General features: G+C 59.0%; 58 protein-coding genes and 1 tRNA gene (2 of these 59 only partly in view). 14 read left to right on the forward strand and 45 right to left on the reverse strand.

Annotated features, from left to right (window positions below; genetic code table 11):
• The 11 genes from FHT86_RS07260 to pcsA all read right to left on the reverse strand — a co-directional run.
• A protein-coding gene (locus tag FHT86_RS07260) for a FadR/GntR family transcriptional regulator (protein ID WP_133706182.1) crosses the window boundary here: on the reverse strand, positions 1-363 show its beginning. It extends 384 nt beyond the left edge of the window; 363 of the gene's 747 nt are visible here — the first part of the coding sequence; it begins with the start codon at positions 361-363; the stop codon falls past the left edge of the window.
• 16 nt (positions 364-379) lie between these two features.
• A complete protein-coding gene (gene yjfF / locus FHT86_RS07265) occupies positions 380-1,348 on the reverse strand; it encodes a galactofuranose ABC transporter, permease protein YjfF (RefSeq protein WP_133706183.1) in 969 nt (322 codons plus the stop codon).
• A complete protein-coding gene (locus FHT86_RS07270) occupies positions 1,345-2,373 on the reverse strand; it encodes an ABC transporter permease (RefSeq protein WP_133706184.1) in 1,029 nt (342 codons plus the stop codon). Before FHT86_RS07270 ends, yjfF begins: the two co-directional genes overlap by 4 nt.
• Positions 2,370-3,893, reverse strand: coding sequence for a galactofuranose ABC transporter, ATP-binding protein YtfR (gene ytfR, locus FHT86_RS07275; RefSeq protein ID WP_133706185.1), 1,524 nt, complete (start codon positions 3,891-3,893; stop codon positions 2,370-2,372). The genes FHT86_RS07270 and ytfR overlap by 4 nt, the downstream gene beginning before the upstream one ends.
• Before the next feature lie 130 nt (positions 3,894-4,023).
• Positions 4,024-4,986: a galactofuranose ABC transporter, galactofuranose-binding protein YtfQ gene (gene ytfQ / locus FHT86_RS07280; RefSeq protein WP_133706186.1), complete on the reverse strand. Its 963-nt coding sequence runs from the start codon at positions 4,984-4,986 to the stop codon at positions 4,024-4,026.
• Between the two features lie 144 nt (positions 4,987-5,130).
• Positions 5,131-6,207 carry a BMP family ABC transporter substrate-binding protein gene (locus FHT86_RS07285; protein ID WP_133706187.1) on the reverse strand — a complete coding sequence of 359 codons (1,077 nt, stop codon included), beginning with the start codon at positions 6,205-6,207 and terminating at the stop codon, positions 5,131-5,133.
• A gap of 56 nt (positions 6,208-6,263) precedes the next feature.
• Positions 6,264-7,184, reverse strand: coding sequence for an ABC transporter permease (locus FHT86_RS07290; protein WP_133706188.1), 921 nt, complete (start codon positions 7,182-7,184; stop codon positions 6,264-6,266).
• On the reverse strand, positions 7,181-8,266 hold the full coding sequence (locus tag FHT86_RS07295) for an ABC transporter permease (protein ID WP_133706189.1): 1,086 nt from the start codon (positions 8,264-8,266) through the stop codon (positions 7,181-7,183). The genes FHT86_RS07290 and FHT86_RS07295 overlap by 4 nt, the downstream gene beginning before the upstream one ends.
• The gene (locus tag FHT86_RS07300) at positions 8,256-9,830 is read right to left on the reverse strand and encodes an ABC transporter ATP-binding protein (RefSeq protein ID WP_133706190.1); all 1,575 of its coding nucleotides are present in this window, start codon (positions 9,828-9,830) and stop codon (positions 8,256-8,258) included. Before FHT86_RS07300 ends, FHT86_RS07295 begins: the two co-directional genes overlap by 11 nt.
• A gap of 40 nt (positions 9,831-9,870) precedes the next feature.
• Positions 9,871-10,851 (reverse strand): quinone oxidoreductase family protein, encoded by a 981-nt coding sequence (locus FHT86_RS07305; protein ID WP_133706191.1) that lies wholly within the window; start codon positions 10,849-10,851, stop codon positions 9,871-9,873.
• A gap of 12 nt (positions 10,852-10,863) precedes the next feature.
• Positions 10,864-11,589 carry a phosphatidylcholine synthase gene (gene pcsA, locus FHT86_RS07310; protein ID WP_133706192.1) on the reverse strand — a complete coding sequence of 242 codons (726 nt, stop codon included), beginning with the start codon at positions 11,587-11,589 and terminating at the stop codon, positions 10,864-10,866.
• A 214-nt stretch (positions 11,590-11,803) separates the two neighbouring features.
• Between pcsA and FHT86_RS07315 the strand changes: the two genes are divergently transcribed.
• On the forward strand, positions 11,804-13,006 hold the full coding sequence (locus FHT86_RS07315; protein WP_133706193.1) for a UbiH/UbiF family hydroxylase: 1,203 nt from the start codon (positions 11,804-11,806) through the stop codon (positions 13,004-13,006).
• Here FHT86_RS07315 and FHT86_RS07320 read toward each other — a convergent pair.
• A complete protein-coding gene (locus tag FHT86_RS07320; protein ID WP_133706194.1) occupies positions 12,983-13,945 on the reverse strand; it encodes an AEC family transporter in 963 nt (320 codons plus the stop codon). The genes FHT86_RS07315 and FHT86_RS07320 overlap by 24 nt on opposite strands.
• Before the next feature lie 45 nt (positions 13,946-13,990).
• Positions 13,991-14,743 carry a cytochrome c biogenesis CcdA family protein gene (locus FHT86_RS07325; RefSeq protein WP_133706195.1) on the reverse strand — a complete coding sequence of 251 codons (753 nt, stop codon included), beginning with the start codon at positions 14,741-14,743 and terminating at the stop codon, positions 13,991-13,993.
• A gap of 927 nt (positions 14,744-15,670) precedes the next feature.
• Between FHT86_RS07325 and FHT86_RS07330 the strand changes: the two genes are divergently transcribed.
• Positions 15,671-15,904: a helix-turn-helix domain-containing protein gene (locus tag FHT86_RS07330; protein ID WP_133706196.1), complete on the forward strand. Its 234-nt coding sequence runs from the start codon at positions 15,671-15,673 to the stop codon at positions 15,902-15,904.
• Positions 15,905-15,995: 91 nt separating this feature from the next.
• Here FHT86_RS07330 and FHT86_RS07335 read toward each other — a convergent pair.
• Positions 15,996-16,071, reverse strand: a tRNA-Lys gene (locus FHT86_RS07335).
• Positions 16,072-16,164: 93 nt separating this feature from the next.
• Here FHT86_RS07335 and FHT86_RS07340 point away from each other — a divergent pair.
• From FHT86_RS07340 to FHT86_RS07355, 4 genes are all read left to right on the forward strand, one after another.
• Entirely contained in the window at positions 16,165-16,458 is a 294-nt protein-coding gene (locus FHT86_RS07340; protein ID WP_133706197.1) for a hypothetical protein, read from the forward strand.
• Between the two features lie 91 nt (positions 16,459-16,549).
• Positions 16,550-16,756, forward strand: a complete 207-nt coding sequence (locus FHT86_RS07345; protein WP_133706198.1) for a hypothetical protein — start codon at positions 16,550-16,552, stop codon at positions 16,754-16,756.
• Positions 16,757-16,890: 134 nt separating this feature from the next.
• Entirely contained in the window at positions 16,891-17,148 is a 258-nt protein-coding gene (locus tag FHT86_RS07350; protein WP_133706199.1) for a GlsB/YeaQ/YmgE family stress response membrane protein, read from the forward strand.
• Positions 17,149-17,319: 171 nt separating this feature from the next.
• Positions 17,320-17,526, forward strand: a complete 207-nt coding sequence (locus tag FHT86_RS07355) for a hypothetical protein (RefSeq protein ID WP_133706200.1) — start codon at positions 17,320-17,322, stop codon at positions 17,524-17,526.
• Between the two features lie 64 nt (positions 17,527-17,590).
• Here the strand turns inward: FHT86_RS07355 and FHT86_RS07360 are convergent, their stop codons facing one another.
• Entirely contained in the window at positions 17,591-17,785 is a 195-nt protein-coding gene (locus FHT86_RS07360; RefSeq protein WP_133706201.1) for a hypothetical protein, read from the reverse strand.
• Between the two features lie 106 nt (positions 17,786-17,891).
• On the opposite strand from FHT86_RS07360, the gene FHT86_RS07365 reads away from it, so the two are divergent.
• Entirely contained in the window at positions 17,892-18,506 is a 615-nt protein-coding gene (locus FHT86_RS07365) for a GntR family transcriptional regulator (protein ID WP_133706202.1), read from the forward strand.
• 118 nt (positions 18,507-18,624) lie between these two features.
• On the opposite strand, the gene FHT86_RS07370 is transcribed toward FHT86_RS07365, so the two are convergent.
• The 5 genes from FHT86_RS07370 to cysG all read right to left on the reverse strand — a co-directional run bounded on the left by FHT86_RS07370 (position 18,625) and on the right by cysG (position 23,645).
• Entirely contained in the window at positions 18,625-19,437 is an 813-nt protein-coding gene (locus FHT86_RS07370) for a ferredoxin--NADP reductase (RefSeq protein ID WP_133706203.1), read from the reverse strand.
• A gap of 237 nt (positions 19,438-19,674) precedes the next feature.
• Entirely contained in the window at positions 19,675-20,187 is a 513-nt protein-coding gene (locus tag FHT86_RS07375; RefSeq protein WP_133706204.1) for a DUF934 domain-containing protein, read from the reverse strand.
• A 10-nt stretch (positions 20,188-20,197) separates the two neighbouring features.
• On the reverse strand, positions 20,198-21,877 hold the full coding sequence (locus FHT86_RS07380) for a nitrite/sulfite reductase (RefSeq protein ID WP_133706205.1): 1,680 nt from the start codon (positions 21,875-21,877) through the stop codon (positions 20,198-20,200).
• 7 nt (positions 21,878-21,884) lie between these two features.
• A complete protein-coding gene (locus tag FHT86_RS07385) occupies positions 21,885-22,199 on the reverse strand; it encodes a DUF2849 domain-containing protein (protein ID WP_133706206.1) in 315 nt (104 codons plus the stop codon).
• 3 nt (positions 22,200-22,202) lie between these two features.
• The gene (cysG, locus tag FHT86_RS07390; RefSeq protein WP_183868552.1) at positions 22,203-23,645 is read right to left on the reverse strand and encodes a siroheme synthase CysG; all 1,443 of its coding nucleotides are present in this window, start codon (positions 23,643-23,645) and stop codon (positions 22,203-22,205) included.
• Between the two features lie 289 nt (positions 23,646-23,934).
• On the opposite strand from cysG, the gene FHT86_RS07395 reads away from it, so the two are divergent.
• Complete coding sequence (locus FHT86_RS07395) at positions 23,935-24,522, forward strand: nucleoside deaminase (protein WP_133706208.1); 588 nt, start codon at positions 23,935-23,937, stop codon at positions 24,520-24,522.
• 26 nt (positions 24,523-24,548) lie between these two features.
• The gene (gene mazG / locus FHT86_RS07400; protein WP_133706209.1) at positions 24,549-25,385 is read left to right on the forward strand and encodes a nucleoside triphosphate pyrophosphohydrolase; all 837 of its coding nucleotides are present in this window, start codon (positions 24,549-24,551) and stop codon (positions 25,383-25,385) included.
• A 5-nt stretch (positions 25,386-25,390) separates the two neighbouring features.
• Here mazG and hflX read toward each other — a convergent pair whose 3' ends face one another.
• From hflX to dusB, 8 genes are all read right to left on the reverse strand, one after another.
• Entirely contained in the window at positions 25,391-26,743 is a 1,353-nt protein-coding gene (gene hflX / locus FHT86_RS07405; protein WP_166656797.1) for a GTPase HflX, read from the reverse strand.
• Between the two features lie 60 nt (positions 26,744-26,803).
• Positions 26,804-27,046 carry an RNA chaperone Hfq gene (gene hfq, locus FHT86_RS07410; RefSeq protein ID WP_007693481.1) on the reverse strand — a complete coding sequence of 81 codons (243 nt, stop codon included), beginning with the start codon at positions 27,044-27,046 and terminating at the stop codon, positions 26,804-26,806.
• Positions 27,047-27,154: 108 nt separating this feature from the next.
• Positions 27,155-28,018, reverse strand: coding sequence for a D-amino-acid transaminase (locus FHT86_RS07415; RefSeq protein ID WP_133706211.1), 864 nt, complete (start codon positions 28,016-28,018; stop codon positions 27,155-27,157).
• A gap of 74 nt (positions 28,019-28,092) precedes the next feature.
• Entirely contained in the window at positions 28,093-29,457 is a 1,365-nt protein-coding gene (locus FHT86_RS07420) for a sigma-54 dependent transcriptional regulator (protein ID WP_133706212.1), read from the reverse strand.
• Complete coding sequence (locus FHT86_RS07425) at positions 29,447-31,720, reverse strand: sensor histidine kinase NtrY-like (protein ID WP_133706213.1); 2,274 nt, start codon at positions 31,718-31,720, stop codon at positions 29,447-29,449. The genes FHT86_RS07420 and FHT86_RS07425 overlap by 11 nt, the downstream gene beginning before the upstream one ends.
• 285 nt (positions 31,721-32,005) lie before the next feature.
• The gene (gene ntrC / locus FHT86_RS07430; RefSeq protein WP_133706214.1) at positions 32,006-33,457 is read right to left on the reverse strand and encodes a nitrogen regulation protein NR(I); all 1,452 of its coding nucleotides are present in this window, start codon (positions 33,455-33,457) and stop codon (positions 32,006-32,008) included.
• Complete coding sequence (locus FHT86_RS07435; RefSeq protein WP_133706215.1) at positions 33,454-34,611, reverse strand: two-component system sensor histidine kinase NtrB; 1,158 nt, start codon at positions 34,609-34,611, stop codon at positions 33,454-33,456. The genes ntrC and FHT86_RS07435 overlap by 4 nt, the downstream gene beginning before the upstream one ends.
• Positions 34,608-35,636: a tRNA dihydrouridine synthase DusB gene (gene dusB, locus FHT86_RS07440; protein WP_133706216.1), complete on the reverse strand. Its 1,029-nt coding sequence runs from the start codon at positions 35,634-35,636 to the stop codon at positions 34,608-34,610. Before dusB ends, FHT86_RS07435 begins: the two co-directional genes overlap by 4 nt.
• Before the next feature lie 220 nt (positions 35,637-35,856).
• On the opposite strand from dusB, the gene FHT86_RS07445 reads away from it, so the two are divergent.
• Positions 35,857-37,077, forward strand: coding sequence for a bifunctional 2-C-methyl-D-erythritol 4-phosphate cytidylyltransferase/2-C-methyl-D-erythritol 2,4-cyclodiphosphate synthase (locus tag FHT86_RS07445; RefSeq protein ID WP_133706217.1), 1,221 nt, complete (start codon positions 35,857-35,859; stop codon positions 37,075-37,077).
• Positions 37,074-37,574: a CinA family protein gene (locus FHT86_RS07450; RefSeq protein WP_133706218.1), complete on the forward strand. Its 501-nt coding sequence runs from the start codon at positions 37,074-37,076 to the stop codon at positions 37,572-37,574. The genes FHT86_RS07445 and FHT86_RS07450 overlap by 4 nt, the downstream gene beginning before the upstream one ends.
• Here the strand turns inward: FHT86_RS07450 and FHT86_RS07455 are convergent.
• From FHT86_RS07455 to FHT86_RS07530, 16 genes are all read right to left on the reverse strand, one after another.
• Positions 37,565-38,011: a type II toxin-antitoxin system RatA family toxin gene (locus FHT86_RS07455; protein ID WP_133706219.1), complete on the reverse strand. Its 447-nt coding sequence runs from the start codon at positions 38,009-38,011 to the stop codon at positions 37,565-37,567. The two genes, FHT86_RS07450 and FHT86_RS07455, sit on opposite strands and share 10 nt — an antisense overlap.
• A 9-nt stretch (positions 38,012-38,020) precedes the next feature.
• A complete protein-coding gene (locus FHT86_RS07460) occupies positions 38,021-38,587 on the reverse strand; it encodes an AAA family ATPase (protein WP_133706220.1) in 567 nt (188 codons plus the stop codon).
• 53 nt (positions 38,588-38,640) lie between these two features.
• Positions 38,641-39,234 carry an AAA family ATPase gene (locus FHT86_RS07465; protein ID WP_210297596.1) on the reverse strand — a complete coding sequence of 198 codons (594 nt, stop codon included), beginning with the start codon at positions 39,232-39,234 and terminating at the stop codon, positions 38,641-38,643.
• A gap of 15 nt (positions 39,235-39,249) precedes the next feature.
• Positions 39,250-39,843: an AAA family ATPase gene (locus FHT86_RS07470; protein WP_166656769.1), complete on the reverse strand. Its 594-nt coding sequence runs from the start codon at positions 39,841-39,843 to the stop codon at positions 39,250-39,252.
• A gap of 152 nt (positions 39,844-39,995) precedes the next feature.
• Positions 39,996-40,967 (reverse strand): lipoyl synthase, encoded by a 972-nt coding sequence (gene lipA / locus FHT86_RS07475; RefSeq protein WP_133706222.1) that lies wholly within the window; start codon positions 40,965-40,967, stop codon positions 39,996-39,998.
• Between the two features lie 36 nt (positions 40,968-41,003).
• A complete protein-coding gene (locus FHT86_RS07480; protein ID WP_133706223.1) occupies positions 41,004-41,252 on the reverse strand; it encodes a GlsB/YeaQ/YmgE family stress response membrane protein in 249 nt (82 codons plus the stop codon).
• A 7-nt stretch (positions 41,253-41,259) separates the two neighbouring features.
• Entirely contained in the window at positions 41,260-41,520 is a 261-nt protein-coding gene (locus tag FHT86_RS07485) for a GlsB/YeaQ/YmgE family stress response membrane protein (protein WP_133706224.1), read from the reverse strand.
• 55 nt (positions 41,521-41,575) lie between these two features.
• Positions 41,576-43,021: a dihydrolipoyl dehydrogenase gene (gene lpdA, locus FHT86_RS07490; protein ID WP_133706225.1), complete on the reverse strand. Its 1,446-nt coding sequence runs from the start codon at positions 43,019-43,021 to the stop codon at positions 41,576-41,578.
• 131 nt (positions 43,022-43,152) lie between these two features.
• Positions 43,153-43,794, reverse strand: coding sequence for an SGNH/GDSL hydrolase family protein (locus tag FHT86_RS07495; protein ID WP_133706226.1), 642 nt, complete (start codon positions 43,792-43,794; stop codon positions 43,153-43,155).
• Between the two features lie 25 nt (positions 43,795-43,819).
• Positions 43,820-45,175, reverse strand: a complete 1,356-nt coding sequence (locus FHT86_RS07500) for a pyruvate dehydrogenase complex dihydrolipoamide acetyltransferase (RefSeq protein ID WP_133706227.1) — start codon at positions 45,173-45,175, stop codon at positions 43,820-43,822.
• A 15-nt stretch (positions 45,176-45,190) separates the two neighbouring features.
• On the reverse strand, positions 45,191-46,564 hold the full coding sequence (locus FHT86_RS07505; RefSeq protein WP_133706228.1) for a pyruvate dehydrogenase complex E1 component subunit beta: 1,374 nt from the start codon (positions 46,562-46,564) through the stop codon (positions 45,191-45,193).
• An 18-nt stretch (positions 46,565-46,582) separates the two neighbouring features.
• A complete protein-coding gene (pdhA, locus tag FHT86_RS07510) occupies positions 46,583-47,626 on the reverse strand; it encodes a pyruvate dehydrogenase (acetyl-transferring) E1 component subunit alpha (protein WP_133706229.1) in 1,044 nt (347 codons plus the stop codon).
• Positions 47,627-47,783: 157 nt separating this feature from the next.
• Complete coding sequence (locus tag FHT86_RS07515) at positions 47,784-48,095, reverse strand: septum formation initiator family protein (protein ID WP_133706230.1); 312 nt, start codon at positions 48,093-48,095, stop codon at positions 47,784-47,786.
• Between the two features lie 286 nt (positions 48,096-48,381).
• The gene (gene eno, locus FHT86_RS07520; RefSeq protein ID WP_133706231.1) at positions 48,382-49,656 is read right to left on the reverse strand and encodes a phosphopyruvate hydratase; all 1,275 of its coding nucleotides are present in this window, start codon (positions 49,654-49,656) and stop codon (positions 48,382-48,384) included.
• A 151-nt stretch (positions 49,657-49,807) separates the two neighbouring features.
• A complete protein-coding gene (gene kdsA, locus FHT86_RS07525; RefSeq protein WP_133706232.1) occupies positions 49,808-50,647 on the reverse strand; it encodes a 3-deoxy-8-phosphooctulonate synthase in 840 nt (279 codons plus the stop codon).
• Complete coding sequence (locus FHT86_RS07530; protein WP_133706233.1) at positions 50,644-51,531, reverse strand: VOC family protein; 888 nt, start codon at positions 51,529-51,531, stop codon at positions 50,644-50,646. Before FHT86_RS07530 ends, kdsA begins: the two co-directional genes overlap by 4 nt.
• Before the next feature lie 410 nt (positions 51,532-51,941).
• On the opposite strand from FHT86_RS07530, the gene FHT86_RS07535 reads away from it, so the two are divergent.
• The 3 genes from FHT86_RS07535 (at position 51,942) to lexA (ending at position 55,907) form a co-directional block, all read left to right on the forward strand.
• Entirely contained in the window at positions 51,942-54,095 is a 2,154-nt protein-coding gene (locus tag FHT86_RS07535; RefSeq protein ID WP_133706234.1) for a mechanosensitive ion channel family protein, read from the forward strand.
• Between the two features lie 179 nt (positions 54,096-54,274).
• Positions 54,275-54,760 (forward strand): DUF2721 domain-containing protein, encoded by a 486-nt coding sequence (locus FHT86_RS07540; RefSeq protein ID WP_133706235.1) that lies wholly within the window; start codon positions 54,275-54,277, stop codon positions 54,758-54,760.
• 424 nt (positions 54,761-55,184) lie between these two features.
• Entirely contained in the window at positions 55,185-55,907 is a 723-nt protein-coding gene (gene lexA / locus FHT86_RS07545; protein WP_133706236.1) for a transcriptional repressor LexA, read from the forward strand.
• Here the strand turns inward: lexA and FHT86_RS07550 are convergent.
• Positions 55,888-57,069: the final stretch of a ComEC/Rec2 family competence protein gene (locus FHT86_RS07550; RefSeq protein WP_133706237.1), read on the reverse strand. The gene runs 1,278 nt beyond the window's last position; the window shows 1,182 of its 2,460 coding nt (coding positions 1,279-2,460); the start codon falls outside the window, past its right edge; its stop codon occupies positions 55,888-55,890. The two genes, lexA and FHT86_RS07550, sit on opposite strands and share 20 nt — an antisense overlap.

Consider the following 57,069-nt stretch of genomic DNA (forward strand, 5'->3'; position numbering starts at 1 on the left):
AAACGGCTCGAAGGCCAGCCGAATGTCATAGAGATGGAGAAGGAACTCCTCGTTGACGCCGCTTTCGAAGTGCCAGGTCAACACCGCGCTGTCGAACATGTTCCAATGGATCTTTTCGGTAACGCGTGTTCCGACCCGCGCGCGCGGAACGACCAGGCCTTTTGCCGCCAGGGTCTTCATGCTCTCGCGCAGAACCGTTCGCGACACCTTGAACCGCTGCAGAAGATCGCTGTCGCCGGGGAGAATGCTACCGATGGGAAAGGCACCCGACACGATTGCTTTTCCAAGATCATCCACGACCTGAGCATGGCTCGTTCGTGATTTTCCTTCGGTTTTCCTGGTTTCAAGCAATCTGCTGCGCAAACACTCTGTCCTTCCCTTAGGCGTAACGTCGATTGAAGCGGGAAAGCAGCAGAAGGCCCTTCTGCATCAGAATAAACGCAAAGAGCAGTAGCCCGATCAATATCTTAGTCCACCAACTGGAGAGCGTTCCATCAAAGGTGATATAAGTCTGGATCAAGCCCTGTATGAGAATTCCGATGAGAGTTCCTCCAACGAACCCTGCTCCCCCCGTCAGCAATGTTCCGCCTATGACCACTGCGGCAATGGCGTCAAGCTCGACGCCAACCGTAGCCAGCGAATATCCAGCCGATGTATAGAGCGAAAAAACGATTCCGGATAGACCGGCAAGAAAGCCGGACAGCGCGTAGATCTGGATCGTCGTCCGGCCGACCGGAACGCCCATCAACTGAGCCGTCTGGACGCCGCCGCCCAGCGCATAGACGTTGGCTCCGAAGCGGGTGCGATGCGCAAGTACGATGCCGCCGGCAAAGACGATCAGCATGATGCCGCCGATCAGCGTCAGCCGGCCGCCGCCCGGCAGCAACAGATACAGATCGCTCAATTGCGAATAGAAATCATGCTCGATGGGGATGCTGTCGATCGACAGGACGAAAGCGATGCCGCGCGCAAGAAACATGCCCGCCAGGGTGACGATGAAGGGTGGCATGCTGAGATAATGGATGATGGCACCCATGCCTGCGCCGAAGATCGTTGTGATCGCCAGGACAAGCACGAAGGCGAGCAACGGGTGGATCGACGTATCCCGAAGAATTATCGCCAGGAAGACGCCTGTAAAGGCGATGACCGAACCGATCGACAGATCAATACCGCCGGAGAGGATAACGAAGGTCATTCCGACCGCAGCGATTCCGAGAAAAGCATTATCCGTCAGCAGGTTGCCCACAACCCGCGTCGACAACATGGTCGGAAACTGCAGCACACAGCCCGTATAGGCGAGGAGGAAAATGACGATCGTCGCAAGCAGCGGGAGATATTTCGAATTCATTTTGCCCGCTCCTCGTGGACCATCTGCGCCCCGGCACGTCGACGCCAGAAAAACGCCGTGATGGATTGGAGAGCCGGAGACTGGATGACCAGAATGATGATGACGATGACTGCCTTGATCACCAGATTGAATTCCGGCGGAAAGCCGGACAACAGGATGCCGGTATTGACCGATTGGATGATCATCGCGCCGATCAGCGAGCCGACAATGCTGAAGCGACCGCCAAGAAGAGAATTGCCGCCGACGACGACGGCCAAGATCGCGTCAAGTTCGAGCCAGAGACCGGCATTGTTCGCGTCGGCGCCCTTGATATCGGCGGAAACGATGATGCCCGCGATCGAGGCGCAAAGGCCGCTCAGCGCATAGACGGCGATCAGCAGCACCGGCGTCTGGATGCCCGACAGCGTGCTGGCCCGCCTGTTGATGCCGATCGCCTCGACGAGCATGCCCAGTGCCGTGCGCCTCACCAGAAGAATGACCGCCACTGCCACCAGCAGCCAGATGACGACAGGCATCGGCAGATAGGCGAAGGACCCACTTCCCAGGAAGATAAGGCCGTCATCATTGAAGGTCATGATCACGCCTTCGGTAATCAACTGGGCGATGCCGCGGCCCGCGACCATCAACACCAGTGTGGCGATGATTGGCTGAATGTCGAGAACCGCGACCAGGAACCCATTCCACAACCCGCATGCGAGTCCGACGCCGATGGTCAATATCAGCGTATAGGCGAGCGAATGCCCGGAGACGATCGCTGACGCCGCAACGGCGCCGCAAATTGCAATCACCGCGCCGACCGAGAGATCGATGCCCTTGGTGGCGATGACCAGTGTCATGCCGATGGACAGAAGTGCTACCGGCGCACCGCGATTGAGAACATCGATGATGCTGCCATACAATCTGCCATTCTGCATTTCCAGATGAAAGAATTGCGGGAACATGATGAAATTCAAAAGAAGAATGGCAGCCAGCGCAATAAGCTGCGGGGCCAGTCGAAACAGCAGAGCCTTGATCTGCGAAGTCATGCGTCCTCCCGCTTGCTCTCGCCCGTCGCTATGGAGTCGACGATATGGCTGGCGGAAATCTTCTCGCCTGTCAGTTCCGCAATATGCTCGCGGTCGCGCAGAACGATGACGCGGGAACTATACGCAACGAGCTCCTCCAGTTCGGAGGAAATCACAACCAGCGACATTCCCTGCCGGCACAGATCTTCAATCAGGCGGATGATTTCGGCGTGTGCACCGACATCGATGCCGCGCGTCGGCTCGTCGAGTATCAGGAAATTGGGATTGGTCGCCAGCCAACGTGCCAGAATGGCCTTTTGCTGATTGCCGCCGGACAGCAGCCTTATTGGCTTTTCGCGGTCGGTGGTGCGAATATCCAGCGCTTTGATATAGCGGTCGGCGATCGCGTTCTGCTCGCCGCGCGGCAACGGGCGCGCCCAGCCGCGGCGAGCTTGGAGTGCCATGACTATGTTTTCGCGGATGGAGAGATCACCGATGATGCCGTCCGTCTTTCGGTCTTCCGGGCAAAAGCCAAAGCCGTTCTTGATGGCGGCGCGCGGCCCCGAAAGGGTCACCGTCCTATCCTCGATTCTTGCCTCACCGCTGTCGGCGCGCTCGACGCCGAAAAGCACCTCCGCGGTTTCCGTGCGCCCGGAGCCCAACAGTCCGGCAACTCCGACTACTTCGCCGACACGAACCTCCAGGTCGAAGGGTTTGATCTTGCCGCGCTTACCGAAATTGGTGAAGCGATACTTCACCGGTCCGCTTTCGCTGACTGCCTGTTTCGCGGTCGCCTCGACCTGCGCAAGTTCGCGGCCAAGCATCATGGCGATCAGGGTTTGCCGCGAAAGGCCCTCCGCATCGCGCGTGCCGACAAGGCGACCGTTGCGAAGAACGGTTATGCGATCGCAGATTTGATAGACCTGCTCGAGAAAGTGCGTAATGAAAACAATGCCTAGCCCGCGCTGCTTCAGATTCCGGATAATACCGAAAAGCATGGCGACTTCTTGCGTGTCGAGGCTGGCCGTCGGCTCGTCAAGGATCAGGACCTTGCCGGAGAGATCGACGGCACGCGCGATTGCGATCACCTGCTGGATTGCGACGGAGAAACGGTCGAGCTGACGGCTGACATCGATGTCTATGCCGTATTGCGACAACAGGTCGTTCGCCATCTTGTTCATCACGCGGCTGCTAATCATGCCGAAGCGTCTCGGCTGACGGCCGAGAAACAGGTTTTCAGCGACGCTCAAATTGGCAAGGAGGTTCACCTCCTGATAGACCGTTCCGATGCCCAGTTTCTGGGCCGCGAGGGTGTCATGGGGATCGATCTCGGCACCATCGAGAACGAGGCTGCCCGCATCGCGGCGATAGGCGCCGGTCATGCACTTGATCAGCGTCGATTTTCCTGCACCGTTTTCGCCGAGAAGCGCATGGACCTCGCCCCGCCGCAATGTGAAATCGACATGATCAAGGGCGGTGGAACCGGGAAAATATTTGCAGAAACCAGTAGCTGTCAGAAGGCGCTCGACATCGTGAGCCATAGAGCAAGAATTTCCTTGGATTGAGCATGCAAAAGCGCGGAACATGCCGCTCTCACTGGGCGTGTCGGCAGGTCCGCGTCGAAAGCTCCGCATCGGCCGTTTGCCGGCCGATGCGGTTTGCTGTTTTACATCAGTAGCCCTGGTTCTTCTTCTCTTCGTAGACCTTCTCCGGGTTGTCAGCCTGTGTGTACAGCTTGGACTCGGTCTGGATCCACTTCGGCGGCTCCTTCTTGGTCTTCAGATAGGCGTCGAGGGCATCGAAGGCCGGGCCGGCCATGTTCGGCGTCAATTCCACCGTTGCGTTTGCTTCGCCGGCTGCCATGGCCTTGAAGAGATCCGGAACCGAATCGATGGATACGGTCAGGATATCCTTGCCCGGCTTCAGACCTGCTTCCTTGATCGCCTGGATGGCGCCGACGGCCATGTCGTCGTTGTGAGCATAGAGCGCGCAGATATCCTTGCCGCCGTTTTCGGCCTTCAGGAAGCTCTCCATGACTTCCTTGCCCTTGGCGCGGGTGAAGTCGCCCGTCTGGCTGCGCACGATCTTCAGATTGTCATGGCCCTTGATGGCTTCTTCAAAGCCCTTCTTGCGGGCAATCGCCGGAGAGGAACCGGTGGTCCCCTGAAGCTCGACGATGTTGCACTTCTTGTCGCCAACAGTCTTCACAAGCCAGTCGCCGGCAACCTTGCCTTCGTGAATCTGGTCGGAGGTGACGGCCGTCAGATAAAGGTCCTTCGGTGCGTTGATCGTACGATCAAGCAGGATGACGGGGATCTTGGCTTCCTTGGCTTCCTTCAGAACGGAATCCCATCCCGTTTCCACGACGGGCGCCAGCAGAATCGCGTCGACACCCTGTGCGATGAAGGAGCGAATCGCCTTGATCTGATTTTCCTGCTTCTGTTGGGCATCGGCGAATTTCAGATCGATGCCGCGTTTCTCAGCTTGCTGCTTGGTAACCGTCGTTTCCGCCGCACGCCAGCCGGATTCCGAACCGATTTGCGAAAAGCCAACGACCAAGTCCTTTGCCGATGCAGACGTAAACATGCAAGCAGCAAGAATCGTGGCACTCACCAGTGCAGTCTTCAATTTCATGATGTCCTCCCAATTGGCCGTCTCCTACGGCCAATGGGAAAAAATCATATAGTAATACTTTTGTAAATCGACATTCTGTGATGCACTGCAACAAAAAAGGGCGCCTTGGGCGCCCCTTTTCAACTCTCGCGATTTTAGACAGGCTTACTTTGACGAAGGAAGCTTGTCGTCGACGCCTTCGATGTAGAAATTCATGCCCAGCAAGGTGGCATCGTCGGCCTTTTCGCCGGCCTTCAGCCAGGGCGTGCCATCCTGCTTGTTGATCGGGCCGGTGAAGGGCGCGATCTCGCCGGACTTGATCTTGGCTTCGGTCTCTTCGGCCATCTTCTTCACGTCGTCGGGCATGTTGGTGTACGGCGCCATCTTCAGGATGCCGTCCTTCAGGCCGTCCCAGTTTTGTTCGGACTTCCACGTACCGTCGAGCAGCGCATGGACGCGTTTGGAGTAGTAGTTACCCCAAGTGTCGACGACGGCGGTCAACTGCGCATGCGGACCGGACGCGATCATGTCGGAAGCCTGGCCGAAGGCGTGGATGCCGCGCTCCTCGGCCACCTGCATCGGCGCGGTGGTGTCGGTATGCTGAGTCAGAATGTCGACGCCTTGGTCGACCATGGCCTTGGCAGCGTCGGCTTCCTTGCCTGGGTCGAACCAGGTGTTGACCCAGATGACCTTGAGCTTGAAGCTCGGATCGACCGAGCGTGCGCCCTGCTCGAAGGAGTTGATGCCCATGACCACTTCCGGGATCGGGAAGGAGGCGATATAGGCGGCGCCGTGGTTCTTCGACATCTTGGCGGCGATCTGACCCAGGATGTAGCGGCCTTCGTAGAAGCGCGAATTGTAGGTGGCCAGGTTCGGGCCGCTCTTGAAGCCGGTCGCATGCTCGAACTTCACCTTAGGGAACTTCGCGGCGACCTTGACGGTCGCATCCATGAAGCCGAACGAAGTGGAGAAGATCAGCGAGCAGCCGGAGCGCGCAAGGCGCTCGATGGCGCGCTCGGCGTCCGGGCCTTCCGGAACGTTTTCGAGATACGGCGTATCGATCTTGTTGCCGAACTCCTTCTGGATCTGCTGACGGCCGAGATCGTGCGCCTGCGAATAACCGCCGTCCGCATGCGAGCCGACATAGACAAAGCAGACCTTGGTCGGCGCCGCTTCGGCCGCGGCGCCGAAGCCGACAATGGCAGCAGCCGTGGTGGCGAGTGCGAGTGCTAGTTTCCTCATGGTTACCCCTGTTGGTTTGACGTAAGTTGCAAAAATCCGTCCGGTTGTTGTTGCCCTTAGCGTTCCGGAACGAAGGCCTTGCCAAGCGACGCTGGCGTGTTGATCAAGGTCGCGCGGCGATTTTGAGAAATGATGACTAGAACCACAATAGTCGATGCATAGGGTAGCATCGACAGAAATTGTGCGGGAATGCCGACCCCGAAGCCCTGCGCATGAAACTGCAGAATCGTCACCGCGCCGAAGAGATAGCCGCCGGCCATGACGCGCATCGGCCGCCAGGACGCGAAGACGACGAGTGCCAATGTCACCCAGCCGCGGCCGGCCGACATGTTCTCGACCCATTGCGGCGTGTAGACCAGCGACAGCTGCGCGCCGGCGAGCCCGGCGCAGGCGCCACCGAACATGACAGCGAGATAGCGCGTGCGGACGACGTCGATGCCCAGGGCATGTGCCGAATTGTGACTGTCGCCGACGGCGCGCAGCTTCAGGCCTGCGCGGCTACGGAAGAGGAACCAATTGACGCCGATGAGCAACGCGATCGAAAGATAGAAGGTCAGGTCCTGCTTGAAGAGCACCCGCCCGACGAGCGGAATGTCTGACAGCAGCGGGAAGACGATTTCGCGAAGCTGCACGCCAGGTACGCTGACATAGCCTTCGCCGATCATGCCGGAGAGGCCAAGGCCGAGGATAGTGAGCGCCAGACCCGTCGCGACCTGGTTGGTCACCAGCGTTAGTGTCAGGAACCCGAAAAGCAGCGAAAATAGCGCGCCAGCGACAATACCGGTGATGAGGCCCACATAGGGTGATCCACTGATCTGCGCGCCGACAAAAGCGGCGACCGCACCCATGATCATCATGCCTTCGACGCCCAGATTGAGAACGCCCGAGCGTTCCACCACCAGTTCGCCAAGACCGGCGATGACGAGCGGCGTCGAGGCCGTGATGATCGTCAGGAGGATTGCTTCAAATACACTCATGCCGCACCTCCCCGAACTCGTGACCAAATCAGCCGGATTTTGTAATAGATCAACGTATCGCAAGAGAGCACGAAGAACAGCAGTAACCCCTGGAAGACGCTCGCGGCCTTGGCGGAGATTCCAGGCGACAATTGCGCTGCCTCGCCGCCGAGATAGGTAAGCGCCAGCACGAAGCCGGAGAGGATCGCGCCGAGCGGATTGAGACGCGCCAGGAAAGCAACGATGATGGCAGTAAACCCGTAGCCCGGCGAGATCGCCGGCTGCAGATGGCCGATCGATCCGGAGACCTCGGAAATGCCGGCAAGACCTGCGAGCGCGCCGGAGAAGAGGAAGCCGAACCAGACCATTTTCCTGGAAGAGAAGCCGGCGAAGCGCCCTGCCCGTTCCGATTGGCCGAGCACGGTTACCTCAAAGCCCTTCAGCGTGTATTTCATCATGAACCAGGCAAGGAACGCCGCGACGATGGCAAAGACGATCCCCCAATGCGCACGGCCGGAATCCTCCCAGATCGCCGGCAGCGTCGCCTCCGGCGGAAAATCGATGCTCTGCGGGAAATTGTGGCCTTCCGGATCACGCCACGGCCCGCGTGACAGCCAATCCAGGAAGAGCTGCGCGATATAGACGAGCATGAGGCTCGTCAGGATCTCATTGGTGTTGAAATGCGCCTTCAACAGCGCCGGGATGGCGGCATAGAGGGCGCCACCGAGGGCGCCGGCGATCAGCATCAGGGGCAAGACCATCGGCGAATGCCAATCGGTGAAGACGATCGGGATGAAGGAACCGGTGACCGCGCCGATGGTGAACTGGCCTTCCGCACCGATGTTCCAGTTGTTGGAGCGGTAGCAGACGCACAGGCCGACTGCGATCAGGATCAGCGGTCCTGCCTTGATCGCCAGTTCGTGCAGAGACCAGACTTCCAATAGAGGCTCAACGAAGAAAGCGTCCAGCGCCTCCACAGGATCCTTGCCGAGCACGGCGAACATGATTGTGCCGGCGATCAGCGCCAGCACCAGGGCAAGCAGCGGCGACAGGAAGCCGAACAATTTCGAAACCTGCGGGCGCCTCTCGAGTTCAATGCGCATGCGCAGGCTCCGAATGGGTCTTGGATTCATGCAGGCCGCCCATCAGCAGGCCGATCTTCTCGCGCGTCAGCTCGCTTGCGGGGAAGGAAGGCGACAGCCGCCCCTCCGAGATCACGGCTATATCGGTGGCCACTTCGAATATCTCGTCGAGATCCTGACTGATGACCAGCACGGCTGATCCGTTGCTGGCAAGATCGACGAGCGCCTGGCGGATGCGGCTCGCCGCGCCGGCATCCACACCCCAGGTCGGCTGGTTGACGACGAGAACGGCCGGCTGCCGGTCGAGTTCGCGTCCGACGATGAATTTCTGCAGATTGCCGCCCGACAGTGATCCGGCCGCCGGATCATCGCCGCTCTTGCGCACATCCATGGCTTCCGAGATGCGCTTGGCCGCCTGCTTCACGGCACCATACTTGATGACGTTCAGGAAGCCGCCGCCGAGGAATGCCTTGTGGTCGGACTGGCTGCGCGCCAGCACGAGATTGTCGGAGAGCTTGAGGCTGGTAACGGCGGCATGGCCATGCCGTTCCTCAGGTACGAAGCCAGCACCGAGCAGGCGACGTGCATTGATGCCCTTGGTGCCGACCGCCTTACCGCGCACCAGGATCAAATCGTCGGAGGCCACGGTATGTTCACCGGAAACGACGTCGAACAGCTCCCCCTGCCCATTGCCGGCAACTCCGGCAATCGCCAGAATTTCACCGGCGCGAACGCGCAGCGAAACGTCCTTCAGCGACATGGCAAAAGGCGTGCGCGCAGGCACGGAAAGGCCGGCGATCTCGAGCTGAATATCACCCGGTTTCCCAAGGCCTTCATGCTTCACGCTCGCAACATCGCTGCCGACCATCATGCGTGCGAGCGAGCCGGTCGTTTCCTGCCGTGGATCACACGCACCGGTCACCCTGCCATGGCGCAGCACGGTGGCGCGGGAGCAGATGCGTTGCACCTCCTCCAGGCGATGGCTGATATAGAGAACCGAGCGGCCCTCGTCCCGCAGCTGAAACAGCGTTTCGAACATGCGGTCGGCTTCCTGCGGCGTCAGCACCGAGGTCGGCTCGTCGAGAATGATCAGCTTCGGATTCTGCAGGAGCGCCCGGACGATTTCGATGCGCTGGCGCTCGCCGACGGAAAGGTCGGCGACATGTGCATAGGGATCGAGTGGCAAGCCATAGGCCCGTGATAGGCTCGCTGCCTCCTCGGCGATCTTGCCGATCGGGATGCTGTCATCGAGGGAAAGGGCGATATTTTCGGCAACCGTCAGTGCCTCGAACAACGAGAAATGCTGAAACACCATGCCGATGCCGAGCTTGCGCGCGTCGCTTGGCGAGCCGATCGAAACGGGTTGGCCTTGCCAGGCGATCTCGCCCTCGGTCGGCTCCAAAACGCCGAACAGCATCTTCACGAGTGTGGATTTGCCTGCGCCGTTTTCGCCGAGCAGAGCGTGAATCTCGCCCGGTCGGATTTCCAGATCAATTCCGTTGCAGGCAGCAAAGCTACCGAACAGCTTCGTCAGTTTGCGGACCGACAATAACGCACCGGTTGCCGGTACATCGGATGACGACACGTTCCCCTCATTTCTTTCCCACCGTCCTGCCTTTTTGGATCTATGGGATCAGCAGCGTAGTTCCACTCGTTTTTCTTGTTTCCAGATCCGTGTGCGCGCGCCCCGCATCGCTCAACGGATAAGTCTGGTTGATATTGATACGCACTTCGCTGCTTTGCACAACAGCAAATAATGCTTTTGCGCTGGCTCTCAGCTCCTCAGGAGTCGCGATATAGGCGAAAAGGCTTGGCCGTGTTGCAAAAAGTGAACCCTTCTGATTGAGGATCGCAAGGTTAAAATTTTCAATCGGGCCAGAGGATTGACCGAAGGTCACCCACATGCCGCGCGGCTTCAGACAATCGAGAGACTGCGGAAAAGTGTCACGGCCGATCGAGTCATAGACAACATCGACACCCTTGCCGCCGGTAATCTCACGGACACGGTCGACGAAGCTATCACTGCTGTAATCGATGACATGATCATAGCCATGTGCCAACGCCAGTTGCGCCTTGTCGGGCGAGCCGGCCGTTCCGATCACCGTGGCGCCAAGAGCCTTAGCCCATTGACCGGCGATCAATCCGACGCCGCCGGCAGCAGCATGAAACAACAGCACGGTTTCTGGCCCGACCTTGAATGTGCGGTTGAGGAGATATTCAGCCGTCATCCCCTTCAGCATCATCGACGCCGCGGTCTCAAGCTCGATATCATCCGGAACCTTGACGACATAACGCGTTTCGATGTTGCGCTCGACGCTATAGGCGCCATCACCACCGACATAGGCAACACGATCGCCGACTGCAAAATCGCTCACATCAGGTCCAACGGCTGATATCGTGCCGGCCGCCTCCTTGCCGAGCGGCAGTGGGAAATAAGGCGCCTTATAGAGACCCGAGCGGAAGTAGATGTCGACGAAATTCAATCCGATCGCGGCATGGCGAATCTGCACCTCGCCGGCACCTGGCGAAGGCAGATCGACCTCCTCCAGCTTCATAACTTCCGGACCACCGTTTTGATGGATGCGAATAGCGTGGGTCTTCATCATGGCTTACAAACCCTATTGACGCCCGAGGGACGGGAAAAACTGCAGCACTGCACCGATGCAATAGAGATAGATGCCGCTGACGATAAACAAGACAACGGCCCATTGCGGCATGACGAAATGCATCAGCAACGAATACATGCCGAGGGCGGACCAAAACAGGAATATGCCGAGATTAAGTGGCCGCAGCCGCTTGACCCGCACGGGATGCAGAAAATTGATCGGCAGGAAGGTCAAAACCACCGAAACGCCGACGAGAACCATAGCGGTCGTCGCGCTGGCACCGATGACGAAGAGCGTAAAGATCACCATGTTCCAGACGACCGGGAAACCGGAGAAAAAATATTCCTCCGTCTTCATGCCCGTATCGGCATAGTAGATAGCGCTGGAGACGACGATCATCCCGGCGGCGACGAAGGACCAAGGCTGGCCGATCATGCCGCTTTCATAAAGGGCGAAGGCCGGCAGCAGCACATAGGTCACATAGTCGATGATGTTGTCGAGCGTGTCGCCGGACCAATTCGGCAACACCTCCTTGACGCTAACTTTGCGGGCAATCGGCCCATCGATGCCATCGACAAGCAATGCCAGGCCAAGCCACCAGAACATATCGACAAAGCGATGTTCCGCGGCCGCAACAACGCCGAGAAAGGCAAGAAAAGAGCCGGATGCCGTCAATATATGCACGGAGAAGGCACGAATCTCCGCATAAGGCACCCGCTTGTAATTGAAGATTTTCATGCGCCCCGTTACTCGCCTGCTTATCTACCTGCCCCGGCAGGCGATTTTTTCTTGTTAATATGCACCCTTTGCACAGCACTGCCAGCGCAAAAACGCCTGTGCCGCCACAGGCTAGCGTGAGTTCCTGTCATTTTCACCCGTTGCGATGTTTCATCCCATGGATTTCAACAGGCTAAGCGTTTATTTTCAGAACTAATGACAATGAGGCATCGATATGAAGCAGGTTGAAGTGGCCGTCATCGGCGGCGGTCTGGCGGGCATGATCGCGGCGATCGCCTTGGCGCGCGGCGGGCGAGCTGTTGCCCTCGTAGCTACGCCGCATAACAAAGCCGACCGGCGGACGACGGCGCTGATGGACCAATCGATTCGCTTCCTGGAGCGGCTGGCGCTTTGGGACCAGATTGTGCCTTCGACCGCCGCATTGACGACAATGCAGATCATCGATGGCACGACACGACTGCTGCGTGCGCCGACCGTCGCCTTTCGGGCCTCGGAAATCGGGCTCGACGCCTTCGGCTACAACATCCCCAACGCTTCGTTGCTCAGCACCCTCAGCGAGGCCGTAAAGACGGAGGGCAACATTACGCTCATCGAGACGATGGCCTCCGAGGTCGCCGTCCGCGACGATGGCATCGCCATCACCCTCGAAGACGGCGATACGGTGGAAGCGGCTTTTGTCGTCGGTGCGGACGGGCGCAATTCAATGGTGCGGGAAACGGTCGGGATCAAGGTCAAGACCTGGTCTTATCCGCAATCGGCCATGGTACTGAATTTTGCGCATTCACTGCCGCATCAGAACATTTCGACGGAATTCCATACCGAAAGCGGGCCGTTCACCCAGGTCCCCCTGCCCGGCAACCGCTCCAGCCTCGTCTGGGTGCAAAAGCCGGCGGAAGCCGCCGCCAATGCCGAAAAATCGTTGGAAGACCTCGGCCGCCTGATCGAGGACCGCATGCAGTCGATGCTCGGCAAGGTCACGGTCGAGGACAATGTCCAGGTCTGGCCGCTCTCCGGCATGACCGCCTATCGCTTCGGCAAGGGCCGCGCTGCGCTGATCGGCGAAGCCGCGCATGTTTTCCCGCCGATCGGCGCACAGGGGCTGAACCTCAGTCTGCGCGATATCCTGACGCTCGTCGAAATTCTGGCAAGCCCCACCGGCCAGCCGATTTCAGCATCCGCCGGCGACAGTTTCGACCGCCGCCGCCGCGTCGACATCATCAGCCGCACAGCCAGCGTCGATCTGCTCAACCGCTCTCTGCTTTCAGATTTCCTGCCCGTCCAGATGCTGCGAGCCGCGGGCCTGCACGTCCTTTCGGCCATTCCGCCATTGCGCAATATCGTTATGCGCGAAGGCATCGAGCCGGGCGGCGGCTTGCGCGGCTTTCCCTCGATGCTAAGGGAAAAGCTGCGCCGGTAAGGCACCGGATTTGATCAGGTAAAGCACCAGCGATACCGTCACTACAGAACAGGCCGTGGTGATCAGGATCGTGGCGGAAGCCCGCTCCTGCCAGACGCCATATTGTTGGCCGATGACGAATACATTCGTCGCCGTTGGGAGGGCTGCGAGCAGCACCGCCGATTCGATCCAGATCGGATCGAAGCCACCGACCGCTTGCAGCACGACATAGACGACCAGCGGATGCAAAACGAGCTTGACCGGCACGATATAGCCAATCTCGGCCGGGATGCGCTTCAGCGGCCGCAGCGCCAATGTCACGCCCATGGCGAACAACGCGCAGGGTGCGGCGGCCTGGGCGAGGTAATCGACAAAGCGCTGGAAGGCGATTGGTTGGTCGACCGAAAGGGCGGCGGCGGCAAAACCGAGAGCTGTCGACAAAATGAAGGGATGCAACAGCACCTTCTTGGCGATGTCGGCAGCAAGCCGCCACGGCGAACGCTTGTCGCCGCCCTCAATCGCCATCAGCGCCGGCGCGACGATGAAATGTAGGGCATTTTCAAAGCAGACGATCAGGGCGACGGGAACGGCCGCCTTCTCGCCGAGCGCCAACAGAGCCAGACCGGGACCCATATAGCCGATATTGCCGTAAGCACCGGCAAAGGGCTGGATCGTACTGTCGGCCAGCGAATTGCGGCGTAGGAATCGTCCAATCAGGAACAACAACAGAAAGATCAGATAGGTCGCGGCAATGTCGGTGACGACGAAACCTGCGCGCGTCAACTGCTCGATCGGCGTTTTAGAGACGAGCTTGAAGAACAGAGCCGGCAGCGCGGCATAGATGATGAAAGTATTGAGCCAGCCAAGCGCCTCGGCCGACTGTTTTGTGACACGCGCGGCGATGTAACCGATCACGATCAGGCCGAAGAACGGCAGCAACAGACCGACGATGTCAGCCATTGGGCATATCCATTTTGGATGATTGGAAAGGGAGACGGAGCGTGCTTAGCCGATTTGCATCAGGATTGGAAAGGTCTGTTGGAACCAGATCGCCATATCGCTGACATAGCCGAATATGAACGCCAGGCCGGTCAGCACGAGCAGCCCGCCCATGACCTTTTCGACAGTGCCGAGATGGCGGCGAAAGCGGACAAGAAAGCTCATGAAGGCGCCGGAAAAACCGGCAGCGATCCAGAACGGTATGGCAAGGCCGAGCGAATAGATGGCGAGCAGTCCGGCGCCGGCGCCGACCGTCTCGCGCGAAGCCGCAACGCCGAGGATCGCTCCGAGCACAGGGCCGATGCAGGGTGTCCAGCCGAATGCGAAGGCGAGTCCCATGATATAGGCGCCCGTCAGCGTCGCCGGCTTGCCGCCACCTTGAAAACGTGCCTCGCGAGCCAGAATGCCAAGCCGGAAAACACCAAGGAAATTCAGGCCCATGATAACGATGATCAGGCCGCCGATCTTGGCAAGGATATCGAGATGCTGGCGCAGCAGAATGCCGATCGAGGACGCGCCTGCGCCGAGGGCTATAAACACGGTCGCGAAGCCGAGCGTGAAGAACAGCGCCGAAAACAGCACGTTGCCGCGAACGCTTGGTCCTGCTGCGACAGCCGCTCCGCCACCACGGAATTGCTCGACGGAAATACCGGCCATGTAGCAGAGATAAGGCGGCACCAGCGGCAATACGCAGGGCGAAAGAAACGAAAGCGCTCCGGCGATCAGGGCGCTCAGAAGCGAGATATCGGCAAGCGACACGATAGACTCCGGCTATGTCATTCAGCCGTCTTACTAGCGTCGCGGCTGCCGGAAGGCCAATCACCTTTTCGCGGGTGGCGCGGCCGATGCGAATTCATTGGTCATCGGATGAAAAAGTACAAAAGAAACCCGCCGAGGCGGGTCCCTTCGCCTTTTCAGAGAGGCGGCCGATGAATGCGGGCCGTCAGCACTTTTCTGTTACTGACACACCAAATAAGCGCTCGGCTCGCATGAGCAGGCGTATGCAGGAGTCGGGCAAACCATATCCTGAAGGCTATGATCGTCACAATTACAGGTAATGGCGTATGAGGACCGGTCCGGCATCTTCAATATATTGACGGTTGCGTATCCGCTTCCGAGGTCCGCACGCCTATATTGGAAGCTGGAAGCGGGATTGCTGGTGTCGGGCTTACCGGCAGGAGGGGCCGCCTGAGCAGCTGTTGCGAGCGCCGCAATGGTCATCATTGCCAGCCAGCTCAATCTATGTCGTCCTATCATTGGGTAGTTCCTTAAAAACTCGTTTGACCCCTACCCCCAATGTCGGTCGTCTACGCTATCCGCAATCCCCAATTGCACAAAACCACGCCCCGCAAACTGTGCCGCGAGACGCACCGAATATAACTCATACGCCACATGCTCAATAGTGGCGTTTGAAAAAAACAGATCCCGATGGGAGTACCATTGGCGGGCGACGCGTTTTCACCGCCGATGCAAGAAGGAGAAGCCGCATCGGGCCGCGGGGAACTGACCGGTCCGACGGTCTCCAGGAACATTCGGACTGAGCTTTCGCACTGTGCAGCAGCGTATACGGATGGCGGAAGCGGCTCACCAATTAGGGCCTTTTTCAGATACTACTAATATCTGAATTTACCTGGCTCAACATGGGCACCATTGTTTCTAGCCGTCCAATGACTGCAGGAGCGTGTTATGGTGCCTATTGATACAGAGCATTTCGAAACCTCAGGGATCGAAAATGGCAGCCCCCTTGGCATGATTCAGACACACGATTCGTCGGCCGACGCGACGAGACACAAATCCGAGAACGTGTTGCGGCTGAAAGCCGAAGGAAAGTCGATGGATTGTATCGCCCGTGAGGCGGGCGTCAGTCGATCGACCGTGACCAGAATCATGCGTTATGTGGAACGAGCATCCGCCGTGTAGTAGGCCCGTCTTGAACCGGGCTATGATCTCGGGCGCAATGAACCGGTTGCCCTACCAATGCCGGCACCGAAATTTGATTTTATTGAGTTTTTGGTGAGAGCGATGGGATTCGAACCCATGACCTACTGATTAAAAGTCAGTTGCTCTACCGGCTGAGCTACGCTCTCCCCGTCCGCGGGTGATTTGCACCCCGGCTGGAAGTGCGCGGAACATATGCAGACGCCCTATTGCGGTCAACCCATAAAATCATCGTTACAGCGATGCAAAATGCTTTTCCGCATGTCGAAGTAGTGAACCCCGCCTGTCTCGACGACCGAATCGGGAAGATCGGCGAAAGAGACCCCGAGTCTTTCGTTGCAAAAACAAGGATTGGTCGTTTTGATGACAAGACGCCGCGCAAGTCCTCAATATTAAGACTAGCTTATGGATTATTCTTGCCTTTTTGGGAGATTGCCGCACATTTTTTGAGTGCCAACTACGCCTTTCTTATTCAAATGAATGACTCGGCGATCGTGAGTTTGGAATGTTACCACGGTTTTGATACGATGATTTGAACGAATACGGCATTCTCGAAACTTTTCGCTGCATTCTTAGGACATCTGTTCGGTATCACGTTGGGTTCGGCACTGGGGTTGAGGGGGCGCCATGAAGCAGAAATCCGAGCTTTATAAATGGTGCAAGGCACAGGAACAATTTCTGCGTTTCCATTTGCGATGTCTGAAACAAGGCCGTATCCGCGTGCACGCCGTCGAAAACAATCGGTTCATCGATACGACCGATGAAATTACCGAGGATCTGAGAAAACAGCTCGCCGATCTTAGAGCTTGCCTTGGTGCACCGGAACAACCGTAACATTTTCCGTCAATAGTCACGATTGCAACGAGCAACCCTGATCGCGAGCTACGCGCAATTGTTTGGGGCGCGAATCGCTTTTGGTGTAGTATCGTTGATTGTTAACAACCCGCCGATTCCTCAGGAGGTTCTTTATGGAAGACGCAAACGTTGGTTGGATCGCAGCAATCATCATTGGCGGCGTTGCCGGCTGGCTCGCTGAGAAGCTCATGGAAAGCAACATGGGCCTGATCATGAACATCATCCTCGGCATTGTCGGGGCAATTGTTGCTAGCTGGCTCCTGAGGGTTCTGGGTGTCGCATTGCCTTTCAATGCATGGGTGAATTACCTCATCACCGGCTTTGTCGGTGCTTGTATCCTTATTTTCGTCGGCCGACTGATCAGACGATAGACGCGCGCCACGCGGGCAAAAGCCTATCGGGAGAGGGAATTGTCAAAGGGAAGACGGAACACTCGCCTTCCCTTTTATTGCATTTGTGTGACATCGCGGCCGTTACAACCCTTTTCAACCTGGCCTACAGCCCTAGCTTCCTTGGTAGAACGGAAAGAGGAGGTTTGAAGCATGACGGAAAGCGCCAATCAGACGCCGGGCCGGAAGGTGATCCGCGGTCGCCCCTACAGCATCGCCGAATTTGCGCGGAAATATCGCCTCGACGACGAGGAGGCCAAGCGGCTGTACGACAAGTTCGGCCCATCTTCGACGGAACTGGATTTGCTGATGGCTGCAAAACGGAAACCGCCGAGCTTTTCCTCCGCAATCGGCTATTGATCGAATAGCTAAACAATCTGAGCCGGGCTCTCGCCCGGCCTTTGTCTGTCCGCCTGCACCAAGATCAAAGCTCCGGCAGTTTCGGACGGTTTACCAGTGCCGTTGCGATGACGGCAACGACCTTGCTGCGGGTTTCGTCCGACAGCGGTAGCGCCGCCTTAGCAAGGTGTTCTGCACCAGGAAGATCGAGACACCGGGGTTGAGCAGCAGGCGGAACCTGCGGCAGATGGCGCCGTTGGTCGACACGGTTGGCCCGCACCAAATCGCCATGTGAGGCTCCCGATCTGATATATCACAGCAACTTGCCATCTCGGAAACGACGTGCCAGTATGTGATATATCAGAACCGATCGGAATCAGACGGGAATGCAGAATTCGCAAAGCCACCTCGCCTATCTCGCCCTCGAGCATCGGATCGTTACGCTGGCGCTGAAACCCGGCGCGCTGGTAACGGAGAAGCAGTTGATCGAGTTGGCGGGTCATGGGCGCACGCCGGTGCGCGAGGCGATCCAGAAGCTGGCGTGGCAAGGGCTGATCCATGTGCGGCCCCGTGTCGGATTACAGATCGCGGAAATTCGGCCCGATGACCATATGCATGTCATGCAGGTCAGGCGCGAGCTCGAGCCGATCGCGGCATCGCTGGTCGCCAGCCACGCCACTCAGGAACAGCGGGAACAACTGCTCGACTGCGCCAGGCTGATGACCGATTGCGCCGTCACAGGCGATCTTTCCGGCTTCTTCGCCGCCGACAAGACATTCGATGAAATTCTCGAGGATGCCTGCCCAAACGGCTTCATCACGGCCGCACTCGGACCGGTGCAGACCCATTCGCGCAGGCTCTGGTATTCGACCGCGACGCCTGACGGCATGGACCGGTCGATCGCACTGCACGTCCGTGTCATCAAGGCCATCCATCAGGGCAATGCCGAAGACGCCAGCAATGCAATGGCGACGCTGATCGATTATCTCAGCGACAAATAAAAAAGGCAGCCTCGTTACCGAGGCCGCCCTTCCCTATTCCAATAGTTAGAAATTCTTAGAGCGGTTCAGCTTTTCACAAAAACGCTGAACCGCTCTATCTTTTTTTCCTGGCATTGCTTTAGCCGACGAAAGCGCGTTCGATTACGAACTCGGCAGGCTTGCTATTGGCGCCTTCATTGAGTCCTGCCTTCTCAAGCAGGTCCTTGGTGTCCTTCAACATGGCCGAGGAGCCGCAGATCATGCCGCGGTCGATAGCGGGATCCAGCGGGGGAACGCCCAGATCGGCGAAGAGTTTGCCGTTTTCGATGAGATCGGTGATCCGTCCTTTGAAAGGAAACTCTTCGCGAGTGACGGTCGCGTAGTGACGCAGCTTGTCGCCAACGACTTCGCTCAGGATTTCATCGTTGCGGATTTCCTCGACGAGATCGAAACCGTATTTCAGCTCCGCTACATCGCGGGTCGTATGCGTGAGGATCACTTCCTCGAACTTTTCATAGGTCTCGGGATCGCGGATCAGGCTGGCGAAAGGCGCGATGCCGGTGCCGGTCGAGAACATATAAAGCCGCCTGCCTGGTGTCAGTGCGTCAAGCACGAGCGTACCCGTCGGCTTCTTGCGCATCAGAACTTCGTCACCCGGCTTGATGTTCTGCAGATGCGAGGTCAGCGGACCATCCGGCACCTTGATCGAGAAGAATTCCAGCTCGTCCGCCCAGGCGGGGCTCGCGATCGAATAGGCGCGGTAAAGCGGCTTGCCATCGACCATGAGACCGATCATCGCAAATTCGCCCGAGCGGAAACGGAAGCCCTGCGGCCGGGTCATCGTGAAACGAAAGAGCCGGTCGGTGTAGTGCGTCACGCTCAGCACCTTCTCGGCGAAAACGCCGGCGGGTACTGCGGAAACAAATTCTTCGGTCTTGGCGGGGGCGTTCATTCGGTATCGGATCCCGTATTCGTCGTACACGTCATTCTTGGCAAGCTGCATCTCGCGAGGCTGATATTATAGTATAGCCCGGATTTAAAGGCATTCTATTCCATCCGGCGACGCTGGCATAAAATATGCGTGTTCCTGTCAAGATTCACGTAATCATGCGAGCTACATATATAGATCACCAGAATACGGCAATCCGATGTATCTCGCATTGCCGCAACTCTCGGAGCAAAAGCCGAATCAGGCCGTTTTGGTCGCCTGACGGCGCCAACTATAAGCCTGGCCACCCTCGGCATGCCGGGCAGTCGGCTGATAGTGATGCGGGATACCCGGCAAGCGGTGTTCTGAAAGCCGCTTCAGCGCCGTCTCGTTGGTGACCGCGAAGCTGTCGATGCCGACGCGCAGCATCAATGGAATCTGGTCGATCAGCACATCGCCGACCGCACGCAGTTCGTTGGTATAACCGAGGCGTTGGCGCAGCAGCGACGCATGGCTGAAGGCGCGGCCGTCGTTGAAAGCCGGGAACGCCACCGCCACGATCTCCAGGCGATAGAGGTAGGGCTCCAGCCGGGTCACATCATCGGCCGGCTTGATCACCACGCCGAGGCCGACATCGTTGCTTTCCTCAGCCTTGGCGATCAGCGCGTCGAGGCCGAGCAACGGCTTCTGCTCTTCGGTCGCCTTGACCTCATCGGTTTCGATAATCCAGGGATCGTTTGCGACAAAACCGGTTTCCCGCCAAATCTTCGTCATGGTCATCTCCTTACGCCGCTTCGGCTGCAGCCGAGGACGAGCCGTAAAGCGCATCCTTGAAAGGCTGCGGTCCGACACGCCGATAGGCGTCGAGAAAGATTTCGGAGGAATCGAGGCGCAGGCCGAGATAGGTGTCGACAATCGTCTCGATCGCGTCGGTCACCTTGTCCGGCTCGAAGCCGCGGCCGATGATCTCACCGATCGACGTATGTTCATCGCCGGAGCCGCCAAGCGTGATCTGATAGAGCTCCGCGCCCTTCTTTTCGACACCCAGTAGGCCGATATGGCCGACATGGTGGTGGCCGCAGGCATTGATGCAGCCCGAAATCTTGATCTTCAGCTCACCGATCTCAGCCTGGCGCTCGGCCGAACCGAAGCGCCTGGAGATTTCCTGCGCAACCGGGATCGAACGGGCGTTGGCGAGAGCGCAATAGTCAAGCCCCGGACAGGCGATAATGTCGGTGATCAAGCCGGCGTTGGCAGTCTCCAGACCGGCGGCGACCAGGCCGCGATAGACGGCTTCGAGATCGGCGAGCGCCACATGCGGCAGGATCAGGTTCTGCTCGTGGCTGACGCGGATTTCGTCGAAAGCGTATTCTTCGGCGATATCGGCGACCACGTCCATCTGCGCATCCGAAGCATCGCCCGGAATACCGCCTATCGGCTTCAGCGAGATCGTCACCATGCCGTAATCAGGATTCTTGTGCGGCTGCACGTTCTGCTGCACCCAACGGGCAAAATCCGGATCGGCCTTCTTCCAGCGAGCGAGGTTTTCCCAGCCTTCGGCGCGCTCGGGCAGAGCCGGCGGTGCGAAATAGGTAGCGATCGCCTGAACGTCGGCTTCCGGTAGCTTCAGCTCTGTATCCCTGAGCTTCGCAAACTCGACCTCGACCTGGCGAGCCAATTCCTCGGCGCCGGTTTCGTGCACGAGGATCTTGATGCGGGCCTTGTACTTGTTATCGCGGCGGCCATGCAGATTGTACACGCGCATGACGGCGGTCGTGTAGGACAACAGGTCTTCTTCCGGCAGGAAGTCGCGGATCAGCTTGGCGACCATAGGCGTGCGGCCCTGCCCGCCGCCAACATAGACGGCAAAGCCGATCTCGCCCTTGTCGTTCTTCTTCAGATGCAGGCCGATATCATGCACCTGGATCGCGGCACGGTCGCGCTCGGCACCGGTGACAGCGATCTTGAACTTGCGCGGCAGGAACGAGAATTCCGGGTGGACAGACGACCATTGCCGCAGGATTTCCGCATAGGGACGCGGATCTGCGACTTCGTCGGCGGCGGCACCGGCAAAATGGTCCGCCGTGACGTTACGAATGCAATTGCCTGAAGTCTGGATGGCATGCATCTCGACAGAGGCGAGCTCGGCAAGCACGTCCGGCATGTCGGACAGCTTCGGCCAATTGAACTGCAGGTTCTGGCGGGTGGTGAAATGGCCGTAACCGCGGTCATAAGTGCGCGCGATATGCGCCAGCATGCGCATCTGGCGTGAGCTCAGCGTGCCATAAGGAATGGCGATGCGCAGCATGTAGGCATGGAGCTGCAGATAGACGCCGTTCATCAGACGCAGCGGCTTGAACGCATCTTCCGAGAGTTCACCCGAAAGGCGCCGCTGCACCTGATCGCGGAACTGCGCAACACGTTCCGCCACAAAGGCGTGATCAAATTCGTCGTAGCGATACATGATTTCCTCAGACTGCAATGAATTCCGGATCGGCCGCGGCGTAGCCCGGCGCGTATTCCATTGTGGGACCCTCGGCACGGATGCGCTCGCGCAGGCGCAGCGGCCAAAGCTTGCCGCCGGTTTCCTGAACCTCGATCAGGTTGACGTCAACAACCTTGTTGTCGGCGTAAGCTTGCTTGCCGATCGCCTCGAGCGCGGCCTCGGCTTCGGCATGACGGGCGACCAGCGCTTCTTGTAGAGAGGTCACCCATTCGCCATTCGCATTCAACCAAACGGCGACACCATCGGTCAGCCGGTTTGCGGTCAGAACCTTGTCGACCATGGATCAGCTCCTTGCAAATTCTTGAGCGGCGGTCTCCTGTCGGACCAGCGGCTCGGACTGTTCGAAATTGGCGCCAGCGACAGCATCGCCGATAATGACCATAACCGGACCGCGCAGCTCATCGCGATGCTCCAAGCCAGGCAGATCTTTCAATGTACCGTGCATCAGGCGGCGATCGCGGCGGCTTGCGTTCTCAATGACGGCAACGGTCGTTTCGGCTGGGAGCCCAGCACTCATCAGGCGGCCGGCAACGGAGGCTGCGACCGTGCGGCCCATATAGACCGCAATGGTCGCGCCGGATACCGCGAGGCTCGCCCAGTCCGGCAGGACATCGCCGGTTAGGTCGTGGCCGGTGGTGAAGACCAGCGATGAAGCGACGCCGCGCAGCGTCAGCGGCAACTCGAAATCGGCGGCAGCGGCAAAAGCCGAGGTGATGCCCGGAACGATCTCATAGGTAACGCCAGCGGCACGTAACGCAGCCATTTCCTCGCCTGCCCGGCCGTAGACCAGGGGATCGCCAGACTTCAGCCGCACGACGCGCTTGCCGTCGCGGCCAAGCTGCACCAGCAGATCGTTGATCTCTTCCTGCGATTTGGTGTGGCAGCCCTTGCGCTTGCCGACAGAAAGACGCTCGGCATCGCGGCGACCCATATCGACAATCGCCTGCGGCACGAGCGCATCATAGACGATGACATCGGCTTCCATCATCACGCGCTGAGCGCGCAACGTCAGAAGGTCTTCCGCGCCGGGACCGGCGCCGACCAGCCACACATGACCTTCGACTTTATGCATCGCGTGCAGCAAACTGTCGGCGGCACGTTCGGCCTGCGGCAAATGGCCAGCACTAACAGCGTCGGCGACAGGACCGGAAAAGAAGCGACGCCAGAAGACGCGGCGGGCAACGCCACGCGGGACGAGGCGATCGACGGACTTGCGATAGTTCGTCGCCAGCTCCGCGAGCTTTCCGAGCGAAGGCGACAGCAACTGGTCGATCTGCGCTCGGATCATCTGCGCCAGCACCGGGCCAGCGCCTTCAGTGCCGATGGCGACGGCGACGGGAGCACGGTTCACGAGCGCCGGCGTATAGAAATCGCAATAGTCCGGTTGATCGACAGCGTTCGCCGGAATTCTTTCGGCGCGGGCAGCGTCGACAATCGCACGGTCAGCGTCGGCATCGCCGGTCGCGGCGAATACCAGAACGGCGCCCTTGACCTGATCAGGCGAAAAGGCTGCACGCACGGTTTCAATACGGTTGGTGATCAGGAAGGAATGATAATCGGCTTCCGGCGTTTGCGCGTAGGCGACAATCTTCGCCTGCGTGTTCAGCAGCAAGCGCGTCTTCGCGAAAGCTTCATCACCATTGCCGAAGACGGCCGTCACCCTTCCTTCCACGCGAAAGAAGGCGGGAAACACCGAAAGCTGGTCAGTCTTGGGAGGCATTATCATTCCACTTCGAGATTGCCCGAATATCACCCCTGCGGCCAAGAGATTGAAGAAACAGAAATTCTAATGCTCCGCCTTGTCCGTATTCTTTTGCTCGACATCCCCCCGATTTGAGCAAAACTCACCAGACAGTCAGAATAGGATAAATAGAGGAAATCCATAGACTTTTAGAACTTCTCGCTATCTGAGATATTCCTATTGCCTGTGGCAAATGGAGTCCATACGTCATTTGCGCATTCCGCCGTGTCGGCAATGCCGTTAAGGTAGGAGAAAACGTTCCGGAGTATGCTGCTTGTCCGCCAACACCATCGCCGCCCGCCTCCTCGAGGTCATGGAAGATGACGTCCTGCCACGGACGCAAAGGGGCGTTGCCGCTGGAAACAAGGTATTCGGCGCAGCGATCCTGCGCAAATCGGACCTATCGCTGGTCATTGCCGAAACAAACAACGAGCTTGAAAATCCGCTCTGGCATGGCGAAGTGCATGCGCTAAAGCGTTTTTATGAACTCGGCGAAAAGCCGGCGACCAAGGATCTGATTTTCCTCTCCACCCACGAGCCCTGCACCATGTGCATGTCGGCCATCACCTGGGCTGGTTTCGACAATTACTACTATTTCTTCAGTCATGAGGATTCCCGCGACGCTTTCGCAATCCCCCATGACCTGAAGATCCTGAAAGAGGTGTTTGGATTGGAACCGGGCGGCTATCGCCGGCAGAACGCCTTCTGGAACAGTTTTGCGGTCGCCGATCTCATCGAAACCGAGGCGGACCCGCTGAAGACAGCACTCAGGGAACAGACGACGCGCATCAAGGCCGCCTATGCCGCGCTCTCCGACAGCTACCAGGCGTCCAAGAGCGAAAACGACATTCCGCTGAACTGACCAAGACAAGATTTATAGAGGCCCCGATGGAAGCATCGCGAGACATATCCCGCCTGATCGAGATCATGGCGGCATTGCGCAATCCGGAGACCGGTTGCCCCTGGGACATCGTCCAGACCTTCGAGACCATCAAGCCCTATACGATAGAGGAGGCTTATGAGGTTTCAGATGCGATCGAACGCAGGGATATGGACGACCTTTGCGAGGAGCTTGGTGATCTCCTGCTGCAGGTCGTTTTCCACGCCCGCATGGCCGAGGAAGCGGGCGAATTCTCCTTTGGCGACGTGGTGGAAGCCATCACCCGCAAGATGATCCGCCGGCATCCGCATGTCTTCGCCATCTCCGGCGCCGACACGCCAGACGCGGTGAAGGTACAATGGGAAGAGATCAAGGCGGATGAGAAGCGCGAGCGCACCGAGCGCCGGGCACGGCGAGGCATCTCCGAGGATTTCAAAATCGGTTTTCTCGGTTCGGTACAGCGCACATTCCCCGCTTTGACCGAGGCGCTGAAATTGCAGGAACGCGCCGCCAAAGTCGGCTTCGACTGGTCGGCGCCCGAGCCGATCCTCGACAAGATCGAGGAGGAGATCGATGAATTGCGGGTAGCGCTTGCGAGCGGCGACAAAGCCAAGGTCAGTGACGAGCTAGGTGACCTGATCTTCGCTGTCGTCAACATCGGCCGGCATGTAAAGGCAGATCCCGAGCAGGCGTTGCGCGGCACAAACACGAAATTCCGCCGTCGTTTCAATCACATCGAAACGACGCTCGCTGCCGAGGGGGAAACCCTAAACGGCGCTTCCCTGGAGCGGATGGAAGATATCTGGCAGGCAGCAAAGGCGATCGAGCGTCAGCTTGCTGAATAGGACGCCTATTCCCAATCCTCGCGTTGTGGCTTCGGGCCGTTGCCCATGCGGCGCTCCAGCTCCACTGCTTCCGTCTCGGTCAATCGCACATCAAGCGTGACCGTGCCGTCCCCATTGTCTTCGCGACCATCGACGATGGCGTGATTGTAGAGCCAGGGGAGCAACGCCAGCTTGTCGACCGGCAGCGTGATCGTCGCCTCGGTCAGGACACCGGAAAGCCGGCGGCTGATTTCGTTCATCAGGCGATCAACGCCCTCGCCGCTTTTTGCCGATACCGCGATGACGTTTTGGGCGGTCGATGCCTTCTGGACGATGGCGTCATGCGCCTCCGGCTCCAGTCGGTCGATCTTGTTCCAGACTTCGAGGATGCGCTCCGCTCCTTCCGCCTCACCGATGCCCAGATCGCCAAGGATTCGCATGACATCAGCACTCTGCACCTGATTGTCGTCATCAGAGAGATCACGCACATGCAGGATCAGGTCAGCTTCCAAGACCTCTTCCAACGTGGCACGGAATGCGGCCACGAGATGGGTCGGCAGGTCGGAGATGAAGCCGACGGTATCGGACAAGATCACGGTGCGGCCATGCGGCAGCTTCATACGCCGCAGCGTCGGATCGAGCGTCGCAAACAGCATGTCCTCGGCCAAGACGCCGGCGCCGGTGATCCGGTTGAACAGCGTCGATTTACCGGCGTTGGTATAGCCCACCAGCGCTACGATCGGATGCGGCACCTTCCTGCGCTTTGCGCGATGAAGCTGGCGAGTGCGCACCACCTGCTCCAGCTCACGCTCGAGCCGGATAATCCGCTCCTGCAGCAAGCGCCGGTCGGCTTCGATCTGGGTTTCACCGGGGCCGCCCATGAAACCCGCACCGCCGCGCTGGCGCTCAAGGTGGGTCCAGCTTCGGACCAGCCGGCCCTTCTGGTAATTCAGATGCGCAAGTTCGACCTGCAGCGTGCCTTCCTTGGTGGAGGCGCGGCGGCCGAAGATTTCGAGGATGAGGCCCGTCCGGTCGATAACCTTGGCGTTCCATTCTTTCTCGAGATTTCGCTGCTGTACCGGCGTGAGCGGATGATCGACGATCACCAGGCCGGCATTGAATTCATCGAGCAGTGCACGGATTTCCTCGATCTTGCCGGTGCCGAGCAACGTCGCCGGACGCGGATCGTTGATCGGTACGATCGAGCCGTTGACGACATCGAGGTCGATCGCCAAAGCGAGACCCTTGGCTTCTTCGAGCCGACTCTCTGGGGAACGTGAAGTTATTATCGCACCATCCGCCTGCGCGGAACGCGCTGCGCGCGCCTGCTTCAGGACGGGTACAACAACAACAGCATGCGTGTCATCCCGATGCCTTATCGCTTCCGGGATGATGGAATCATTTTTCGTATCGCGTGTCGTGATAGCGGCAAATCCTAGTTAGGATGCGACTTCTTCGCTCTCGAACATCTGCATCGGCTGGCCGGGCATGATCGTCGAGATCGCATGCTTGTAGACGAGCTGTGAATGGCCGTCTCGGCGCAGCAGGACGCAGAAATTGTCGAAGGACGTAACGACGCCCGTAAGCTTTACGCCATTAATCAAAAAGATTGTGAGTGAAATCTTTTGCTTGCGAACTGTATTGAGAAATAGATCCTGCAAGTTCTGAGAACGTTCCGCCATCGCGCCGCTTCTTTCTTTTTTGCCGGCGTAAGCCGGTGAAATATCAAGATATACTGAGACCCCGGACAGGAGATACCCTCATTCTCTCCTCCCCAGCGAACGTTGGTATCAAATCGCAGTCTTTTCCGCAACGTCGAAAAAGGCTTCACGAATTTTCTGCGAAACGCTTCCCGGATAGCCGTTGGCGATCGACTCGCCATCGATGGCAACCACAGGAAAACAAATGCTTGTGGCTGCCGTGATGAATACTTCGCGCGCCGCCATCATCTCCTCGACGGAGAAGAAACGCTCGACAACGGTGACATCCAGTTTCGCGGCGACATCCATCAGCGTCGTGCGCGTGATGCCGCGCAGAATGCCGTGCTCGGCCGGACGCGTGACCAGGTTGCCGTCGGAATCGACAATCCAGACGTTCGTTGCCGCACCCTCCTTCACCATGCCGTTATGGTCGATATAGATCGCTTCCTGTGCGCCGGCTTCCTTGGCCTGCTGGCGAGCCAGTGCGTTCGACAGAAGTCCGACCGACTTGATGTCGACCCGATCCCAGCGATTGTCGCGCACGGTAATCGCCTTGATGCCACTGGCATTTTTCTTTGCGATCACAGACGCATCGGTGCTCTTGGCGGTGACGACGATCGAGGATGGCGTGCCCTCTGCCGGGAAGACATGATCGCGCCGGGCAACGCCGCGGGTCACCTGTAGATAGAACAGGCCGTTGCGGACATGATTGCGCCGCAGGGTCTCGCGAATCACATGAATCAGCGCAGCGCGGCTCATCGGCCAGGCAATGCGGAGTTCTCCGAGCGAGCGGTTGAGACGGTCGAGATGGCGAGTCAGATCAACGATCAAGCCGTGACGGACTTCGCAAACTTCGTAGACGCCGTCGGCAAATTGATAACCGCGATCCTCGACATGAACCATTGCGTCGCTGTGCTTGACGTAACGACCATTCACATAAGCTATTCTCGGCATGGCGGACCCTGATCAGAATTTCATAAGAATACGAGAGAGGTGCGTGGCAGACCGTAGCTGCCGAGCAAGTGACTTCAGACGCCGAGTGACTTCAGCTTGCGGTGCAGCGCCGAGCGCTCCATGCCGACGAACTCGGCAGTGCGCGAAATATTGCCGCCGAAGCGGTTGATCTGCGCGATGAGATAGTCGCGCTCGAACATTTCGCGGGCTTCGCGCAATGGCAATGTCATGATGTGATAGTCGTTCTTGGCGGAGACCTTCGGCAACATATCGCCCAAGTCGGTCGGCAGCATCTCCGCCGTGATCGGCGTATCCGGACCATCGGTGCGCGCCAGGATCATCAGGCGTTCGATATTGTTGCGAAGCTGGCGAATATTGCCCGGCCAATCATGCGCCTGCAGCACCGCCATGGCGTCGTCGCCGATCCGGCGCGAGCGGATGCCCGCCTGTTCGGAAATCTGCCGCATCAGTTGGTCGACGAGAAATGGAATATCCTCGCGCCGCTCGGCCAGCGCCGGCACGCGCACAGGCACTACGGCAAGGCGGTGGTAGAGATCTTCTCGGAACAGGCTTTCGGCGATCCGGCTTTCCAGATTGTAGGCCGTGGACGATATGATGCGCACATCGACTTTCACTCGCTTCGAGCCGCCGACGCGCTCGAACTGCTGATCGACCAGCACGCGCAGGATCTTGTTCTGCGTCTCGCGCGGCATCTCACCGACCTCATCGAGATAGAGGATGCCGCGATGCGCCTCCTCCAGCGCGCCGATCTTGCGCGGCTGACCTGGCGCGCCCTCGGTGCCGAACAGAGCGATTTCCATCCGTTCGGGCGTGATCGTCGCAGCATTCAACGCAACGAAAGGACCATTGGCGCGTGCCGACTTCTTGTGGATCATTCGGGCCACGAGCTCCTTGCCGGAACCAGACGGGCCGAAGATCATCACGCGGCTATTGGTCGGGGAAACTTTGTCGATGGTCTGGCGAAGCTGCGAGACCGCAACCGACGTGCCGATCAGCTCGACAGCATCGCCCGTACGGCGTTTCAGCTCCGAAACTTCGCGCTTCAGCTTGGAATTCTCCAGCGCGCGCTCGGCGATCAAGATTAGCCGGTCGGCCTTGAAAGGTTTCTCGATGAAATCGAAGGCGCCTCGCTTGATGGCAGAGACAGCGGTTTCGATATTGCCGTGACCGGAGATCATCACCACAGGCAGTTCCGGGTGGCGCGCCTTGATCTCATCCAGCAATGATAGACCGTCGAGCTTGCTGCCCTGCATCCAGATGTCGAGGAAGATTAACCGCGGCGCTCGATCGGAGATCGCTGCCAAAGCGCTGTCGCTATCAAATGCGGTTCGAGTTTCATGCCCCTCATCCGAAAGAATCCCCGAAACGATTTCGCGAATGTCTTCCTCGTCATCCACCACGAGAATATCAGATGCCATAAACGCTTTCCTTGTCACTTGCTGTCTGGGCGACGGCGGCCTGCTCACGGCGCGGCAAATGCACGCGGATCATGGCACCCCTGCCCTGGTCGAAATCGGCGGGAGCATCATGCAGCTCGAGCTGCCCGCCATGGTCTTCAATGATCTTCTTGACAATCGCGAGCCCAAGACCGGTGCCCTTCTCGCGCATCGTCATGTAAGGTTCGAGAATGCTGTGCCGGTTCTCGACCGGCAGGCCGCGTCCGTTGTCGATGACATCGACGGTAAAGCGGTCGCGTTCGGCATCGAGGAACGAGCGCACCAGAATTTTGGGCTCCTCACGGCTCTCGCCGCTTGGCACGGCCTCGATCGCCTCGACAGCATTCTTGATGAGATTGCCGAAGGCCTGGCCGAGCATGCGCGTGTCAAACATGCCTTCCAGCCGTTCGTCGCCGAGCTCGCGCTCGAACTTGACATGATTATTGCCCATTTCGCGCAGGAACACCGCGTCACGCAGGATATCGCGCAGGTCGCTTGGTTCCATTGTCGGCTTCGGCATGCGGGCGAAGGACGAGAATTCATCGACCATGCGGCCGATATCACCGACTTGGCGGATGATCGTGTCGGTGCATTGATCGAAGACGGGGCGATCGACTTCGGCGATATTCTTGCCGAAGCGGCGGCGGATGCGCTCGGCGGAAAGCTGGATGGGCGTCAGCGGGTTCTTGATCTCATGCGCAATGCGGCGAGCGACGTCGGCCCAGGCGGTCGAGCGCTGAGCGATGACCAGATCAGTGATATCGTCGAGCGTGATGACGTAGGATTCGTTCGAGTCGCGCGATTCTTCACGCGTCACCTGAACGCTCAGCGTGCGCACCGTTCCACCACGCACCAGACTGATCTGCTTGCGGAAATCGCTCCGATGCCGCGTCGTGGCTTCGGTAACGACCTGATCGACCTCGGGCGCGATCTCAGCCAGGTTCATGCCGACAAGCTCGTCGCTCTTCAGGGACAGCAGCTCTTCGGCAGATGTGTTGGCGATGGTTATCCGTCGGTCGTGTTCGACCCCGATCACGGCTGCGGTCACACCGGACAGCACCGCCTCGATGAACCGGCGGCGATCATCAACCTCGTCCTTGGCTTCGAGAATCTCGTCGCGCTGTGTGCGTATCTCCGAGATCATCTTGTTGAAGGTGCGTGACAGGCTGCCAACGTCACCATCAGCCGCGCGCACCGGCACCAGCACATTCATGTTGCCGGACGCGACATTGTCAGCGGCGCTGATCAAAAGCCGGATCGGCCGAACGATGCGATCGGCAACCGCTATCGCGGTCCAGATTGCTGCCAGAAGCACGATCAGCGCAAAACCGATGTAAAGCACGGCAAAGGCAATCTGCAGGGACATGCGCCCCTCTTCCATCGCCTTGTATTCAGCTGTGTTGTCCTCGACCATGCGCATGGCGTTCATGACGCGCGGATCGACGGCCCGCACCGTATAGAGGAAGGCGCCCGGAATCTCGTCGAGTTTGATGACCGCGCCCACAAGATTGGTCACACCCGGCGGTATGAGCGTCGGCTGACCGTCGGCTGACGCGTCGAGCGCGTCCTTCGGTATTGCCGGCAGCGGGCGCTCGGTCTTGATGTCTGCCTGAACAATCGCGGTGCCGTCACGACGCACCAGGAAAGCGCCAAGCAAACCGCGGCCCTTGGCCTGCCGGGTCATCAGATCGGCGAACCCGGTGCGGTCGAGACTGTAAAGCGTGCGGTTGCGCTCCAGGTCGTTCGCCATGGAAACGGTCTGGCCCTGCAGATAGCTGGCGTTTTCCATCAGATAGGCTTGTGCGACATTCTGCGAGGAGCTGATGATCTGCTGCGTGCGCAGCGCAAACCAACGATCAAGGCCGACATTCAGCGTCAAACTGGCGACGATGGCCACGAGGATCGCGGGCGTTATCGCGACGATGGAAAAGAGGACGACGATGCGGATATGCAGGCGCGCCGCAGCGCGGCCACGGCTCCGCGCTTTCACAAGGCGCGCAACTTCACGCGCAATAAGGGCAATCAGCCCCAGAACGAACAGGCCGTTGATCACGACCGAGGTGAAGACGACGGAGGATGTGGGGGCAATCGGCGTCAGCCCCAGAAGCACCAGAAGCGTTGCAATCGCGCACAACAGCGCGCCGCCGGCCAAGATCAGGCCAGGAAGGGCGAAGGATGCACGACGGTCCGTCACCTTGACGACCGCCTCGTCGCTCGCTGCCGGCGACACCGCGTCCTGCTTCATTCCCACTATCTCCGGGCGCAGGCGACGGTCTGCGCCCTGGCCAAATTGCATCAGCACTGTTTTGGCGGCGGCACGAGTGACAGGCAAGGGCTGGAACCTTCATGCGGTTTCGCACCAGTTCGAAACCTCTGTTTCAAATCATTTAAGCAATGAGTTGAAACTTTTGAACAATTTCCCCTTGCGCAGTAACATACTCGACGAATCGCTACCGCAAAAACCGTGAACCGGCTGCGTGACCTTTAAGCAACGCATTGTGGCGAAAATGCAACGCATCTGATCACATTGTCAAGCCGTGCGGGAGCTTCGATAGACGGAAACACCCAGTTCTCTGATCTTTTTACGCAATGTATTGCGGTTGAGGCCAAGCAGATCGGCGGCTTTGATCTGATTGCCGCGGGTCGCGGTCAGCGCGGCAAGGATCAGCGGATATTCCATTTCGGTGAGAACGCGATCATAGAGGCCCGGCGGCGGCAGATTGTCGCCGAAACCAGCGAAATAGGTGCGCATGTTCTCCTCGACCGCCTGAGCGATGGTCATGCTGCCGGTGCGGACCGGGCCTTTTTCAATCGGACTGTCGGGCACATCCGCGCGCAGCTCCGAATCGATGATCTCGCGGGTGATGACGTCCTGCGGATAGAGCGCCATCAGACGGCGGATGAGGTTTTCCAGCTCGCGCACGTTGCCCGGCCAAGGATAGGCCTTCATCAGTTCCAGCGCTTCCTGGTCGAACCGCTTCGAACCGAGCCCTTCCTTTTCCGCCTGCTGCACGAAATGGCGGACGAGATCAGGAATATCCTCGGCGCGGTCACGCAAAGGCGGCAGGCGCAGCGGCACGACGTTGAGGCGATAATAGAGATCCTCGCGGAAGAGGCCCTGGTTGATCGCCTGCTTCAGATCCTTGTTGGTGGCAGCAACGATACGGACGTCGGTGCGGATCGGCGTGCGGCCGCCGACGGTCGTATATTCGCCCTGTTGCAGGACGCGCAGAAGACGCGTCTGGGCATCCATCGGCATGTCGCCGATTTCGTCGAGAAAAAGCGTGCCCCCCTCGGCCTGCTCGAAACGGCCGGTCGAACGCGTCTGCGCACCGGTGAAAGCGCCCTTCTCGTGGCCGAACAATTCGGACTCGATCAGGTCGCGCGGAATGGCGGCCATATTTATGGCAACGAAAGGACCATTGCGGCGCTTGCCGTAGTCATGCAGCGCGCGGGCCACCAGTTCCTTGCCGGTGCCGGACTCGCCGGTGATCATCAACGTCAGGTCGGTCTGCATCAGGCGCGCCAGGACGCGGTAGATTTCCTGCATGGCGGCAGAGCGGCCGACCAGCGGCATGCCATCCTGCATGTCGTCATCAAGCTTGGCAGGCTTGCGCTTCGGCTCGGACAAGGCGCGACCGATGATGGCGATCAGTTCCGTCAGGTCGAATGGCTTCGGCAGATAGTCATAGGCACCCTTTTCCGAGGCCTTGATTGCCGTCATGAAAGTATTCTGCGCACTCATGACCAGAACCGGCAGCTCCGGTCTTGCTTTCTTGATGCGAGGCAGCAGGTCGAAGGCGTTTTCGTCAGGCATGACGACGTCGGTTACAACGAGGTCGCCTTCGCCGGCGGAAACCCAACGCCAGAGCGTGGCGGCGTTGGATGTGATGCGCACATCGTAACCCGCGCGGCTCAAAGCCTGATTGAGCACGGTACGGATAGCCGCATCGTCGTCGGCGACAAGGATCGTAGCTGTCATCGAGTAGTCCCTGTAGAGTTCGGAAGAGGAGCGTCTTCAAGTGTGATGCCTTTGGAGGCCGGCATCAGAACGCGGAAAGTGGTGCGATGGTTCTGGCTGTCGCATTCGACGATGCCGCCATGGTCACCGATGATCTTGGCGACCAACGCCAGGCCGAGGCCGGTGCCGTTCGTCTTCGTGGTGATGAACGGATCGAAGAGATGCGGCACGAGGTCGGCGGGCACACCCGGACCGTTATCGATCACGCAGAATTCCAGTGGCAAGGAGATCTTCTCGCGCGTGCCGGCGACTGAAAGACGGATACCTGGGCGATAGGCCGTCGTCAGCATGATCTCGCCCTCCGGCCGGTCGCCAATCGCTTCGGCAGCGTTCTTCACCAAATTGAGGAAGACCTGCACGAGCTGGTCTCTGTTGGCGTAGACCGCTGGCAACGACGGGTCATAATTCTCGGTGACCTTGATATTGCGGGCAAAACCAGCCTTGGCGACCGCCTTCACATGATCGAGGACGGAATGGATGTTGACTGGCACGCGGTCGATTGGACGCTCGTCGGAAAAGACCTCCATGCGATCGACCAGCGAGACGATACGATCGGTCTCGTCGCAGATGAGGCGCGTCAGCCCGCGATCGTCATCCTCAACCGATTGTTCAAGCAATTGGGCCGCACCGCGGATACCGGAGAGCGGATTCTTGATCTCATGCGCCAGCATTGACGCAAGGCCGGTTACCGAGCGGGCGGCGGCACGATGCGTCAATTGCCGGTCGATCTTGTCGGCCATGGACCGTTCCTGGAAGACGATCACCACGGAGCCGGGCTCGCTCGAAACAGGAGCGACGTAGATATCCACCAACTTGTCCTGGCCGAGACGCGGCGAACTGAGATCGACGCGGTATTCGTTGACCGGGGCGCGGCGTTCGCGCACCTGGTCGATCAGCGCCAGCAATGGGCTGCCGAAGGGAATGAAGGTGGAAATCTCATAGCGCGACAGATGCGAGGCGCTGGCGCCGAAGAAGGCCTCGGCCTCCCAATTGGCGAAGGCGATCAGCCCGGCCTCGTTGACCATGACGACCGGATTTTGGATCGCGTTGAGAACCGCCATGGCCACGGCGCCACCCGTATGCTCCGCACCCCCGGAATTGGATTTCGAGCTCATGCGGCCTCCTGGAGGCTTCGAGCGAGATCGGACCCGGTCTGCAGCGCCGCATGGAATAACGCGGCCACCTCGCGGCTATCTTTCGAAGTCATGATTCCTGCCTTTTCAGCGCCGGCGATGGTGGGAGCGTAACGGTCCAGATACCAGCCGAGATGTTTGCGGGCGTGGCGAATGCCAACGGCTTCGCCGTAGAACGCCAGCATCATCCGATAATGCTCCAGGGCGATATTGGCGATCTCGCTGCGGTCCGGTTCGCGGTGGCCGGCGAGCACACCGGCATGCCACGGCCGCCCCTGACAGCCGCGACCGACCATGATGGCATCGGCGCCGGAGCAGCGGAGTATCTCCTGTGCGTCCTCCTGCGTGTCGACATCGCCATTGGCGACCAGCGGAATGGAGACGGCATCACGCACGGCGCGGATAGCATTCCAGTCCGCCCTGCCCTCGTAGAACTGCATGCGTGTACGGCCGTGGATGGTCACAAGCTGGATCCCGGCTTCCTCGGCTCGGCGGGCGATGTGCGGCGCGTTGATGGAATTTTCGTCCCAGCCCAGCCGCATCTTCAGCGTCACGGGAATGTCGACCGCCTTAACCGTCGCCTCGATCAGCCTCAATGCATGATCCGGATCGCGCATCAGCGCAGAACCGGAATAGCCGCCGATGACTTTCTTGGCCGGGCAGCCCATGTTGATGTCGATGATGTCGGCGCCATTATCGGCGGCAATCTTCGCCGCCTCGGCCATCCAATGCGCCTCGCGGCCCGCCAGTTGCACCATATGCGGCTTTAGCCCAGCACTTCTCAGCCGCGCCCAGGATTCCGCCGTGTCCTGCACCAATTCGCGGCTGGCGACCATTTCGGTCACAACCAGGCCAGCACCATAGCGCAGGGCAAGCTGCCGGAAAGGCAAATCGGTCACGCCCGACATCGGCGCGAGGATCACGCGATTGCGGACGGGCACGGGGCCGATGGAAAATGGGGCTGCAAGCTCAGACGGAAGCAAATGATTATCTTTCAGGCACACCATATATCTGCACTATTTTTAGACAGTCTTGTGAAGCTTGCCAAGAGGTTTCGGAGAATGCCGATATTTTTTGGGCAAATGCTGGAAAATGCCCATTCGAGGCGATAGACCCTGCTGGAGCGAGATCCCGCTTGGGCGACCTGCTTAGCATGATCCTGTCCAAAAACCGCTTCACACTTTTGGGGGTCATACTGGAGCGAAAGCCTTTCATCCCTGGGGGTTTATGACGCAAATGCACTCAATGCAACTGATGTCGATCGGAATCGTGATCGTCGCGGCCGGGCGTGGCGAGCGGGCAGGATCGCCCGAGGAAGGCCCGAAGCAGTATCGCCCGATCGGCGGCCGATCGGTTATTGCGCATACGCTTGAAAAATTCGTGACATGGCCGCAGGCGGCAAAGATCGTGATCGTAATCCATCGCGACGACGAAACGCTGCTCCAGTCCGCGCTAGAACAGGTTGCCGATTCGTCCGGGACAGAAATTGCCTTTGGCGGCGCTTCCCGTCAGCAATCAGTGCTTGCTGGGCTACGGCAACTGGAAAATGCCGGCGTCACGCATGTCATGATCCACGATGCCGTGCGCCCCTTCTTCGAACATGATCTGCTCGATCGCGTCGCCGCGGCGCTGGCATCCGGCGCACCTGCCGTGCTGCCCGCCATGCCGGTGACGGATACGCTGAAACGGGCAGGCGCCGATGCGTCGGTGACGGAAACGGTGCCCCGCACAGGGCTCTACGCCGCGCAGACGCCGCAGTCCTTCCGCTTTGCCGATATTCTGGCGGCGCATGAAAAGGCCGCTGCCGAGAACAAGACGGATTTCACCGACGATGCCGCGATCGCCGAATGGAGCGGCCTGCCGGTGACGCTCGTTGCCGGCAGTTCGGACAATGTCAAATTGACGGTCAAAAGGGATATCGCAATGGCCGATGAAAAGCTTTCCGCCGGCCTGCTGCCGGATGTGCGCACAGGCAACGGCTATGATGTCCACCAGCTCGAGCCGGGCGACGGCGTGACGCTCTGCGGCGTCTTCATTCCCCACGACCAGAAGTTGAAGGGCCATTCCGACGCCGATGTCGCTTTGCATGCGCTGACCGACGCCTTGCTCGCGACCTGCGGCGCCGGCGATATAGGCGACCACTTTCCACCCTCCGATCCGCAATGGAAGGGCGCGCCCTCCCGCATCTTCATCGAACATGCGGCAAAGATCGTCCGCGACCATGGTGGCACGATCATGAATGCCGATGTCTCGCTGATCGCCGAAGCTCCAAAGGTCGGGCCGCACCGCGAGGCGATGCGCGCCAAACTCTCGGAGTTTTTGAGGATCGACCTGGAACGTTGCTCGGTGAAGGCGACCACAAACGAAAAGATCGGCTTCGTCGGCCGCCGCGAGGGCATTGCGGCCATCGCCACGGCAACGGTCGTTTATCGCGGAGGCAAGGCATGACACATTTTCCAGACGACATTCTCGCACTCGCCCATGGCATCATCACCGATTTTGCGGCAAAGGGCTGGATGGTCGCCACGGCGGAATCCTGCACCGGCGGGCTGATCGCGGGCGCGTTGACGGAAATTCCCGGCTCGTCGGCGGTCGTCGATCGCGGCTTTGTGACCTATACGAATACGGCGAAGATGGACATGCTTGGCGTTCAAGAGCAGACGCTCGTTCGGTTCGGTGCCGTTTCCAAGGAGACGGCCCTGCAGATGGTCCATGGCGCTCTCTTCCGCTCGCGCGCCGATCTTGCCGTTGCAGTGACCGGTGTCGCCGGGCCGAGCGGCGGATCGGCGGACAAGCCGGTCGGCCTCGTTCATCTCGCCGCCAAGGCGCGCACGGGCGGCCTTATCCATCGTGAAATGCGTTATGGCGACATCGGCCGCGACAAGGTTCGCCTCGCCACCGTGCGAACGGCGCTGGAGATGCTCGTTGTCTTGAGTCAGGCGTAGATCTTGCCGGCGCGCGTCTCGAACGCGTCCGTGAACATGCGGAAGGCGCGATCGAACATCGAGCCCATCAACGCGCCGAGAATGCGGCTCTTGAACTCGTAGTCGATAAAAAAATCGATGCTACAGCCGCCATTTTCCGATGGTGCGAAACGCCAGCGATTATCGAGATATTTGAACGGGCCATCGATGTATTTCACATCAATGGCGCGCTCCGCCTTGTTGAGCAGTACCTGCGTGGTAAAAGTCTCGCGGATCGCCTTGTAGCCAACGGTCATGTCGGCGACCAACAATATCTTGCCGTCACGCTCCTTGCGGTTGCGAACAACCAGCGCCTCGCAAAGCGGCAGGAATTCCGGATAGCGCTCGACATCGGCAACGAGGTCGAACATCTGGTCAGGCGAGTGCGGGACAGGGCGGTGCGTTTCAAACTGAGGCATGAGCGGCAATTAAGCAGGACGGCCAAGAAGATCAAGAAGCTGGCGCATTTCGCCGCGGGATTTTAGCTGTAGAACAGGCACATCCGGGCCATGCTGGGCAAGGCCTGCCAGGACTTTAGGCGCAAATTTGCGTTCCCAATCCCAGATGTAGCGCAGGAATTCCCAATCGATGCGCTCGGGACAACCTGGCGCCATGTCGGGGCGCGACCGGCCCAGCCATCGCAGTGCTCTCGATAAAGCGCCCCACATGCACAGCCAGCGCGGCATGCGCACCCAAAGAATAAACTCCGTGCGGGGCAATCGCAGATCAAAACTCGATGGTGCTGTTCCATCGATCAGCCAACGCTCTTCGGCAACCTTTGCCGCGATCAGGGCGCGCTCCTCGGCCTTTTCTCTTTTTACCCAGCCTGGCAGCCAGAAAAACTCTCGGTCCATCGAGACATAAGGCAAATCCTGGCGCGAACAGATCTTCTGCGACAAGGTCGACTTGCCACCGCCGGAGCAGCCCATGACGAGAACGCGTTTGGCAGTTTTGAGGCAAAGGACAGCCTCGGCCATGCCGCTAAATTCCTTCATATTCCCATCTCCGGAAAACAGTCGATTACAGCGTCATGACGTTTCGATCGCGATTAATTCGGAACCGCGAGCAGATCGAGAAGCTCGCGCATCCGCCCGCGGCTCGTCAACTGCAAGACCGGCACATTAGGGCCGTGCTGGGCAAGCGCGGCGACAATGCGCGGCGTGTATTTTTCCTCGAAAGTCCAGATGAACTGCAGAAATTGCCACTCGACCCTTTCGTTGCAGCCCGGCGCCATTTCAGGGCGCGTGCGGCCGATCCATTTCAGCCATCGCGAGAGGGCGCCCCAAATGCAAAGTAGACGCGGCATACGCACCCAGATGACAATGTCCGTTCGCGGCAGGCGCAGATCGAAGCTGGACGTGTTCGTGCCATCCATGATCCAGCGTTCGCCGAGAATTTTCTCGGCGATAATGCTCCGCTGCTCAGGCCTATCGCGCTGAACCCAGCCGGGAAGCCAGAGCACATCGCGATCGATGGATATGTAGGAAAGCCCGAAGCGCGCCGCGATCTCTTGCGACAAGGTCGACTTGCCGCCGCCGGAACAGCCTATAACCAAGATACGGTCAGCCCTGCGGATCTGATTCGCCACCTCTGCCAGCTCGGTCACTTCGTTGCGCAGGGGCGTTATCGCGCTCTGGTCCATGATGCATCTCCGCCCTCAAAGACCATCGCGCAAGCGCGCCAGCAGCTCGTCGCCTTCCCGATAGGAACGTAGCGTCAGCACCGGCACGTGCTTTCCATGAAGCCTGAACATTTCCGTGAATTGCGGAGCCTCCTGCTTCTCGAAGGTCCAGATATAACGAAAGAAAACCCAGTCCAGTTGCTCCGGGCAACCAGGGGCCATCTCCGGCCGCACCTGCCCCCTGAAGCGCAGCCAGCGCCTGACGACACCGGACAAGGCCACCCACCGGGTTGGACGCCGCCATAGAACGATATCGGTGCGCGGCAGGCGCAGCGGCAATGTACTGGGGCTGTTGCCGTCGATAATCCAGCGCGGACCGGCGACCGCCTGTTCCATCAGCGCGATCGATTCCTGGCGAGGCCGCAGCTTCCAGCCCGGCTGCCAGAAAATATCCCGATCCATCGAGACATAGGTGAGTCCACGCAGCCTGGCGATCGCCTGCGCCAGCGTGCTTTTACCAGTGCCGGAACAGCCGATGACCAGGACGCGCTCGGCATTTTTGAGGATGGACGCCGCCATTTCGATGTCGACGGCATAGGGCGGCGCTTGCGGCGCGACGATCTGCTCCACGGTTCGGCTCCATATTCAATCTTGACAGGCGCCGGTACCGGCAACAAACGGCGGCGTGTTCCCTAAGCCGCGCAGATGATGATCTGATGACGGCACAAACAAAAACCGCGGCAAAATCGCCGCGGTTCGTTCAAAAAGCAAGAAACTGGATCTTACTCGGCCGCCAGCAGAACCTTCTTCTCGCGAGCGGCCCGCAGCCGGGCGAAATCGTCGCCGGCGTGGTGGGAAGAGCGGGTGAGCGGGCTGGAAGCGACCATCAGGAAGCCCTTGGTGTAGGCAACCGTCTCGTAGGACTTGAATTCGTCCGGGGTGACGAAGCTCATAACCTGATGATGCTTGCGGGTCGGCTGCAGATATTGACCTATGGTCAGGAAGTCGACATCGGCTGTCCGCAGGTCGTCCATGAGCTGAAGCACTTCATTACGCTCTTCGCCGAGGCCGACCATGATGCCGGATTTGGTGAACATGGTCGGATCAAGTTCCTTGACTCGCTGCAGCAGGCGGATCGAGTGGAAATAGCGGGCGCCGGGACGCACCGTCAGGTACTTCGACGGCACTGTTTCCAGATTGTGATTGAAAACGTCGGGCTTGGCGGCGACGACACGCTCGAGGGCGCCCGGCTTGCGCAGGAAATCCGGCGTCAGGATCTCGATCGTCGTTGCCGGCGAGGCGGCGCGGATCGCCCAGATCACTTTTTCGAAGTGCTCGGCACCGCCGTCTTCCAGATCGTCGCGGTCGACGGAAGTGATGACGACGTGGCTTAGGCCCATTTCCTTGACGGCCTTGGCGACGTTTTCAGGCTCGGCCATATCGAGCGCATTCGGCTTGCCGGTCGAGACGTTGCAGAAGGCGCAAGCACGCGTACAGATCTCGCCCATGATCATGAAGGTGGCGTGTTTCTTGTCCCAGCACTCGCCGATATTCGGGCAACCGGCCTCTTCGCAGACGGTGACGAGCTTGTGCTCCTTCACGATCGAGCGGGTTTCGGCATAGCCTTTCGATGTCGGTGCCTTGACGCGAATCCAATCCGGCTTGCGCAGGACTTCCGTATCCGGCCGATGCGCCTTTTCCGGATGCCTGATGCGCTTTGTTTCTGGATTGATCGTGTCGAGAATCGTGACCATGAAACGTCTACTTTCCGCCGCTTGATCGCGGCCCATTCATCGCCTGACGAGTTTGGCGAGAAATATCAGAATGCACGCACCGATGAAACCGGTGACGAAAAAACCAAGCCGGCCGCCGGGCACGCCGACATGCAATTGCACCAAAATGCCCGCGGCAACGACCGAGCCGGCAATGCCAAGAACGATGTTGAGGATGACGCCATAGCGCACCTCCATCAGCTTGCCCGCGAGCCAACCCGCAAGACCGCCGATGATGATCAGACCAAGCCAGCCTACACCTTCCATCGCGCCTTCATCCCCACGCTATTGCCCTTGCAAACAGCACCACGATGATCGCGCCGACCGTTGCATGAATGATTTCAACCACCAGCGCATTTTGTATACCCAGTGAGATTCCCAACCAATTAAACAGGAACCCGCCCACGAAAGCACCAATTACGCCGCTCAGCAAACAACTGATCAGGCCGCCACCGCCGACAACCAGACTGGCGAGAAACCCCGCCACCAGACCAATCAGCAGAAAGACAATCCAAGCCTCAGTACCGATAGACATGATGATTTCCTTTGCAAATTTCCACCCTCTGGATAAAGGGCGAACCCGGAAATTATCAAGCGTTCAGCACGCGGCCGTAGGCGTCCAGTACGGCTTCCTTCATCGTTTCCGAAACGGTCGGGTGCGGGAAGATGGTGTGCATCAGTTCCTCTTCCGTCGTCTCCAGATTCATGGCGACGACAAAGCCCTGGATCAGTTCGGTAACTTCTGCGCCAACCATATGGGCGCCGAGCAGTTCGCCAGTCTTCTTGTCGAAGATGACCTTGCACAAACCCTGGTCCTCGCCGAGCGCGATCGCCTTGCCGTTGGCCGTGAACGGAAAGCGGCCAACACGGATGTCGCGGCCGAGTTCCTTCGCCTTGGCTTCCGTCAGGCCAACGGAGGCAACCTGCGGCTGGCAATAGGTGCAGCCCGGCACCTTGCTCTTGTCGGTCGGATGCACGTTCGGCAGGCCGGCGATCTTTTCGACGCAGACCACACCTTCATGCTCGGCCTTGTGCGCCAGCATCGGCGGGCCGGCGACATCGCCGATAGCATAAATGCCCGGAACGTTGGTCTTGCCGTAGCCGTCGATGACGACGCAACCGCGATCGGTCTTAACGCCGAGCGCTTCCAGGCCCAGATTTTCAATATTGCCCTGCACGCCGACGGCGGAGATCATGCGGTCGGCGGTGATCTGCTGTACCTTGCCGTCTTCGGTCTCTATGTGTGCGGTGATGCTGTTCGCACCCTTGTCGACCTTGGTGACCTTCGTCTTGGTAAAGATCTTCAGGCCACGCTTTTCCAATTGCTTGCGGGCGATGCCGGAGATTTCGGCATCTTCGACCGGCATGATGGTCGGCATGATTTCGACGACGGTGACATCGACACCCATCGAGCGATAGAAGCTCGCAAATTCGATGCCGATGGCGCCTGAGCCCATGACCACCAGCGATTTCGGCAGGAAATCCGGCTTCAGCGCCTCGAAATAGGTCCAGATCAGCTTGCCGTCCGGTTCAATGCCCGGCAAAGCGCGCGGACGCGCGCCGGTGGCGACGATGATATGCTTGGCAGTGTAGGTGCCCTCGCCCTTGACGTTCTTGGGCAACGGATGCTGCGGCTCAACGACAGGCTTGGTCGACTTGCCGACGACGATTTCGCCGGGCTTCGTAATTTTCGCCTCGCCCCAGATCACGTCGACCTTGTTCTTCTTCATCAGGAAGCCGACGCCCATGTTGAGGCGAAGGGAAACGCCACGCGAACGGGCAACAACAGCCTTCACATCGGGCGTAACCTTGCCTTCGAGGACAAGGCCGTATTCCTTCAGATGATTGGAATGATCAAGGATTTCGGCGGAACGCAATAGTGCCTTGGTCGGAATGCAGCCCCAGTTCAGGCAAATACCGCCCAGGTGCTCGCGTTCGACGATCGCCGTCTTCAGGCCAAGCTGGCCGGCACGCACGGCGGCGACATAGCCGCCAGGACCGGAGCCGATGATGATGACGTCGTAATTCTCAGCCATATGTTTCCTGCCTTTGGTTGGCGACCGGTCAAAAGCTCAGCCTGCCTTAATTTTCCCGGAGCCCGACACCGAGCCGAAAGACCGCAAAACGATGATGCGGTTTTCGAGTAAGATCGCGCTCAATCAAATGCTTAAAGCCCGAGCATCATCCGCACGATCGGCTCGAGGCCTCGGCCGAGCGCCCGAGTGTTTTCCGCATCGAGATGCACGCCGTCGAGCGGCGTGGTGACGGCAACCGTGCCTGCATCGAAAAAGCCGCAGCCAAGTTCGTCGGCCAGATCGCGATAGAGCGTCGCCAGCTTCGCCGACTCCTTGGTGGCGCCGAGGTAGTTAGCGGCGAAGGCAGGATTGGCGGTCTCGGTGATGAGAGGAGGCGCTACGACCAGAATATCGGGGACTTCATGACCAAACGACCATGTATGATTGCGCACAAGCTGAATCAAGCGGCTGATGCCCTGCAAGGCAGCAAAGGCCGAACCGGCGACCACCGGCTTCATGTCATTGGTGCCCAGCATGATGATGACGAGATCGAGCGGCGCGTGTGTCTGCAGGATCGTCGGCAACACTTTCGCACCGTTGCGGTCGCAATCGGCAAGATAGTCGTCGAAAGCGGTAGTACGGCCGTTCAGCCCTTCCGGAATAATCCGAGCCTGATCGCCGAGCGCCTTTTGCAACACGCTCGGCCATCGGTCTTCGAAGGCATGACGACCGATCGTCTCGGCGTTATAGCCCCATGTCAGCGAGTCGCCGTAACACAGAACGGTCTTGGTCATTCATGCCTCCGTTTGACGACAAGGCTCAGACGAGCATCCCCATCGGGTTTTCGATATAGCCCTTGAAGGCTGCCAGAAGTTCTGCGCCAAGCGCACCGTCGACGCAGCGGTGGTCGGTCGAAAGCGTAACGCTCATCATGGTGGCGATGGCCATTTCACCCTTCTTGACGATCACGCGCTGCTCGCCCGCGCCGACAGCGAGAATGGTCGCATGCGGCGGGTTGATGACGGCCGAGAAGTTCTTGACGCCCATCATGCCCATGTTCGACACGGCGGTCGTGCCGCCTTGGTATTCCTCGGGCTTCAGCTTGCGTTCCTTGGCGCGCTTGCCGTAGTCCTTCATCTCGTTGGAGATGGCCGACAGCGTCTTCAGCTCGGCACTGCGGATGATCGGCGTAATCAAGCCGCCCGGGATGGAGACGGCGACGCCAACATCCGAGTGCTTGTGTTTGACCATGTTGCTGTCGGTCCAGGAAACGTTGGCATCCGGTACATCGCGCAGCGCCAGCGCCAGGGCCTTGATGACCATGTCGTTGACCGAAAGCTTGTAGGCCGGAACGCCATCCTTCGACTTCGGAGCTGCATCGTTGAGCTGCGTGCGCAGCGCCAACAGCGCGTCCAGCTCGCAATCGACGGTGACGTAGAAATGCGGGACGGTCTGCTTGGATTCCTGCAGGCGCTTGGCAATCGTCTTGCGCATGCCGTCATGCGGTACGAGCTCGTAGGAACCGGGCTCGAACAGCTTGAGAACGGCGTCTTCCGACATGCCTTTCGGCGCGGCTGCGGCCGGAGCCTGGGCAGCAACGGCGGGCTGGGCAGCGGGAGCGGCCGCCGGAGCAGCCTTTGCAACACCACCACCGACAGCAGCGGCTTCGATGTCCTTCTTGATCACCCGGCCATGCGGACCGGAACCGACCAATGCAGTCAGATCGATACCGGATTCCTTGGCAAGGCGGCGGGCGAGCGGCGATGCGAAGGTGCGATGGCTGTCCGTCGAGCGGGCCGCAGGCGCGACCGGCGCCGGCTGTGCGGCCGGTGCGGATTGAGCGGGAGCCGTCTCTGCCTTCGGCGCTGGTGTCGCCGCGGCAGGCGCAGCAGCCGGAGCGGCGGCGCCCGAGGCAGCGGCAGCGACATCCTCGCCTTCGCCGGCCAGAACCGCGATCAGCGCATTGACCTTGACGCCTTCGGTGCCGGCGGGAATGACAATCTTGGCGACGGTGCCTTCATCGACGGCTTCGACTTCCATCGTCGCCTTATCGGTCTCGATCTCGGCGATGACGTCACCGGACTTGATCTTGTCGCCTTCCTTGACCAGCCACTTGGCGAGGTTGCCCTCTTCCATGGTCGGCGAGAGGGCAGGCATGGTGATGTTGATAGGCATCGAAAAGCCCTCCCCTTATTTGTAGCAAACGGCTTTCACCGCATCGACCACTTCACCGACATTCGGAAGCGCCAGCTTCTCAAGGTTGGCGGCGTAAGGCATGGGTACGTCCTTGCCGGCGATCGTCAGGATCGGCGCATCGAGATAGTCGAAGGCCTGCTGCATGACGCGGGTCGCGATTTCCGTGCCGACGGAGGACTGCGGATAGCCTTCCTCGACGGTCACCAGACGACCGGTCTTCTTGACGGATTCGATGACCGTCGGCAGGTCCATCGGGCGGATGGTGCGAAGGTCGATCAGCTCGACATCGATGCCCTGGGCTTCCAGTTCGGCGACCGCCTTAGTGGCATAGGTCATGCCGATGCCGAAGGAGACGACCGTTACGTCCTTGCCGGGACGATGGATGCGGGCCTTGCCGATCGGCAGAACAAAATTGTCGAGCTTCGGCACATCGAAGTGCTGACCGTAGAGAATTTCGTTTTCCAGGAAGATGACCGGGTTCGGATCGCGGATCGCGGCCTTCAGCAGACCCTTGGCGTCGGCTGCCGTGTAGGGCATGACGACCTTCAGGCCCGGAATATGGCTATACCAGGCCGCATAGTCCTGGCTGTGCTGAGCAGCGACGCGAGCAGCCGCACCGTTCGGGCCGCGGAAGACGATCGGAGCGCCCATCTGGCCGCCGGACATATAAAGCGTCTTGGCGGCGGAGTTGATGATTTGGTCGATCGCCTGCATGGCGAAGTTGAAGGTCATGAACTCGACGATCGGGCGAAGGCCGGCCATGGCGGCGCCGACGCCGACACCGGCAAAGCCATGCTCGGTGATCGGGGTATCGACAACGCGGCGGGGACCGAACTCCTGCAGCAGGCCCTGGGTGACCTTGTAGGCACCCTGGTATTCGGCAACCTCTTCGCCCATGACGAAGACATCCGGATTGGCGCGCATTTCTTCGGCCATGGCGTCGCGCAGCGCTTCACGCACCGTCATCGACACCATTTCCGTACCGGCCGGAATTTCCGGATCCGCGGGAGCGGCCTTCGGCTGCGCCGGAACGGGCGCCGGAGCAGCAGCGGCGGCCGGCGCTTCGGTCTTGACTGGTTCGGCAGCCGGAGCCGGCTTGGCCGTCGAAATATCCGAGGCGGACTCGCCGTCCTGCAACAAAATTGCGATCTTGGTGTTGACCTTGACGCCTTCGGTGCCAGCGTCGATCAGCAGCTTGCCAATCGTACCTTCGTCAACAGCTTCGACTTCCATAGTGGCTTTGTCGGTCTCGATTTCGGCAATGACGTCGCCGGAGGCAACCTTGTCGCCTTCCTTCTTGAGCCATTTCGAAAGGGTGCCCTCTTCCATCGTCGGAGAAAGGGCGGGCATGAGAATATCGATGGGCATGGATCGTCCCTCCCCGATTTAGAGCAGAATGTCGGTGTAGAGCTCGGATGCATCCGGCTCCGGATCGGCCTGGGCGAAATCGGCGCTGTCGGCGACGATGTCGCGGACATCCTTGTCGATCGCCTTCAGCTCGTCTTCCGACGCCCAACCCTTTTCCAAAAGGCGGGCACGAACCTGCTCGATCGGGTCATGCTCGGAGCGCATCTTCTGCACTTCGTCCTTGGAACGATACTTGGCCGGGTCCGACATTGAATGACCGCGGTAGCGATAGGTCAGCATTTCCAGAATGATCGGACCCTTGCCGGACCGGCAATATTCAACCGCTTCATCGGCGGCAGCCTTGACGGCGCGGACATCCATGCCGTCGACCTGAATGCCGGGGATACCGAAGGAGGCACCGCGCTTGGAGAAGTCAGCCTGCGCGGTGGCGCGCGCCGTCGACGTGCCCATGGCGTAACGGTTGTTCTCGATCACGTAGATCACCGGCAGCTTCCAAAGCTGCGCCATGTTGAAGCTTTCGGAGACCTGGCCTTGATTGGCAGCGCCATCGCCGAAATAGGCGACGCTGACATTGTCATTGCCACGATACCAGTTGGCGAAGCCGAGGCCGGTGCCGAGCGAGACCTGGGCGCCGACGATGCCGTGGCCGCCGTAGAAATTCTTTTCCTTGGAGAACATATGCATGGAGCCGCCCTTCCCCCGGGAATAGCCGCCCTGGCGCCCAGTGAGCTCGGCCATGACGCCGCGGGCGCTCATGCCGGTTGCAAGCATATGGCCGTGATCACGATAGCCGGTGATAACCTGGTCACCTTCCTTCAGCGCCAGTTGCATGCCGACGACGACGGCCTCCTGGCCGATGTAGAGGTGACAGAAACCGCCGATGAAGCCCATGCCGTAGAGCTGGCCGGCCTTCTCTTCGAAGCGGCGGATCAGGAGCATCTCACGATAGGCCTTGAGCTCCGCATCGCGGTCGAATTCCGCGATCGCGCCACCGTTGGTGTCTTTGACAGACTTGGATGTTGTCTTGCGGCTGGAAACGGACGCGGATTTTCGCGGCGCCATTCAACCCTCCCTATGTGAGTAGCCTCGTTTTGTAGTGCCGCGTAACATAGGGAAGATTGTTCGCCACAGCAATGCTATAATTGCATGGCTCATATTCTTCACAAGCGATTGATATACTTATGAAAAAGACGATTAACCGAAATTCGGTTAATTAAGGCTATTTGTTGAAGATAACGATCTCGTCGGCCTTCGAATAGGTCAGCTGATAGCGTGCGTATTGGTCGAGCATATCCTTGTCCAGCGAGCCATCGCTGAGCAATGCCACTTCCTTTTCAAGGTGTTCGCGCCTGGCGACGAGATCGGCGAGTTCCTTGCTGCGATCGATGCGCTGCTGCTCGAAGATCTCGGTCGCTTTCAGACCGTAATCGCCGTGAATGCAGTGATAACCGAAATAGCTTACGAAGGCGGCCGTGATAGCGGGAAGAACGAAACGGCCGAACTTTCTCTTCTTATGATATTTTGTCCACATATTCGCTTGCTCAAAACGCTCTACCGAGAATGATCCTGAACCTCAGGTCCGCGCAACGGAAATGCGAAGCGGTTTTTGGATAAGATCACGCTAAATCAAACATCTATGACAACACTAGCTGCCAGAGATTAACCATCCGTTGACTCTGCCATTTTTCCAACAAAAAACCGCGCCCGAAAGCGCGGTTCAAGATCAGGAAAATATTGGCTTATAAGGCGACTCGGATCGTTATCCGACGCAGAATAAGTCTTTCCGAAAACCCTGTGGATTTTCAGGGTATATATAATCAGCCGCGAAGGATGGAGCGACCGGCATACTGTGCCTGGGGACCAAGCGCTTCTTCGATGCGGATGAGCTGATTGTATTTGGCAAGACGATCGGAGCGCGACAGCGAGCCGGTCTTGATCTGACCGCAGTTGGTGGCGACCGCCAGATCAGCGATGGTGTAATCCTCGGTTTCGCCGGAACGGTGCGACATGACGGCCGTGTAGGCGGCCTTATGTGCGGTTTCGACGGCGTCGAGCGTTTCCGTCAGCGAGCCGATCTGGTTGACCTTGACGAGGATCGAGTTGGCGACGCCCATGCGGATGCCGTCGCGAAGACGCGAGGAGTTGGTGACGAACAGGTCGTCGCCTACGAGTTGCGTCTTCTTGCCGATCAGGTCGGTCAGGGTCTTCCAGCCTTCCCAATCATCTTCTGCCATGCCGTCTTCGATCGAGGCGATCGGGTACTTGGCTGCGAGTTCGGCGAGATATTCAGCCATGGCGCCCGATTCCAGCGTGCGGCCTTCACCTTCGAGCACGTACTTGCCGTCCTTGAAGAATTCCGTCGAGGCGCAGTCGAGGCCGAGATAGATGTCTTCGCCCGGCTTGTAGCCAGCCTTTTCGATCGACTGCATGATGAAGTCGAGAGCAGCCGGAGCGCTGGAAAGACCCGGAGCGAAGCCACCTTCGTCGCCGACATTGGTGTTATGACCCTGGGCGGCCAGTTCCCTCTTGAGGACGTGGAAGACTTCAGAGCCCATGCGCACGGCGTCACGGAAGGTTTCTGCGCCGACCGGCAGGATCATGAACTCCTGGAAGTCGATCGGATTGTCGGCATGGGCGCCGCCGTTGATGATGTTCATCATCGGAACCGGCAGCAGGCGGGCATGGGCGCCGCCGACATAACGATAAAGCGGGAGGTTGGCGCTCTGAGCGGCGGCCTTGGCAACAGCAAGCGAAACGCCAAGGATGGCGTTTGCGCCGAGGCGCGACTTGTTCGGCGTGCCGTCGAGCTCGATCATGATGTTGTCGATCTGGATCTGGTTCTCGGCGTCGATGCCGCCGATCGCGTCGAAGATCTCGGTGTTGACGGCTTCGACGGCCTTCTCGACACCCTTGCCATGATAACGCTTGCCGCCATCGCGAACTTCGACGGCTTCATGCGCGCCGGTCGAGGCGCCCGACGGAACCGCTGCGCGGCCCATGCTGCCATCTTCGAGGTAGACATCGACTTCGACGGTGGGATTGCCACGGCTGTCGAGAATCTCGCGGGCGATAATGTCGGTGATTGCGGTCATGATAGCTTCCTGCTCGCTGGGTTATAAATCGATTGAAATCTGTTTAATCGAAGACGCGGAAATTACAATGCTGGTCCGCATCTTCGATCAAAGCGTCCTAGAGGCCGCGTTAACGCAAGATCATGTCAGCCTGTTGAACACGAGCCGCTTATCAAGCCTTGGCGATCGCGTCGAAGGCGAGCAGCTTTTCCAGAAGCCGCGGCATGTCCTTGAGATAGACCATGCTGGGGCCATCAGAAGGGGCGTTGTCGGGATCCTGATGCGTTTCAATGAACACGCCGGCAACACCAACAGCTACAGCCGCGCGCGCCAGGGTTTCGACGAATTCACGTTGCCCCCCCGAAGATTCCCCCTGCCCTCCGGGCTGCATAACCGAATGCGTTGCATCGAAAATAACCGGCGCACCTGTCGCTGCCATAATCGGCAACGAGCGCATATCGGAGACCAGCGTATTGTAGCCAAAGGAGACGCCGCGCTCGCAGAGCAGGACATTCGGATTGCCACTGTCGTTCAGCTTCTTCAGTACATTCTTCATGTCCCAAGGCGCCAGGAACTGGCCCTTCTTGACGTTGACGACGCGGCCTGTTTTAGCGGCGGCGACCAAGAGGTCGGTCTGACGCGAGAGGAATGCGGGGATCTGCAGGACATCGACCGTCTTTGCAACGATCGCACACTGCTCCTCCGTGTGAATGTCGGTCAGGACGGGAAAGCCGAATTCCTTCTTCAGATCGGCGAAGATTTCCATGGCGCTCTCAAGCCCAATGCCGCGCTTGCCGGAAATAGAGCTGCGATTCGCCTTGTCGAAGGACGACTTATAGACAAGACCGATACCGAGCTTGCCGCAGAGCTCCTTCAACACGCCGGCAACCATGAAGGCATGATCGCGGCTTTCCATCTGGCAGGGGCCGGCGATCAGCGATAGCCTGGCGGTATTCGAAAACAGAACCTTGGATGCGCCTTCGCCGACGATCACTTCGGAATTGGTGCTCATGCTATCTCCTCGAAGGCGAACAACGCGCCCTGTCCGGGGGCGGGTTTTGCCAGAATACGATTGTTCTTACGCGTGTATGTGACGCCGTTAGCAGCCAAATGCGTCGATGTCACGGAAAGATCGCGCGTCTTGAAAAGGATTGCGCGTGCCCGAAGGCCGGGATCGTCCCCCGGCAGGGGTAGATCGTAAAATGCTTCCATGCCTTCCGGAGTCAGAACCTCGATCCTGGCATTGGCCGTCTCGAGCGTGACGCCAAAGGAATGCTCCGATATCTTTGGTCCACTGGCGACCTGTTCGAAAAAGCCGCGGAACGCAGCCGGCTTTAGCGTCGACACGGCAACCCGCGCAATGCCAGTTACGCCATTGGCATGGCGCTCCAAGGCGTTGCGATCAGCCGGCAATGGATTGATGCGCTGGCAGCAGAAAGTAAAGAAATCCGGCGAACGCAGATCGGCTGCAAAAGCGAGACGGAAGCCGGCCGTTACCTCCGGGCCATCCGGCATGCGCATCGGCCGGACAAAATCCAACATGCGTCCGGCCGATATGGTGGCGACCCGGAATCGCTCGTCATCGGCAACGGCGTCGTCCGTGCCGAAAACGATGGCTGAAAAACCTTCTTCGCCGATACGAAAACGATAGGCCTGGTCGCGGGCGACGAAAACATTACCCTCCTCCGCGCTCGCCTCGTACTGCTCGCGGGATGCAACGCCTAAGGGCTCCAGATAGGTCTTGTCGGAAAAGAAAACGCAGGCGTTCTCGGTACCGAAGGGGTGGCGGGCATCAGCGGCGACGGTAAAACCGAGCTTGCCCAGCCGTTCCCGCGCCAAAGCGATATTGACCGTCGGCAGAACGAGATGATCCAGCGGATGCGGCGACGAGGTCATGGTCTCTCCCTTTATATGTCCGCAGGTTTGCGCTCATCTGCCACTCAATTCAAGATGAAAGCGCAGCAGATCCGAGCGGAATGCTCCCAAGAAATCCGAGCGCGAACCTAGCCGAATTATATATGCCCCGGCGCGAAACTCGGCCTTGTGGGAGCGCAATAATTCGATCAGTATCTGTATCGTACCGCAAAAAACGACCTGTAGTGCAGCCGTAGTAAGTGGTAGGGGTGAGGATAGTTTCGACAAATCCCTTTCCCGGCAACAAGACAAAATGCGCATTCCTCCGTTTCGGATTGTCCAAAGCTAGCGCAATTCACCATCCGATCTCGGGAAGGCAAAAAAAACCGCCTGCCGATACTTTTATTTTTGCGGCAGTATTCAATTTGATTGTCGGGTGCTTGAGGGGAGACATGCGCTTGATGCTCGTCGAGGTGGCGCCCAAACGCCCGGTCTTACATTTGGCGGCTTCTCTTTATCTTGCCTTGGTGGAGCATGCTCGAGGGATCCTGAAACCTGCCGCGCTCAATGTTGCCCTCATGCCTCGCGGCCTGATCCCCATAGTGTTTGTCCTTCTTTTCATGGCTGTCGTACCGCAGCCGTGCCAAGCTCAATCGCCGGAGCCAGCCCTCGCCCCGCCCGCAAAGCTGTCGGAACTGCTGCGTTTGATGGATGATCCGGAGCTGCGCCAATGGCTGGAAAAGCGTCAGGAGGCGGAGCAGAAGCCGTCGACAGTAGCGGCGACGATCATAGAAACCGAAGAGGCCCACGCCCGTGCCCGATATCAGGCGCTGCGGTCAGTGATCCCAGGTGTGCCGGCCCAGATCGCCGGTGCAACGAGCAGGGTGCGCGAACAGGCAAGGAGCAGCGGTTTTGCGCCCGTGTTGGTGTTGTTCACCGCATTGGTCTGCGTCGGTCTCGCGGCGGAATGGTTTTTCAAAAAAACCGTCCTCAAGGCGCGATTTCAGAATCCCCTTATCGCCCATACCGTCGGAGAATTCGGGCCGTGGATCACTTTCACCCTCGTCAGCTCCGCCATTTTCCTGGTCATAGATTGGCCGCCGCTCCTCCATGCCGTGATCCTGTTTTATTTGGTCGCGTTCATCGCTGCTCGGCTGGCGTTTGCCGTCTGCAAACTATCGATGGACGCCGGTGCTCTATCGGCCTTCGGCTATCGCAGGGCCCGTCTCTTTATCGCCGTTCTGGCCATAGCCGGCGCCACGACGGCGCTGGCCAGACCGCTCTCTGTCGATAGAGACGTCGGCACCGTTATCGCCTACGGTTTCTCCATTCTCCTGTTGTTGGTCGCGATCGAAGCCGTGTGGCGACGACCGGGCAAGGAAACCGCCGCGAGACAGCTATCGCTTATAAACGCCCTCTATACACTCTACGCGATCTGCCTCTGGCTTCTTTGGGTGACCAACTTCCTCGGCCTTTTCTGGCTTGGTATCTATCTCGTTGTTCTTCCCGGGCTGTTGGCTGCCGTCGGGCGAACAGCCGAAGCATTCGCAAAGGGACGATGGCCCGGTGACAACAAGACCAGCGCGCGTATGGTGCTGGCCGTTCGCGGGGCACGGGCGCTTGTCATCGGGGCGGCAGTCGCCTGGATCACATTCATCTGGCACTACGATCCCAACATCCTCGCACGAGAAAACCCGGCGATCGACGCCGCCGTTCGTGGCACGCTGAAGAGCGTCTTCATTCTGATCTTGGCCGATCTCTGCTGGCAGTTGTCGAAGGCGTTCATTGACGGGAGGTTGAGCGACACTGGCGGCGGTACATTCCCACCGTCGGCGGAAGCAGCCCGGGCGGGCCGCCTTCGCACCCTGCTGCCGATATTCCGTAACGCACTCGCAGCCATCGTTATCGTAGCGGCGACCCTTACCGTGCTGTCTGAAATGGGCGTTCAGATCGGACCGCTGATTGCGGGAGCTGGGATATTCGGAGTGGCGATCGGCTTCGGCTCGCAGACGCTCGTCAAGGATATCGTCAGCGGCATTTTCTACCTCATGGACGATGCCTTCCGCGTCGGCGAATACATTCAGAGCGGTAGCTACAAGGGAACGGTGGAGTCCTTCAGCCTCCGCTCCGTCAGGCTTCGGCATCATCACGGTCCCGTGTTCACGGTCCCCTTCGGTGAACTCGGCGCGGTTCAGAACATGAGCCGCGACTGGGCGATCGATAAATTCTTGCTGCGGGTTCCCTTCAACACTGACGTGGCCAAGGCGAAAAAGATCATCAAACAGATCGGCGAGCAATTGAAGGAGGATCCGGAAATCGGACCGCAGATCCTTGAGACGCTGAAGATGAAAGGAGTCGAGCAGATCGGCGACTTCGGCATCGAACTCAGCTTTGCCTTTACCGCTCTCCCCGGCCGGCAGACCTACATTCGACGGCAGGCTTATACCATGATCCGCGACGCCTTTATCGAAAACGGCATCGAATTCGCTCACCCGACCGTACAGGTGGGTAAGGAGGAGAAATCCGACGCCGCAGCCGCCGCTCTGACACTGGAGAGGAACAGGACTGCTGAACAAATAGCGGGATCGCCGCCGCCGCCAACATGAAACTTTCGCCTCATGTCAGCCAAAGACGAGAAGAGATCGGGGTGTCGGTCTTGGTGAAAATATGCACGCCAACAGCTGTTTGGCGTCACCTGCCGCCCTCATTGCCCCCAGAGTCTTTGGCGTAACGACGACCGCAAGCGCCTGATACCGAATGACATTGGATTAGAAGGAGATCAAACGTGCTGAGCGACCAGCTTACATCCAATGCCGCACACGTTATTCAGATAGCACTGACGCCGGTCTTTCTGCTGGCCGGCACCGCCGGGTGCCTCAATGTCTTCGCGGCCAGGCTTGCTCGAGTCTCAGACCGGGTCAACAGCCTTTTCGAGCGGGTGACCTCAGACGATCCGGATGAAGCTCGGCTGCTACAGCTCTATTATCTGCGGCGGCGAACGTTGGCGCTTGAGATAGCCGTCCTCCTCGGCACGGCATCGGGCGTGTGCACATGTCTTGCGACACTCGGCCTTATGGGCGGAGCGATTCGCCAGCAGTTTCGCGAGCAGATGCTGCTCTGGTTCTTCGGTCTCGCAGTCATTGCGCTGATGGGCGCCTTCGCAGCCTTTTTGTTCGAGATGATTCTGGCCGGACACAGCATGTTGAGGCAGATCGCCAACGACCGCGCTTTGCTCGAGCGCCGGCGTGGGGGGTTAGGAAAAAATATCTAGAATCGGCCCAACATGTTGAATTCGTGTCCAATCCCGTTGCGAAATTATGCCGATCCCTGCGCTCGCTGTCACTCGTGGATCCGATCCCTCCCGGCCCGATCTCCAGCCCGCCCTCCATCGTTCGTAGAACATCGTCGTCCAAAGAGCTTACTGAGCAAATACCGCAGCTTTTCACCATTATGGTGGCATGGCGCTCTTTGATCGGTAGAAATCAATCCCTGTCAAATTCCCTATATATTTCTGGTAGTTATCACACATGTATTCCGAAGACCCGTCCGCCGGGAACCTGTTATGTTCTTATTTATTTGATGCGCCTACAAAACGTTCACCGAAATTTAAGGGCTTGCGGAACACATATGGAACATATAGTGTCCGTTCTGGATTTGTTTCACGACGTTTCTCTCAATTCTGGGGTTCCAAGACGATGTTGACGCGCAAGCAGCAGGAACTGCTTCTCTTCATTCACGAACGAATGAAGGAGTCTGGTGTTCCGCCATCTTTCGATGAAATGAAGGATGCGCTGGACCTTGCATCCAAATCCGGCATCCACCGTCTGATCACCGCTTTGGAAGAGCGTGGCTTCATACGCCGCCTCCCAAACCGGGCCCGGGCACTGGAGGTCATCAAGCTGCCAGAGGCCTATAGCCCGAGCCTGCAGCCGCGCCGCGGCTTTTCGCCGAGTGTCATCGAGGGCAGCCTTGGCAAGCCGCAACTGGTGCCGCCGCCTGCTCCCGCCAAGCCCGTGCATGATGAGAACAACAGTTCCGTTTCTGTACCGGTCATGGGTCGCATTGCCGCCGGTGTACCGATCTCGGCTATCCAGAACAATACCCACGACATCACCGTTCCCGCCGACATGCTTGGCTCCGGCGAGCACTATGCGCTCGAGGTCAAGGGCGACTCGATGATCGATGCCGGCATCTTTGACGGCGACACTGTCATTATCCGCAACGCCACGACCGCTAACCCCGGCGATATCGTGGTCGCTCTTGTCGATGATGAAGAGGCGACACTAAAGCGCTTCCGCCGCAAGGGCGCCTCGATCGCGCTTGAAGCTGCGAACCCGGCTTACGAGACCCGCATCTTCGGACCGGATCGCGTGAAGGTGCAGGGTAAGCTCGTCGGCCTCATTCGCCGCTATCACTGACTGGTGACACTGGAGCAATCAGCGCTCCGAACGTGCCCGTTCGCCAATCATAGGCGCGGTGCAAATTCCATGGCCGTGTCAGAGTTTGAAACGCATTCCTTGTGATCGGTTTATCGGCGCTGAGGTCTATTTCGATAGAGCCTGTCCGGCGTAGCGTTGCACCTGTAAAAAGCGTTGCCCCGGAGCGGCAGCGATCGAGACGCAGCCGCACGGGGATGACGACAATATTGGCGGTGTCGCAGGCCGGAGCGAGATAGGCAGCGTCTTCGATGGTGACGAGCATGTCGCCGTTGTCCAGCATCGCCACGCACCACGCCCGCTTCTGGCACGCAAAGCCACCCTGCCCAGCATTGTCCAGTGCCGCATCCATTGCCTTTCGTACGGCGGTCTGTTCGTCGGAACTCAGGCGACGATGGATGTCTGACTTGCTGATCTTGGGTAGCTGACTATCCGGCGGAAGTATCGTCGGCGGTTGCTGCTGGGTGATCGCGAGTGCTCTTTGCCACTGCTCGAAGATGAAATCGGGCGGCTTTTCGCGATTGGTCGTCAACGCACCATTTCGCAGCAATGCAACCAGCGTACCGTCTTCTGAAATCATCAGGTCAGGTTTTCGGACATCGGGGCTGAGCGCCACGACTGCGACCGAAGCGAGGATCAGAAGCGCACCCGCGTGTCGCAGCCACGTCCTCAACAACGTCATCAGCAAGAAGCCGGCTATAACCATCGGGAACAACCAGACCGGCAGTCGGCCGAAGGGAATATTGCCGCCCCAGGCGGCGACCGTTTTGGCAATGACGATGACGACGTCAAGTCCCGCGCCGGTAATCTGCCAAAAGAAGGCATCAAGGCCAAATGGCATCAACAACGTCGCCGCCATGCCAAACGGCATGACAATAAAGGAGACGACTGGCATAGCCGCCAGATTGGCGACGAGGCCATATGTCGCCAACCGGTGAAAATGCTCTATCGAGAAGATCGCCGTCGACAAGCCGCCGATAAAGGAGGTCGACAATATGCCTCCGAAGAAACGTGAGACGAAGAGCAACGGACGCATGATTTGGAACTGGGACAGCACGCTCTCCCGATGCGGTCTCCTTGTCCAGAGCGAATAACCGGACACCAATGCCAGGGTCGCTGCGTAGGACATCTGGAAACTTGGTCC

The sequence above is a fragment of the Rhizobium sp. BK313 genome, assembly GCF_014193655.1.
Classification (GTDB): Bacteria; Pseudomonadota; Alphaproteobacteria; order Rhizobiales; family Rhizobiaceae; genus Rhizobium.

Coding starts and splice junctions, on each gene's coding strand:
- FHT86_RS07505 (WP_133706228.1), bottom strand. CDS start 46,564: ATGCCCATCGATATTCTCATGCCCGCCCTTTCTCCGACGATGGAAGAG.
- FHT86_RS07365 (WP_133706202.1), top strand. CDS start 17,892: ATGCAGAATTCGCAAAGCCACCTCGCCTATCTCGCCCTCGAGCATCGG.
- FHT86_RS07485 (WP_133706224.1), bottom strand. CDS start 41,520: ATGTCTATCGGTACTGAGGCTTGGATTGTCTTTCTGCTGATTGGTCTG.
- FHT86_RS07340 (WP_133706197.1), top strand. CDS start 16,165: ATGCAAAATGCTTTTCCGCATGTCGAAGTAGTGAACCCCGCCTGTCTC.
- FHT86_RS07495 (WP_133706226.1), bottom strand. CDS start 43,794: ATGACCAAGACCGTTCTGTGTTACGGCGACTCGCTGACATGGGGCTAT.
- pdhA (WP_133706229.1), bottom strand. CDS start 47,626: ATGGCGCCGCGAAAATCCGCGTCCGTTTCCAGCCGCAAGACAACATCC.
- FHT86_RS07455 (WP_133706219.1), bottom strand. CDS start 38,011: ATGCCTCAGTTTGAAACGCACCGCCCTGTCCCGCACTCGCCTGACCAG.
- lipA (WP_133706222.1), bottom strand. CDS start 40,967: ATGGTCACGATTCTCGACACGATCAATCCAGAAACAAAGCGCATCAGG.
- FHT86_RS07315 (WP_133706193.1), top strand. CDS start 11,804: ATGAAGCAGGTTGAAGTGGCCGTCATCGGCGGCGGTCTGGCGGGCATG.
- FHT86_RS07345 (WP_133706198.1), top strand. CDS start 16,550: ATGAAGCAGAAATCCGAGCTTTATAAATGGTGCAAGGCACAGGAACAA.
- lexA (WP_133706236.1), top strand. CDS start 55,185: ATGTTGACGCGCAAGCAGCAGGAACTGCTTCTCTTCATTCACGAACGA.
- FHT86_RS07480 (WP_133706223.1), bottom strand. CDS start 41,252: ATGGAAGGTGTAGGCTGGCTTGGTCTGATCATCATCGGCGGTCTTGCG.
- FHT86_RS07450 (WP_133706218.1), top strand. CDS start 37,074: ATGACACATTTTCCAGACGACATTCTCGCACTCGCCCATGGCATCATC.
- pcsA (WP_133706192.1), bottom strand. CDS start 11,589: ATGAAAATCTTCAATTACAAGCGGGTGCCTTATGCGGAGATTCGTGCC.
- FHT86_RS07420 (WP_133706212.1), bottom strand. CDS start 29,457: ATGGCATCTGATATTCTCGTGGTGGATGACGAGGAAGACATTCGCGAA.
- FHT86_RS07290 (WP_133706188.1), bottom strand. CDS start 7,184: ATGAGTGTATTTGAAGCAATCCTCCTGACGATCATCACGGCCTCGACG.
- FHT86_RS07355 (WP_133706200.1), top strand. CDS start 17,320: ATGACGGAAAGCGCCAATCAGACGCCGGGCCGGAAGGTGATCCGCGGT.
- FHT86_RS07305 (WP_133706191.1), bottom strand. CDS start 10,851: ATGATGAAGACCCACGCTATTCGCATCCATCAAAACGGTGGTCCGGAA.
- FHT86_RS07535 (WP_133706234.1), top strand. CDS start 51,942: ATGCGCTTGATGCTCGTCGAGGTGGCGCCCAAACGCCCGGTCTTACAT.
- FHT86_RS07460 (WP_133706220.1), bottom strand. CDS start 38,587: ATGAAGGAATTTAGCGGCATGGCCGAGGCTGTCCTTTGCCTCAAAACT.
- FHT86_RS07515 (WP_133706230.1), bottom strand. CDS start 48,095: ATGTGGACAAAATATCATAAGAAGAGAAAGTTCGGCCGTTTCGTTCTT.
- FHT86_RS07370 (WP_133706203.1), bottom strand. CDS start 19,437: ATGAACGCCCCCGCCAAGACCGAAGAATTTGTTTCCGCAGTACCCGCC.
- hfq (WP_007693481.1), bottom strand. CDS start 27,046: ATGGCGGAACGTTCTCAGAACTTGCAGGATCTATTTCTCAATACAGTT.
- FHT86_RS07380 (WP_133706205.1), bottom strand. CDS start 21,877: ATGTATCGCTACGACGAATTTGATCACGCCTTTGTGGCGGAACGTGTT.
- eno (WP_133706231.1), bottom strand. CDS start 49,656: ATGACCGCAATCACCGACATTATCGCCCGCGAGATTCTCGACAGCCGT.
- FHT86_RS07320 (WP_133706194.1), bottom strand. CDS start 13,945: ATGGCTGACATCGTCGGTCTGTTGCTGCCGTTCTTCGGCCTGATCGTG.
- FHT86_RS07465 (WP_210297596.1), bottom strand. CDS start 39,234: ATGGACCAGAGCGCGATAACGCCCCTGCGCAACGAAGTGACCGAGCTG.
- FHT86_RS07295 (WP_133706189.1), bottom strand. CDS start 8,266: ATGCGCATTGAACTCGAGAGGCGCCCGCAGGTTTCGAAATTGTTCGGC.
- FHT86_RS07425 (WP_133706213.1), bottom strand. CDS start 31,720: ATGAAGCAGGACGCGGTGTCGCCGGCAGCGAGCGACGAGGCGGTCGTC.
- FHT86_RS07270 (WP_133706184.1), bottom strand. CDS start 2,373: ATGACTTCGCAGATCAAGGCTCTGCTGTTTCGACTGGCCCCGCAGCTT.
- dusB (WP_133706216.1), bottom strand. CDS start 35,636: ATGGTGTGCCTGAAAGATAATCATTTGCTTCCGTCTGAGCTTGCAGCC.
- kdsA (WP_133706232.1), bottom strand. CDS start 50,647: ATGAGCACCAATTCCGAAGTGATCGTCGGCGAAGGCGCATCCAAGGTT.
- FHT86_RS07445 (WP_133706217.1), top strand. CDS start 35,857: ATGACGCAAATGCACTCAATGCAACTGATGTCGATCGGAATCGTGATC.
- FHT86_RS07375 (WP_133706204.1), bottom strand. CDS start 20,187: ATGACGAAGATTTGGCGGGAAACCGGTTTTGTCGCAAACGATCCCTGG.
- cysG (WP_183868552.1), bottom strand. CDS start 23,645: ATGATAATGCCTCCCAAGACTGACCAGCTTTCGGTGTTTCCCGCCTTC.
- FHT86_RS07385 (WP_133706206.1), bottom strand. CDS start 22,199: ATGGTCGACAAGGTTCTGACCGCAAACCGGCTGACCGATGGTGTCGCC.
- FHT86_RS07350 (WP_133706199.1), top strand. CDS start 16,891: ATGGAAGACGCAAACGTTGGTTGGATCGCAGCAATCATCATTGGCGGC.
- FHT86_RS07415 (WP_133706211.1), bottom strand. CDS start 28,018: ATGCCGAGAATAGCTTATGTGAATGGTCGTTACGTCAAGCACAGCGAC.
- FHT86_RS07330 (WP_133706196.1), top strand. CDS start 15,671: ATGGTGCCTATTGATACAGAGCATTTCGAAACCTCAGGGATCGAAAAT.
- FHT86_RS07530 (WP_133706233.1), bottom strand. CDS start 51,531: ATGACCTCGTCGCCGCATCCGCTGGATCATCTCGTTCTGCCGACGGTC.
- FHT86_RS07285 (WP_133706187.1), bottom strand. CDS start 6,207: ATGAGGAAACTAGCACTCGCACTCGCCACCACGGCTGCTGCCATTGTC.
- ytfR (WP_133706185.1), bottom strand. CDS start 3,893: ATGGCTCACGATGTCGAGCGCCTTCTGACAGCTACTGGTTTCTGCAAA.
- FHT86_RS07500 (WP_133706227.1), bottom strand. CDS start 45,175: ATGCCTATCAACATCACCATGCCTGCCCTCTCGCCGACCATGGAAGAG.
- ntrC (WP_133706214.1), bottom strand. CDS start 33,457: ATGACAGCTACGATCCTTGTCGCCGACGACGATGCGGCTATCCGTACC.
- ytfQ (WP_133706186.1), bottom strand. CDS start 4,986: ATGAAATTGAAGACTGCACTGGTGAGTGCCACGATTCTTGCTGCTTGC.
- yjfF (WP_133706183.1), bottom strand. CDS start 1,348: ATGAATTCGAAATATCTCCCGCTGCTTGCGACGATCGTCATTTTCCTC.
- FHT86_RS07435 (WP_133706215.1), bottom strand. CDS start 34,611: ATGAGCTCGAAATCCAATTCCGGGGGTGCGGAGCATACGGGTGGCGCC.
- mazG (WP_133706209.1), top strand. CDS start 24,549: ATGGAAGCATCGCGAGACATATCCCGCCTGATCGAGATCATGGCGGCA.
- lpdA (WP_133706225.1), bottom strand. CDS start 43,021: ATGGCTGAGAATTACGACGTCATCATCATCGGCTCCGGTCCTGGCGGC.